General features: G+C 37.0%; 53 protein-coding genes and 3 tRNA genes (1 of these 56 running past the window's edge). 8 read left to right on the top strand and 48 right to left on the bottom strand.

Annotated features, from left to right (window positions below; genetic code table 11):
- From J7K05_02525 to J7K05_02540, 4 genes are all read left to right on the top strand, one after another.
- A partial coding sequence (locus tag J7K05_02525) for a hypothetical protein (GenBank protein MCD6195042.1) occupies positions 1–1,411 on the top strand: 1,411 nt, incomplete at its 5' end.
- Positions 1,412–1,425: 14 nt separating this feature from the next.
- Entirely contained in the window at positions 1,426–3,507 is a 2,082-nt protein-coding gene (locus J7K05_02530; protein MCD6195043.1) for a hypothetical protein, read from the top strand.
- Positions 3,508–3,586: 79 nt separating this feature from the next.
- The gene (locus J7K05_02535) at positions 3,587–4,570 is read left to right on the top strand and encodes a hypothetical protein (GenBank protein ID MCD6195044.1); all 984 of its coding nucleotides are present in this window, start codon (positions 3,587–3,589) and stop codon (positions 4,568–4,570) included.
- 247 nt (positions 4,571–4,817) lie between these two features.
- Positions 4,818–7,343, top strand: coding sequence for an ATP-binding protein (locus J7K05_02540; protein MCD6195045.1), 2,526 nt, complete (start codon positions 4,818–4,820; stop codon positions 7,341–7,343).
- 850 nt (positions 7,344–8,193) lie between these two features.
- On the opposite strand, the gene secF is transcribed toward J7K05_02540, so the two are convergent.
- The 38 genes from secF to J7K05_02730 form a co-directional block, all read right to left on the bottom strand.
- A complete protein-coding gene (gene secF / locus J7K05_02545) occupies positions 8,194–9,093 on the bottom strand; it encodes a protein translocase subunit SecF (protein MCD6195046.1) in 900 nt (299 codons plus the stop codon).
- Positions 9,090–10,370, bottom strand: coding sequence for a protein translocase subunit SecD (secD, locus tag J7K05_02550; protein ID MCD6195047.1), 1,281 nt, complete (start codon positions 10,368–10,370; stop codon positions 9,090–9,092). Before secD ends, secF begins: the two co-directional genes overlap by 4 nt.
- A 5-nt stretch (positions 10,371–10,375) precedes the next feature.
- The gene (locus J7K05_02555; protein MCD6195048.1) at positions 10,376–11,086 is read right to left on the bottom strand and encodes an RNA pseudouridine synthase; all 711 of its coding nucleotides are present in this window, start codon (positions 11,084–11,086) and stop codon (positions 10,376–10,378) included.
- A complete protein-coding gene (locus tag J7K05_02560; GenBank protein MCD6195049.1) occupies positions 11,068–12,054 on the bottom strand; it encodes a tRNA-dihydrouridine synthase family protein in 987 nt (328 codons plus the stop codon). The genes J7K05_02555 and J7K05_02560 overlap by 19 nt, the downstream gene beginning before the upstream one ends.
- The gene (gene cysS / locus J7K05_02565; protein MCD6195050.1) at positions 12,044–13,387 is read right to left on the bottom strand and encodes a cysteine--tRNA ligase; all 1,344 of its coding nucleotides are present in this window, start codon (positions 13,385–13,387) and stop codon (positions 12,044–12,046) included. The genes J7K05_02560 and cysS overlap by 11 nt, the downstream gene beginning before the upstream one ends.
- A gap of 33 nt (positions 13,388–13,420) precedes the next feature.
- Positions 13,421–13,591: a hypothetical protein gene (locus J7K05_02570; protein MCD6195051.1), complete on the bottom strand. Its 171-nt coding sequence runs from the start codon at positions 13,589–13,591 to the stop codon at positions 13,421–13,423.
- 64 nt (positions 13,592–13,655) lie between these two features.
- A complete protein-coding gene (gene recR, locus J7K05_02575; GenBank protein MCD6195052.1) occupies positions 13,656–14,267 on the bottom strand; it encodes a recombination protein RecR in 612 nt (203 codons plus the stop codon).
- Between the two features lie 5 nt (positions 14,268–14,272).
- Positions 14,273–16,309 (bottom strand): type I DNA topoisomerase, encoded by a 2,037-nt coding sequence (gene topA, locus J7K05_02580; GenBank protein ID MCD6195053.1) that lies wholly within the window; start codon positions 16,307–16,309, stop codon positions 14,273–14,275.
- On the bottom strand, positions 16,306–17,328 hold the full coding sequence (gene dprA, locus J7K05_02585; GenBank protein ID MCD6195054.1) for a DNA-processing protein DprA: 1,023 nt from the start codon (positions 17,326–17,328) through the stop codon (positions 16,306–16,308). The genes topA and dprA overlap by 4 nt, the downstream gene beginning before the upstream one ends.
- Before the next feature lie 45 nt (positions 17,329–17,373).
- The gene (locus J7K05_02590) at positions 17,374–19,626 is read right to left on the bottom strand and encodes a DEAD/DEAH box helicase (protein MCD6195055.1); all 2,253 of its coding nucleotides are present in this window, start codon (positions 19,624–19,626) and stop codon (positions 17,374–17,376) included.
- Between the two features lie 47 nt (positions 19,627–19,673).
- Positions 19,674–20,102 (bottom strand): 50S ribosomal protein L11, encoded by a 429-nt coding sequence (rplK, locus tag J7K05_02595; protein MCD6195056.1) that lies wholly within the window; start codon positions 20,100–20,102, stop codon positions 19,674–19,676.
- A gap of 14 nt (positions 20,103–20,116) precedes the next feature.
- Complete coding sequence (gene nusG, locus J7K05_02600) at positions 20,117–20,722, bottom strand: transcription termination/antitermination factor NusG (protein ID MCD6195057.1); 606 nt, start codon at positions 20,720–20,722, stop codon at positions 20,117–20,119.
- A 10-nt stretch (positions 20,723–20,732) separates the two neighbouring features.
- Positions 20,733–20,924, bottom strand: a complete 192-nt coding sequence (gene secE / locus J7K05_02605) for a preprotein translocase subunit SecE (GenBank protein MCD6195058.1) — start codon at positions 20,922–20,924, stop codon at positions 20,733–20,735.
- Positions 20,925–20,929: 5 nt separating this feature from the next.
- Entirely contained in the window at positions 20,930–21,295 is a 366-nt protein-coding gene (gene rplU / locus J7K05_02610; GenBank protein MCD6195059.1) for a 50S ribosomal protein L21, read from the bottom strand.
- An 82-nt stretch (positions 21,296–21,377) separates the two neighbouring features.
- On the bottom strand, positions 21,378–22,454 hold the full coding sequence (gene rodA / locus J7K05_02615; GenBank protein ID MCD6195060.1) for a rod shape-determining protein RodA: 1,077 nt from the start codon (positions 22,452–22,454) through the stop codon (positions 21,378–21,380).
- The gene (locus J7K05_02620; GenBank protein MCD6195061.1) at positions 22,451–25,270 is read right to left on the bottom strand and encodes an isoleucine--tRNA ligase; all 2,820 of its coding nucleotides are present in this window, start codon (positions 25,268–25,270) and stop codon (positions 22,451–22,453) included. The genes rodA and J7K05_02620 overlap by 4 nt, the downstream gene beginning before the upstream one ends.
- Positions 25,267–25,692, bottom strand: a complete 426-nt coding sequence (locus J7K05_02625) for a ribonuclease HI family protein (GenBank protein MCD6195062.1) — start codon at positions 25,690–25,692, stop codon at positions 25,267–25,269. The genes J7K05_02620 and J7K05_02625 overlap by 4 nt, the downstream gene beginning before the upstream one ends.
- A 32-nt stretch (positions 25,693–25,724) precedes the next feature.
- Positions 25,725–26,660 carry a hypothetical protein gene (locus tag J7K05_02630; protein ID MCD6195063.1) on the bottom strand — a complete coding sequence of 312 codons (936 nt, stop codon included), beginning with the start codon at positions 26,658–26,660 and terminating at the stop codon, positions 25,725–25,727.
- Positions 26,657–27,394: a type II secretion system protein gene (locus J7K05_02635; protein MCD6195064.1), complete on the bottom strand. Its 738-nt coding sequence runs from the start codon at positions 27,392–27,394 to the stop codon at positions 26,657–26,659. The genes J7K05_02630 and J7K05_02635 overlap by 4 nt, the downstream gene beginning before the upstream one ends.
- 5 nt (positions 27,395–27,399) lie before the next feature.
- Positions 27,400–27,948, bottom strand: coding sequence for a prepilin-type N-terminal cleavage/methylation domain-containing protein (locus J7K05_02640; protein ID MCD6195065.1), 549 nt, complete (start codon positions 27,946–27,948; stop codon positions 27,400–27,402).
- Positions 27,923–28,468, bottom strand: coding sequence for a type II secretion system protein (locus J7K05_02645; GenBank protein MCD6195066.1), 546 nt, complete (start codon positions 28,466–28,468; stop codon positions 27,923–27,925). The genes J7K05_02640 and J7K05_02645 overlap by 26 nt, the downstream gene beginning before the upstream one ends.
- Positions 28,469–28,482: 14 nt before the next feature.
- Positions 28,483–29,259 (bottom strand): prepilin peptidase, encoded by a 777-nt coding sequence (locus tag J7K05_02650; protein ID MCD6195067.1) that lies wholly within the window; start codon positions 29,257–29,259, stop codon positions 28,483–28,485.
- 21 nt (positions 29,260–29,280) lie between these two features.
- Positions 29,281–29,709 (bottom strand): type II secretion system protein, encoded by a 429-nt coding sequence (locus J7K05_02655; protein MCD6195068.1) that lies wholly within the window; start codon positions 29,707–29,709, stop codon positions 29,281–29,283.
- 70 nt (positions 29,710–29,779) lie between these two features.
- Positions 29,780–30,982 carry a type II secretion system F family protein gene (locus tag J7K05_02660; GenBank protein ID MCD6195069.1) on the bottom strand — a complete coding sequence of 401 codons (1,203 nt, stop codon included), beginning with the start codon at positions 30,980–30,982 and terminating at the stop codon, positions 29,780–29,782.
- Between the two features lie 3 nt (positions 30,983–30,985).
- Positions 30,986–32,089, bottom strand: a complete 1,104-nt coding sequence (locus J7K05_02665) for a type IV pilus twitching motility protein PilT (GenBank protein MCD6195070.1) — start codon at positions 32,087–32,089, stop codon at positions 30,986–30,988.
- Positions 32,090–32,146: 57 nt separating this feature from the next.
- Complete coding sequence (locus J7K05_02670; protein ID MCD6195071.1) at positions 32,147–34,000, bottom strand: type II/IV secretion system protein; 1,854 nt, start codon at positions 33,998–34,000, stop codon at positions 32,147–32,149.
- A 67-nt stretch (positions 34,001–34,067) separates the two neighbouring features.
- Positions 34,068–34,283, bottom strand: coding sequence for a hypothetical protein (locus J7K05_02675; GenBank protein MCD6195072.1), 216 nt, complete (start codon positions 34,281–34,283; stop codon positions 34,068–34,070).
- 5 nt (positions 34,284–34,288) lie between these two features.
- Positions 34,289–34,822 (bottom strand): type 4a pilus biogenesis protein PilO, encoded by a 534-nt coding sequence (gene pilO / locus J7K05_02680; protein MCD6195073.1) that lies wholly within the window; start codon positions 34,820–34,822, stop codon positions 34,289–34,291.
- A gap of 1 nt (position 34,823) precedes the next feature.
- A complete protein-coding gene (locus J7K05_02685; protein MCD6195074.1) occupies positions 34,824–35,318 on the bottom strand; it encodes a PilN domain-containing protein in 495 nt (164 codons plus the stop codon).
- A gap of 51 nt (positions 35,319–35,369) precedes the next feature.
- Positions 35,370–37,589 (bottom strand): VWA domain-containing protein, encoded by a 2,220-nt coding sequence (locus J7K05_02690; GenBank protein MCD6195075.1) that lies wholly within the window; start codon positions 37,587–37,589, stop codon positions 35,370–35,372.
- A 60-nt stretch (positions 37,590–37,649) separates the two neighbouring features.
- The gene (locus J7K05_02695; protein MCD6195076.1) at positions 37,650–38,117 is read right to left on the bottom strand and encodes a thioredoxin family protein; all 468 of its coding nucleotides are present in this window, start codon (positions 38,115–38,117) and stop codon (positions 37,650–37,652) included.
- Between the two features lie 27 nt (positions 38,118–38,144).
- Positions 38,145–38,216 (bottom strand) — tRNA-Trp (locus tag J7K05_02700).
- 22 nt (positions 38,217–38,238) lie between these two features.
- Entirely contained in the window at positions 38,239–38,421 is a 183-nt protein-coding gene (rpmG, locus tag J7K05_02705) for a 50S ribosomal protein L33 (protein ID MCD6195077.1), read from the bottom strand.
- Between the two features lie 66 nt (positions 38,422–38,487).
- Positions 38,488–38,573: transfer RNA gene (locus J7K05_02710), tRNA-Leu, on the bottom strand.
- A gap of 85 nt (positions 38,574–38,658) precedes the next feature.
- Positions 38,659–38,742: transfer RNA gene (locus J7K05_02715), tRNA-Tyr, on the bottom strand.
- A gap of 32 nt (positions 38,743–38,774) precedes the next feature.
- Entirely contained in the window at positions 38,775–39,407 is a 633-nt protein-coding gene (locus J7K05_02720) for a tetratricopeptide repeat protein (GenBank protein ID MCD6195078.1), read from the bottom strand.
- Positions 39,408–39,420: 13 nt separating this feature from the next.
- Positions 39,421–40,227 (bottom strand): stage 0 sporulation protein, encoded by an 807-nt coding sequence (locus J7K05_02725; GenBank protein ID MCD6195079.1) that lies wholly within the window; start codon positions 40,225–40,227, stop codon positions 39,421–39,423.
- Positions 40,224–40,880 (bottom strand): hypothetical protein, encoded by a 657-nt coding sequence (locus J7K05_02730; protein MCD6195080.1) that lies wholly within the window; start codon positions 40,878–40,880, stop codon positions 40,224–40,226. Before J7K05_02730 ends, J7K05_02725 begins: the two co-directional genes overlap by 4 nt.
- 40 nt (positions 40,881–40,920) lie before the next feature.
- Between J7K05_02730 and J7K05_02735 the strand changes: the two genes are divergently transcribed.
- Positions 40,921–41,241, top strand: a complete 321-nt coding sequence (locus tag J7K05_02735; protein ID MCD6195081.1) for a zinc-ribbon domain containing protein — start codon at positions 40,921–40,923, stop codon at positions 41,239–41,241.
- An 8-nt stretch (positions 41,242–41,249) separates the two neighbouring features.
- On the opposite strand, the gene J7K05_02740 is transcribed toward J7K05_02735, so the two are convergent.
- On the bottom strand, positions 41,250–41,444 hold the full coding sequence (locus tag J7K05_02740; GenBank protein MCD6195082.1) for a 50S ribosomal protein L28: 195 nt from the start codon (positions 41,442–41,444) through the stop codon (positions 41,250–41,252).
- 62 nt (positions 41,445–41,506) lie between these two features.
- On the opposite strand from J7K05_02740, the gene J7K05_02745 reads away from it, so the two are divergent.
- Both J7K05_02745 and J7K05_02750 read left to right on the top strand, forming a co-directional pair.
- Positions 41,507–42,157 carry a site-2 protease family protein gene (locus tag J7K05_02745; GenBank protein ID MCD6195083.1) on the top strand — a complete coding sequence of 217 codons (651 nt, stop codon included), beginning with the start codon at positions 41,507–41,509 and terminating at the stop codon, positions 42,155–42,157.
- Positions 42,158–42,429: 272 nt separating this feature from the next.
- Complete coding sequence (locus J7K05_02750; protein ID MCD6195084.1) at positions 42,430–44,454, top strand: hypothetical protein; 2,025 nt, start codon at positions 42,430–42,432, stop codon at positions 44,452–44,454.
- Between the two features lie 330 nt (positions 44,455–44,784).
- Here the strand turns inward: J7K05_02750 and J7K05_02755 are convergent, their stop codons facing one another.
- Positions 44,785–46,383: an arginine--tRNA ligase gene (locus tag J7K05_02755; GenBank protein ID MCD6195085.1), complete on the bottom strand. Its 1,599-nt coding sequence runs from the start codon at positions 46,381–46,383 to the stop codon at positions 44,785–44,787.
- A 1-nt stretch (position 46,384) separates the two neighbouring features.
- On the bottom strand, positions 46,385–47,569 hold the full coding sequence (locus J7K05_02760; protein MCD6195086.1) for a tyrosine--tRNA ligase: 1,185 nt from the start codon (positions 47,567–47,569) through the stop codon (positions 46,385–46,387).
- 83 nt (positions 47,570–47,652) lie between these two features.
- Between J7K05_02760 and J7K05_02765 the strand changes: the two genes are divergently transcribed.
- A complete protein-coding gene (locus tag J7K05_02765) occupies positions 47,653–50,430 on the top strand; it encodes a PBP1A family penicillin-binding protein (protein ID MCD6195087.1) in 2,778 nt (925 codons plus the stop codon).
- Here J7K05_02765 and radA read toward each other — a convergent pair.
- The 7 genes in view from radA to ftsW are tightly spaced (at most 44 nt apart) and all read right to left on the bottom strand, a layout consistent with a single transcriptional unit that may run on beyond the window.
- A complete protein-coding gene (gene radA, locus J7K05_02770) occupies positions 50,427–51,737 on the bottom strand; it encodes a DNA repair protein RadA (protein ID MCD6195088.1) in 1,311 nt (436 codons plus the stop codon). The two genes, J7K05_02765 and radA, sit on opposite strands and share 4 nt — an antisense overlap.
- Before the next feature lie 44 nt (positions 51,738–51,781).
- Positions 51,782–53,470, bottom strand: coding sequence for a single-stranded-DNA-specific exonuclease RecJ (gene recJ, locus J7K05_02775; GenBank protein ID MCD6195089.1), 1,689 nt, complete (start codon positions 53,468–53,470; stop codon positions 51,782–51,784).
- 4 nt (positions 53,471–53,474) lie between these two features.
- Positions 53,475–54,227 (bottom strand): FtsQ-type POTRA domain-containing protein, encoded by a 753-nt coding sequence (locus tag J7K05_02780; protein MCD6195090.1) that lies wholly within the window; start codon positions 54,225–54,227, stop codon positions 53,475–53,477.
- A gap of 37 nt (positions 54,228–54,264) precedes the next feature.
- Positions 54,265–55,263 (bottom strand): UDP-N-acetylmuramate dehydrogenase, encoded by a 999-nt coding sequence (murB, locus tag J7K05_02785; GenBank protein ID MCD6195091.1) that lies wholly within the window; start codon positions 55,261–55,263, stop codon positions 54,265–54,267.
- Positions 55,260–56,261: an LCP family protein gene (locus tag J7K05_02790; GenBank protein MCD6195092.1), complete on the bottom strand. Its 1,002-nt coding sequence runs from the start codon at positions 56,259–56,261 to the stop codon at positions 55,260–55,262. Before J7K05_02790 ends, murB begins: the two co-directional genes overlap by 4 nt.
- Entirely contained in the window at positions 56,254–57,378 is a 1,125-nt protein-coding gene (locus tag J7K05_02795) for a UDP-N-acetylglucosamine--N-acetylmuramyl-(pentapeptide) pyrophosphoryl-undecaprenol N-acetylglucosamine transferase (protein MCD6195093.1), read from the bottom strand. The genes J7K05_02790 and J7K05_02795 overlap by 8 nt, the downstream gene beginning before the upstream one ends.
- Before the next feature lie 11 nt (positions 57,379–57,389).
- A protein-coding gene (gene ftsW / locus J7K05_02800; GenBank protein MCD6195094.1) for a putative lipid II flippase FtsW crosses the window boundary here: on the bottom strand, positions 57,390–57,671 show its 3' end. Its footprint extends 828 nt past the window's final position; only the last 282 of its 1,110 coding nucleotides appear in the window; the start codon falls outside the window, past its right edge; its stop codon occupies positions 57,390–57,392.

Consider the following 57,671-nt stretch of genomic DNA (forward strand, 5'->3'; position numbering starts at 1 on the left):
AAAAGAAATAAAAAATCCTGAAGATGTTTCTCAGCTCTTTGGACAAATTCTTAATCAAATCCAGTATGAAAACCAAAAACAAATCCAAAAACACCACCAAAGAATTATAGACTTGGAAAGAAAGTGGAATATTGTTAAATCTGCCTTTTATGGTTTAGGCGCGCTAGCAGGCGGAGCTTTAGGCAGTCTTTCTGAAATGGTTTCCCATACCCAAAACCTCTCCAACATTCAACACTTAGGCCGGAGAGATTTTGATGGAGATCACCTTTGCCACTATGTAGTTAAAGTAGGGGACCAGCTTTACTACCAAATCAGATCCCAAGATATCGAATTTGCTAAAACCACAGGTTGGCCATTAACCCCTTTTAGAATAGAGGGTCTTCAGGGAATGTGGCACTCTGTTTTACCTAATCAGCCTTTACCTCCTTCACCTTCTTTAACTACTTTAGAACAAATATTTTACCAAGCGCCAAAACTAAAAGATTTAGCTCCAGCTGCAGGTGCCCTCTGTGTTGTTTGGGATACACTGCGCCAATCTAAAGCTAAACCTATAGAGGTGCAAAAACCAGATATGCCACTTCTAGAAGAAGGAGCAGAAAGTGCAGAAGCAATTTTTGAACTTAATCCTGTGAATGCAACAAAACCAGAATTTCTACATCGCTGGGAAAAAGGAGAAACATACGCTTTTTACGCTCTAGCATCAAAAACATCAGAAGATCCTAAAGTGTTTTTCGCCACTATAAACGAGATATTTGTTACACCCCATGATCAAAAAGTTATTTATGAGGCTACCTTTTATAAGCCTGATGAAAACGGCAATCTGCAAGAAAAAGCGCGAATGTGGATGGATGGAGACAAAATGGCTAATGCAGCCAGAATAAAGATAAATTTAGGAGATAAGATAGACTTGGAAGAAATAAGAGAAAGGTTAGAAAATATGACTAAACCACTTCCGGACAGGGAAGAGCCTGAACAAGAAATAACAGAGGCAACTGAACCTGAAGAAGAAAAACCCGAACCTGAACTTCAAACAACTGAACCAGCAACCAGTGGAAAAACAACAGAAGAGGAAGAAGAGGAGGAAGAGGAGGAAGAGGAAGGCGAAGAAGAAAGAGTAGAACGAAAACCTACGCCACTAATTGCTAAACCAGAAAAAGCTCCAGTAAAAGAAAAACGAATAGAGATCGGAAACCTTGGCGGTATAAAAATAAATCTAAGAGGACAAATAGAAGAAATCCTTCCGCAAACAAAAATGTTAGTTAAAGAAGAGGAGATTATTTACAGTGGCCAAGAGATAACTCCCGGAGAAAGAATCAGATTTACCTCCAAAGAAGGCAAATCCATTACTCTTGTTTATGAAGGTAAAGATTACAATGATAATGCGATCTTCCAAGTAATAGAACAATTTTAAAATAAGTCAAAAAAATGACCAAACCAAAAAACGAGCAAAGCCTTGAACAAGATACTGAAACCCAAATCCCTGTTATGCCTGAAGAACAAACAGCCCCAACTCCTCCTCCAACTGAACCAAGCAGTGAAGGGATAGAAGGAGAAGCTGAAACAACAAAACAGGAAAAAGAAGGAGAAGAAATAACAAAAACAGAAACAGCCACAGAGATAAATAAAACTGAAGAAGAAACACAAAAAGAATTGCCAACTCTTGAGGAAGAAAAGCTGTCTGCTAAAGTAGAGGTTAAACCCGGAGCTGAACTGCCGCCATTAAAAACAGGAAAATCATATTATTATAAAGACCAATCAGGCAACCCAAGAATAATCCATATTGCTGCCAGAGATGGTGATAAACTAACAGTTAGGTTTGAAAAACTCACACCTACAGATAAAGGAAATTGGCAGCTTGCTCCTGACCCAGAAGACAATCAAGAATATCAGATAGACCATGAGGATCTTGCCCCAAGATTAAGAGCAAGAATCAGCCAAGCCAAGCTAGATCCAGAAACACTAGAAAGAGAGTTTGAACAAAAAGAAAAGGAATACAATATAGACAGCAAAAGAAAATCTCAGCCAAGAAGTAGTTTTTCCGTCTCTCCAATCCAAACTCTTTCTGCAGCTCAACAAAAAGGAGAACAAAGAAAGCAAGAGCCAAAACCCAGGAAACAAACAAAAGAAACAAAAAAGAAAGCAGAAAAAATTTACCAAAGAACTAGTACAGGCGAAAAAACTCAAGAGTCTACACGTGAAAAACAGAGCGAATTTCCAGCAACAGAAACAAGAGAAATTGAGTTAGCTGAATCTGACCCTCTCTTAAAATGGGCACAAGAAAAATTAGGTTCCAAAGATCTCAAAGTAGAACTGATGCCAGCCAAAGAAAAAAAAGAAAGAATAGTATTAATCTCTGGAGGCATATATAAAGACAAACACAGCGACACTTACTATATTGTACAAACTGTCTACCCTTTTCCCTTTTCAACTTCAGAGTGTATATACGACAACGAGGAAAAGAAATGGAAAATAAGAAAATCACAAATACCAGCAGGTGATTTTCTAAAATTAATAAGAAGCGGTGATATCGAAATAATTAAACCTGACAAAGGCGAATCACCAGCTCAAAAAGTTCCAAAAAAATTAAGAGAAAATCGATATTTTGCTAATCATTATCTTTTAGCAATTGCCCAAAGAGCAGCCAGTAAAGAGTTTAAAGGAAGCAGAAACGAAGGCGAAAAGAGAGCAAAAGAACGCCGTCAAAAAATTGTCGCTTTGAAAAATATGCTAATAAATGGTATGCGGCAAGGATTTATATGGGAAAAGATGCAAACTGGAGAAAAGTTTATTTTAGAAAAATTAACTCCGACAAGAGTAAAGTTAAGAAATGCTGAAACAGGAGAAGAGCTTTTTCTCTCTAATCCCACATTCTTCCTTATGAATTATGACCCAGTAGAAAGAAGGCAAGAAAAGAAAACTCAAGAAACCGCACCAGAAAAAAAACAAACTGAAGAAAAAATAGAGAAACAACCGCAAGAACAGCCAGAAGAAATAGAAAACCAACCCTCAGAAGAACAACCTCAAGAACAAACAGAAGAAACAGCACAAGAACAAGCCGAAACCAAACCTTCTGACAACACTCCTGAAACATTCCAGATTACAAAACAACTACCAACAAAGCCTTATTTTAGAGAACCTCCCTTTGAATCTAATCCTGAAGAGCCATCTTCTAACCCATACACAAATATCTTTCTGGAAAACGCTCAAAATTATATAGGAGAACAAATTCTTCCTGAACAAGCCAGAACTCTAAAAATAGGAGAGATTATCTTTAGGGGTGAGGTTAGAGATAATACTATAAGCGGCCGTTATGCTAAAATTTCAGGCATTACAGATGAAGGAATAAGATACCGACTAATAAATTCAGACAATAATTTTGGTCCTAAAGAGCCAAAAAAACTAAGCAGGAAAAAAGAAAGAGAAATTGCTTTTTCTGAAATTGCTTCTTCTGAAGAAGAGGCAGAAAACCAGAATAAATATCTCCTTTACAGGGTAAACTTGGGATAATCCTTTATTTTTTATAATTTTTCTTGATTTTTCTCTTTTTTTATGCTAATTTTTGCTCTAATGTCAATAATTTTTTTATATGTTAGTAAAGCCTAAAAAAGAGCTGGACAAACTTTTTCAGATTCTGCCGCAACGCCCCAAAGAGCAAAGAGAAAAAGATGTTCTCTTTGCCCGTTTTGGTATTAATGGCAAAGAACAAAGCCTACAAGCAATAGGCAACCGCTACCATATTACTCGCGAAAGAGTACGGCAAATTCAGAATCAGGGGATAAAAAACCTGCACAAAGCAGCTAAAAAAATAAAAATCTACAGACAAATAGCCAAAAAAGTAGAAAAACAAGCAGGAATTCTCTCTCTTGAAACCGCTTATAAAATCTTTTTGCCCAAAAACGCTACTAAAAAAAGCAAAACATTTCTTTTTCTTTTCTTGGTAGCCAACCCCCATCTGCGTTATTTTAAAGAAACCTCTAAAAACAATCCGTTTTTTACTTTTAAAATCAGCCCTAAAAAAATTAAAAAAATCTTTCAGAGAACGCTTTCTTTATTCAAAAAAGAAAAACAAGCCTTAAAAATAAGTTTAGCAGCTAAAAAATTAAAAATAGAGACAAAGCAACTAAAGGAAGTGGCCAACATTCTTAAAGAAGTAGATATTAGAGAGGGAAAGATTGGTTTAACAAGTTTCCCAGAAATCAATCCTAAAACAACTGAAGCTAAAATTGACTTTATTTTTAAAAAGTACCAAAAACCTCTGCATTTTAGTAAAATAGCTTATCTAATCCGCAAAGAAAAGCTTTATTCCAAAAAACCAACTGAAGCTACAGTGCATAATGAGCTCATTAGACATAGGCATAAATATACATTAATAGGCAGGGGTATATATGCTTTAAAAGAGTGGGGATATACTGAAGGAACAGTTAAAGACATAATTGCGCAAATCATTAAAAAATCCAATCGCAAACTCAGCCGGGAAGAAGTAATTGCTGAAGTCTTAAAACAACGCCAAGTAAAAAGAAACACTATCCTTTTAAATTTAGCTGGCTTTAGAAAAGAACTCAAAGCTTAAAAACCATCTTTTTGCTTTTCTCCTCTTTGCTTTTGCGTATTTTCCTGATATCTTTATAAGAAATATGGATACAGCTTCAAGCTTTATTTTATTGTTAACTCTAACAGGAGTTTTTTTAGGATTATACTACTATCGCCAAAAGCAGAAACTAGCCTACACCAAAGAACAGTTAGATAAAGTGGAGTGGAGTCTTCTTTCTTTAGCAGTTCCCAAAGAAAATGAAAAAGGACCAGAAGCAGCTGAAAATATGTTTGCCGCTTTACACGGCATCTTTCAGGAAAACCTACCTGAAAATCTCCAATCCCAAATCAGCTTTGAAATAGTCTCTAAACCTCAAGCTATAAACTTCTATGTTGCTTGCCCTAAGTATTTAGTTGATTTTATTGAAAGCCAAGTTTATGCCCAATATCCCAGTGTAGAAATCAGAAAAGTAGAGGATTACATCCGTTTTGCTCCACAAACGCACTTTGCCGTAGGGGAACTCGCTACTACCAAAGAAGATATTCTACCGATCAAAACCTTTCCCAACTTTGAAGTAGATCCTTTGTCTTCACTAACTAGTATTCTCTCTAAAATCTCAGGAGACGAACAGATTTGGGTGCAGATTGTGGTACGACCCATAGCTGATGAATGGCAAAAAAAGAGCCTAAACTGGACCCAAAGCGTAAAGAATACAGGCCGCACTCCGGGATTAGCTTTAAGCACCAGCAGTGTTTTAAAAACATTAATCAATTTTCTTAAAGAACTGATACAAACAGCCAAAGGAGGCGAAACAGGTGGCGGTGAAGGAGGGGAAGTGCAAATTCCCGGCCCTTTGCAGGCAGCCATAGAAGGAGCAGAACAAAAAAGCACCAAACTGGGATATAAAACAAAAATTAGGTTAGTAGTTTTTGCTAATGACCCGCAGACAGCTCAGGGGAAACTGCAAAGTGCAGTTGGCTCTTTTAAGCAATTCAATACTCTTAATGCTAATGGTTTTGCCTTGGGTAAGGTAGTTATAGATGACCCACAGGCTTTAAATCAATACCAAAAAAGATATTTTCTTAATGACGGTTTTATCCTTAATGTAGAAGAACTAGCTTCTCTCTTTCATTTACCCAATGTCTCTGTAGAAACTCCGAAAATAGCCTGGTCTGGAGCTAAAAAAGGCGAACCGCCAAAAAATTTGCCTATTAAAAAGAAAAAAATCAACAAAGACTTAACTATTTTTGCTGCTACTGATTTTAGAGGCTCAAAAAAAGAGTTTGGCATTTTAAGAGAAGACCGCAGACACCATATGTACTTTATTGGTAAAACCGGGGTCGGCAAATCAACGGTTTTACACAATATGGCTATTTCTGACATTCAAAAAGGGGAAGGGTTAGCGGTTATTGATCCCCACGGTGAATTAGTAGAATCTCTGCTAGATTTTATCCCTAAAGAAAGAATAAAAGATGTTGTTTATTTTAATCCTGCTGATCAAGACTATCCTATTGCCTTTAATCTTTTAGAAAATGTAAAACCTGAATTAAAAACCATTGTTGCTTCTGGACTAGTAGGGATATTTAAGAAAATTTGGGCTGAATCTTGGGGACCGAGATTAGAGTATATACTCAGAAACGATATTTTAGCTCTTTTAGACTATCCTGATGCCACCCTTTTGGGAGTAACCAGAATTTTAGTAGATAAAGATTTTCGCCAAGAGGTAATAAAACACATCAAAGACCCGGTAATAAAAGAATTTTGGATATCTGAGTTTGAACAATACGACCAACGTTTCCGCACTGAAGCTATTGCTCCCATACAAAATAAAGTAGGTCAATTCTTGGCTTCACCCTTAATCCGCAATATTGTGGGGCAAAAAAGATCAACTTTGGATATAGGCGAAATCATGAACTCACGAAAAATACTTTTAATAAACCTATCCAAGGGCAAAATAGGGGAAGATGCCTCTGGCCTTTTGGGGGCAATGTTAATTACTAAGATTCAGATTGCCGCTTTAGAACGGGCTTCTATTAAACCGGAAAAAAGAAAAGATTTCTATCTCTACGTAGATGAATTCCAAAACTTTGCTACTGAGGCTTTTGCCACTATCCTTTCTGAGGCAAGAAAGTACCGCCTAAACCTCATTATGGCTAACCAGTATATTGCTCAAATGGAAGAGCAGGTAAGAGATTCTGTTTTTGGCAATGTCGGAACCTTGATATCTTTTAGAGTAGGGCCATCAGATGCTCCTTACTTAGCCAAAGAGTTTATGCCCACTTTTGAAGAAACAGATCTTATAAATTTGGATAAATTCCATATCTACCTAAAGATGTCTATTAAAGGCATTACTTCGCCGCCTTTCTCAGCTGAAACTTTGCCTCCTTTTGACGGCAAAGAGGGACTGGCAAAAGAAGTAATTGAACACAGCCGCAAAATCTATGCCCAACCTTTAGTCAAAGTAAAAAAAGAAATAGAAGATCAAGCACAAAGCAAAATCATTGAGGCTTTTGAGGATTTGGTAAAACCCAAAAAAATAAAAGTAGGGGATAAAACCTTTCTTGTACGCAAAGGCACAACTGGCCATTACTGGTATTTTCCTTTAAACAATTCAAAAAGGGAAAAGCCAAATAAAAAGAAAGACAACCCCACAACTCAAAAAGAATCTTCGCCAGAACCAAAAAAGAAAAAAAGAGTTCTTAAAAAACTGATTCAAGAAGCACTAAAAGAAAAAGAAGAACCTAAAAAAGAATCAAAAGACAATCTTAATAATAGCACACTAAAAAAAGAAAAAGGGGAGATAGAGCTTTAATTTTACTCTGAACAAAATTCAGCAGCCTCTTAATATTGTGCGACGCAAATAAAACTAAACCAAAATCGTGGATTTGTCTAAAATACTGCAATCCCTAAATTTTAAATTTCGGCTATTAATTAAACATTAGAAAACAAAAAACTAAAAGCAAAAGAGGGAAGACTAACACAAAAACTAAAAATTAAAGCTCAAACAAAAAATTTTTAAAAAATAATTAATTTAAAACTTCAAAAAGCCAAAAACAAACAAAGAACAAGAAAATGAATTAAAAATTAGGTCTATACTTGCCAAACAGCCAGTCAAGACCTAGTTAGGAATATATAAAAAAGCCAAAAACAGGCTTATAAGGGCAGTTTTGGCTGTTTTTTATATTTTACCTCAAATAAGGCAAAAATAAAGCATTTATTTTTGTTTTTTAGAGCCATAAAAAACAAAGGGCATAAAAAAGGTTATAAAAACGAAAAAGAAAACAAGAGTTTAAAAATAAAACAGCAAAAAATATTTTAAGCACTAAAATCACAATAAAACAAAAAAGAGAAAGGGCATTATTATAAAAAAGTGCTAAAAGAAAAATATTTTTAAAAATAAAAACAAAAAAACTTAAAAAAGCAAAAAGAGTAGAAGGAAAGGAGGGAGGTTTGTTATTGGTATATCTTCGCACAATGTATCTTATGCGACATAATATACCTTAGGGATAAGAACTGGCAAAGGCCTAATTTCAAAAAATAAAAAAGAAAATTAAAAAACAACAAAATTGTTTAAGAATATTTCCAGAATATTGAACCTTTTGCTTTGATCAAAAACAACCAAAAAACAATTTTTTCTACCCCCTCTCCCCTATTCAAAAACTTTAGACCACCTTTTTCTTCTTTCTTTGCAAAAGATCCACTAAAAGAGGGGTGGCTAAAAATATAGAGGAATATGTGCCAATACCTACTCCGATTGCCAAAGCCAAAGAAAAGTTTTTAATACTCTCCCCTCCTAAGAGGTATAAAGACAAAAGAACCAAAATAGTAGTAAAAGCAGTTCCCACTGAACGAGCCAATGTCTGCCAAATAGATAAGTCAGCCAAATCAGCTAATGCCCCCTCCTCTTTGATAAGATTTTCTCTGACACGGTCAAAAACAACAATGGTATCATTTACAGAATAGCCAATAGTAGTCAAAAGAGCGGTAATAAAGTAAGAATCAATAACTATTTTTGGACTAAAATGGCCCAAAAAAGAAAAACTGCCCAAAACAATCAGAGCATCATGAATTAAAGCAATAACTGCCACTATACCAAAAAACCAACTGGAATACCCCTCAGGCACACTGCGAAAAGCATAAGCTACATATAAAATAATAGCTATAGAAGCCAGAACAACCCCTAATAATGCCTTGCGCTGTAAATCCTTACTGACTGAAGGGCCAACACTCTCATAAGAAAGTTCCTTAAAATCAGCTACTTTTCTTAAAGCTTCTTTGAGCTTGCAATAATCATTCTCCTCTAAGTTTTGGGTGCGGATAAAATACTCTTTTTCTGAAGGTTGGATTTGAAAATAATCAAAACCAGCCTGTTTTAGTTGGGCGGCTACTCTGTCTTTAGTCACTTCTTTTTCAAACCTAATTTTTAATACACTACCTCCGGCAAAATCTATACCAAGATTAAAACGCCAGAAAACAACTAAAAGAATGGAAACCAAAACAAGCAATAAAGAAAAAAGGTAAAACACTTTTCTGAATTTTATAAAACTAAAAGGTAATTTCATTTTTTAGTTATTATTTTCCCTGCCCTTTCAGGCACAAAAGCCTGTAAAAATGTGCGCGTAATAGTAATAGCTGAAAACATGCTCATCAAAATCCCAATGCCTAAAGTAACAGCAAAACCTTTTATTTGGCCAGTTCCAAAAGAGTATAAAATTAAAGCAATCAAAAGACTGGAAACATTAGAATCTCTAATAGAAGGCCAGGCTCTCTTAAAACCTTCATTAATAGCCAAGGAGAGATCAGACCCCGATCTAAATTCCTCTTTGGTCCGTTCAAAAATCAAGATATTAGCGTCCACCGCCATACCTATAGAAAGAATAAAGCCAGCTATACCAGATAAGGTTAAGGTAAAACCACCCAATTTAAAAAGGGAGAGAACTAAAACTCCATAAATAGAAAGGGCAGCAATAGCCCAAAAGCCAAAATAACGATAGTTTATCAACATATAAAGAGCCACCAAAAAAAGACCAATAATGCCGGCTACCAAGCTTTTTTGTATTGCTTCCTCACCCAAACTTGCCTCTACTGTTCTTTCCTCAACCAATTTAATAGGCACTGGCAAAGCACCAGCATTGAGCTGAATAGATAGCCGCTTAGCTTCTTGGGGGGTAAACTGGCCAGTAATCACCGCTTTGCCGCCAACAATTGCCTCTCTAACTATAGGCAGAGAAACAACTTTATTATCTAAAACAATGGCTACAGGCTTGCCAACATTGCGTTTAGTTATCTCCTCAAAATGTTTAGCCCCTCTGGAATTAAACTCTATAGAAACCTCCCACTCTTGTGTTTGCTGATTAACTGTAGGCTGAGCCCTTTTTAGATCTTTGCCAGAAAGTTCAGTCGGCTTAAAGCCAGGCAAAACCTCATTATTTTGATATTTTTTGTCTTCAGTTTGCTCCCAAAACTCAAGCTGGGCAGTCTGACCTATCAGCTCCTTAGCTTCCTCTAAATCTTTTATACCCGGCAACTCAACCAGAATCCCCCGCTTACCAGAAACAGCAACAGGATTAATCACTGGTTCACCTATACCAAACTTGTCTACGCGATTACGTATTACTTCCAAAGTAGAATCTGAAGCCGCATTCCGATCCTTAGCCTCTATATTGGAAAGGTCCAGCTGGTAAAGAAGGTGGGCACCTCCCTTGAGATCCAATCCCAAACGCAAAGGAAAATCATGATGCAAAATCTTATTTCCCCAAGGTAAAATAATCAACAAACCTAAAACTAATAAAGCAAAAATTAAAAACAAACGCCAAAAATGTTTTTTTAACCAAATCACAAACTCTATGATAGAAAAGCTTTCTTTACTTTGCAACTAAGATCTAAATCTTTAATCTTTAAACTCACCCTCTCTTCTTTCCCTTGAGGTGTTAAAAAAGAAAGGGAAACTGAAAAAAGCTGCAAATGCGAAATGTCTAAAATTTTGCTTGCTTTTTTGCTTAACTTTGAAGCATAAATTTTATCCCCCAAAATCGGATAACCAAGATGGCTGAGATGAACCCTGATTTGATGCCGCCTTCCTGTGTGTGGCTGAGCTTTAATTAAACTCAAAAAATTAAATTGCTGATATTTTTTATCTTTAAAAATAGTTATCTTTTTAGCAGATATAAGCTTAAAAAAAGAAAAGGAATAGCGTGCCTTTTTGCCCAAAACTCTAAAACTCTTATGGTCAAGAGCCTCTTTCTGGCTAACAAAAACCAGTGGCTCAAAAGTAAAAGGTTTCTTATCCCCTCTGCGCAATAACCCCTCAACCTTGACTTCTTTTTCTCTAAACTTGCCCAAAACAACAGCCAGATATTCTTTTTTTACTTTTCTCTCTTTAAACTGCTTTTGCAAAAACTTTAAGGATTTTTTGTCCTTAGCCACTAAAAGCAAGCCTGAAGTCTCAAAATCCAAGCGGTGGCAAATTAAAGGCGATATCTTTTCTGAAAGCACAAAGGGAGGCTTAAAAACAACTAAAAAATCTTTGCCTTCTTTTATGATTCTGGCTTGCATAGCTCCTTAATTAATTTTTTAGCTTCTGATGTATCTTTCACCTTGCCAAAACGAATCCGCCATTTTTTGCTGCCAAAAAAATTTTTTAAATACCAAAATATATGGGGCCGAAAATAAAACCAGGCATTTTCCCCGTATAACTCTTGGGCTAAACCAAAATGCTCTTTAATTACCTTTTTGCGCTCTGCTAGTAGCGGCTCTGCTTTTTGCCAGCCCCGACTATTCAAAAACCTCTGTGGGTTCTCTTTAATTAAATCTAAGTTTTCAAATATCCAGGGGTTTCCCAAAGCGCCGCGGGCAACTAAAGCGCCATTAGGTTTTGCTTTTAAAAACAAACGAGCCAAATCCTTTTGGGAAAAAATATCACCAGTGGCTATTAAAGGAATACTTAATTTTTGTTTTACCAAATTAAACAGATTCCAGTCAGCTCTGCCGCCAAACTTTTGTTTTACTGTGCGCGGATGCAAAATCAAAGCATCAACCCCTATTTTGTTTAACTCTCCAGCCCATTTTAAAATCTCCTTCTTACTGCTAAAACCTGATCTTGTTTTTAAAGAAAGGGGAAGGGTAGTTTTGCGTCGCACAATATCAAGAAGAGAGAGGAGTTCCTTCACCTCTCTAAGCAAAAAACCACCCATTTTCTGCTTTAAAACATTTTTAACCGGACAGGCAAAATTAAGATCTATAGCATCTACTTTTATCTCTTTTTCTAAAATTTCAGCTGCTTCAGCTAAAACCTTCCCTTTTCTACCTATAAGCTGAGCCACAAGCGGCCGCTCCCTTTTTTTAAATTTAAGTTTTAAAAAAATAGGCTTCAGCCGCCGCACCAACCCCTCAGCCGGTATCATCTCAGTAAAAACAAAATCCGCCCCAAAAGAACGGGCAATCTGGCGAAAACAAGAATCAGTATAAGACTCCATTGGGCCTAAACCAACTTTTCTCAGAGACCAATCAAACTTAGAGTTCATCCTTGCGCTTTATTCTGAAACCGCTAGCAGAATCCTCAACAACAAAACCTAAAGATTCAATTTTTTTTCTAATTCTATCTGCCTGCACAAACTTTTTGGCATTTCTCAATTTTTCTCTTTGTTTAGCCAGTTGCCAAATCTCATCTGGCACTTTTTCCGGCTCTAACTTTAAACCAAAAATTGAAGTTAGACTTTTAAACAAAGTTTTGGAAATCTTTTCTCTCTCTTTATCCCATATACTTATTGCCAAAGCAAAATTAAAATCATCTTCAATAGCCCTCTTTATCTCTCCTAATACTGCTTTATCGTGAGAACTGCTTGCAGGGGCTTTTTCTTTTGCTTCTCTCAAACGGCTGACGATTTTAGCTAACTCTTGAATTCGGGAACGCTTGAAATCTAAAGGTTTACGATAATGAGTCAAAAGTAGCGACAATCTGATCCAATCAACCGGATATTCAGCCAACAGATCTTCTAAAAGAGCAACATTTTGCAAAGACTTAGACATCTTTTTGCCTTCAATCATAACCTGCCCTAGATGAAGATAATATCTTACTGGCTCATCTCCGCTAAAAGCTAAACCTTGCGCTCTTTCATTTTCATGATGGGGGAAAATTAGATCTACACCACCGCCATGAATATCAATAGGAAAACCTAAAAGCTCATGGATCATTGTAGAACACTCAATGTGCCACCCCGGATAACCTTTACCCCACGGACTTTCCCACTGCAATAAATGACCTGGCTCAGCCTTAACCCAAAGGGCAAAATCTCTGGCTTCTTTTTTATCCTCTTTGGCAATAACACGCACCCCTTTTCTTTGTTCTTCAGGCCTCAATCGGCCAGACAAAAACCCATAGTCCTTAATTTTTGCCACTGAAAAATAAACCCCTGTTTTGCTTTCATAGGCATAGCCTTTTTTGAGCAATTTTTGAATAAACTTAATCATTTGGGGAATAAAATCTGAAGCCCGGGGAGCAAAAGTAGGCCGCAATACATTTAATTTATCCATTGCTTCAAGGTGTTTTTTTTCAAAATAACGCGCAATCTCAAGCGGCTCTTTGCCTTGTCGTCTTGCTTCTTTGACTATTTTGTCCTCTGGTTCTTCCCCTTCAGTTAAATGACCAACATCAGTAATATTTTGCACCAAAAGAACCCTCTTTTGGCTAAATTTAAAGTACCGCCGCACTACATCGTAAAAAACCCCTACTCTGCCGTGTCCTAAGTGGTCTAAAGAGTAAACAGTAGGACCGCAAACATACATAGTAATCTGTGTTTTGGACAACGGCCGAAATTTCTGCTTTCTTTTGGTAAGAGTGTTATAAAATTTAAGCATTATTAACTGATAATAAAAGGTTTTAGGCAAATCTCAGATTCCCGTATCCCAGATATTCTCCTCATCTTCCAAATCTAAGCTGTCCATCTTGGGCACCTCGGCCTCTTCCTCTACCTGAGCCAGATAACCCCCACAAACAGGACACTCGGGTAAAGTTTCATCTTTAGTTTCAAAACTGCAGTTTTCACAACGAAATCGCGGCATAGGTTTTATTTTAGGGTACTTTTTCAAAATAAAGGGCTGACTTTTTTTGTCAAGTGGAAAAAATCTAATCGTCGCTTTTGTCTATTGCTTTTCGCCCTTTTAAAGCTTCTCTTAAGGTGGTTTCATCTGTGTATTCTAAATCTGCTCCAATAGGGAGGCCGGCAGCCAAACGGGAAATTTTTATATTTGGGCTAAGGTTTTTAATCTCTTTGTTAACATACATCGCTGTAGCCTCACCCTCAAGAGATGAATCAAAAGCCAAAATTACTTCTTTGGGCTTTTCTTTTTTAATCCTCTGTAAAAGCTCTTTTGTGTGTAATTCCTCCTCGTCAGCTAAATATGAAGCAACTAAGCCTCCCAAAACAAAATAAACACCCCTAAACCCCGCTCTCTCTAAAGGCTGAATATGTAGGGGGGTTTCTACTACAGCAATAATATCTTGGCGACGTTTTTTATCCCGGCAAATCAGACATTCACCCCCATCAGAAAGGTTAAAACAGCGCGGACACTCTTTTAGCTCTCCAACACCTTTAAGCGCAGCAATAAACTCCTCCAGTTCAGAGGGGTCCATTTTAAAAATAAAGTTAGCCAGCCGTTCAGCTGTTTTCTCCCCAATCTGGGGCAGTTTTTTCAGTTTAGATATTAAAAAGCGGAATTTTTTAGGATAAAAAGCCATAGTCTTTATTTAATCTTGTCTTTCTTGTTCTTTTTAGATTCATAAAAAGGCAAAATCAAACGGCATTTAGGATAGTTGGCACAACCCAAAAAATAACCAAATCTGCTTTTTCGCAAAACAAGCTTTCCGCCGCATTCCGGACACTTAGGATGCTCTCGGCGGAGTTCTTTTAATCTCTTTTTTTCTTTAGCGCTTAACTCCTGCTCTAAATTGTCTTGATTATTTAAAGACTCTTTATAATTACACTTCGGGAAATTGCGGCAACTAATGAATTTGCCAAAACGACCAAATTTAACCACTAATTCACCACCACATTTAGGACATTTTCTTTTTAAAACCTCAACTTCAGTTTCCTTTGTCTTTTTAATCTGCGCATCCTTTTCTTTCAGCAGTTTTTCTAAAGGACCATAAAACTCTGCTACTACCTTGCTCCACTCTCTCTTGCCAAGAGCAATCTCGTCCAGCTCTTTCTCCATTTCAGCAGTAAATTGATAATCAACAAGATGAGGAAAATGTTTGAGCAAAAATTCTGTTACTTTTTCACCCAAATCAGTAGGAAAAAGATAGCGTTTTTTCCGTTCAATATAGTGGCGCTTGTAAAGAATATCTATAATCGGCGCATAGGTAGAAGGCCGACCAATGCCTAAATCCTTGAGCTTTTTCACTAAGCTGGCTTCAGTATAGCGAGCTTTAGGTTTAGTTTGAAAAGCCAAAACCTGCAAATCCAGGGGCTTGAGTTTTTCTCCCTCTGTTAAATTAGGAATAATAGAGGTCGACATCCAATAAGGATAAATTTTTAAAAAACTTTCAAAAACCTGCTTTAGGCCTTTGGCTAAAAACACATAATCCTTATCTGCCTGAGCTAAAAGATAAATAGTATTTTCTTTAAACTCTGCTGGCTTCATCTGTGAAGCAACTGTCCGCCAAAAAATAAGCTCATAAAGACGCAACTGATCTTTTTCTAAAAAAGGTTTAACCTTGTCCGGAGAAAGCCCGATATCAGTCGGTCTGATAGCTTCATGTGCTTCCTGCGCATTTTTAGGAGCTTTATACTTTTTAATTGATTTAGACAAAAATTTAGAGCCAAACTTATTTTGCACAAAAGCTCTAATTTTCTCTACTGCTTCTTGAGCTAAAGTGGGAGAATCAGTACGCATATAAGTAATAAGACCAATCCTTTTTCCTGAAATCTCTACACCCTCATAAAGTTGTTGAGCTAAAAACATCGTCTTTTTGGCAGTAAAACCCAAACGTTGAAAAGCATCCTGCTGTAAAGTAGCGGTAATAAAAGGTGCTGGCGGAGAAACAAACTTGCTGCGGGAAATGATTTTTTGTACCTGAAACTCTCTATTCTTAAGCTTTTCTTTTATCTTTTCCACTTCTTTTTTGTTCTTAAAATAAAACTTATCCAAAACTTTTTTACCTATCTGGTGCAAGCGAGCGCTAAATTGAGAACCTTTTTTAAAATCTGCCTGCAGGACAAAATAATCTTTTGGCTGAAACTCTTTAATCTCTTTTTCCCTTTCAACCAGCAAACGCAAAGCTGCAGACTGGACACGACCAGCAGACAAACCCCTAAGAATCTTGCGCCATAAAAAAGGAGAGAGCTTATAACCAAAAAGACGATCAATAATGCGGCGAGCTTTCTGCGCTCCCACTAAATCTTCTAAAATCTGGCGCGGCTTTTTTAATGACTCTTTTATTGCCCTTGGAGTAATCTCATGAAAGGTAATACGCTTAGGATCTTTAAGTTTCAAAATTTCCTGCAAATGCCAAGCAATAGCTTCCCCTTCTCTGTCAAAATCAGTAGCCAAATAAACCTCTGCGTCCTTAACTGCTTTTCTAAGCTGACTGATAACTGCCTTTTTCTGAGGCAAAATCCTATACTGAGGAGCAAAATTCTTTTTTATCTCTACTCCAAGCTTAGAACGGGGCAAATCTCTGATATGCCCATAAGAGGAAAGGACAGAAAAATCCTTTAAAAAACGGGAGATAGTCCGGGCTTTTGCTGGAGACTCAACAATAATAACTTTTTGTTTCATAAAGCTTGATAAAATCCTGAGCCAAGATTTTTTATTTTACCTTTGACCTCTAACTCACTCAGTTTAGCCAAGGTTTTTGAAGCACTCAAGCCAAGATGTTTTTGAACCTCCTCTATATATCTGGGCTGAGACAAAAACAAAAGCAGAGAATCTGACTTTTTGTTCTTTGTTTTGGGCCAAAAACTAATAAACTCCTCCTCAATATCTTTAGCCTCAAAAACAGGTTTGGCACCTTGCCTCATTAAAGTAAAGCAACCCTTGCTTGTCAAGCGGAATATATTAGCCGGAACCGCCATAACCTCCCTGCCATAACGAGCCGCATAACTGGCAGTACTCAATGACCCAGATTTTTCTCCAGCCTCAACTACTACTGTAGCTAAGCTTAAACCGGCAATAATACGATTGCGGGCTAAAAAATAGTATCTCTCTGGCTTAAATCGCGGCGGATACTCACTAATGACCGCTCCGCCGCTTCTTACTATTTTTTCCGCCAGCCCCTGGTTAAGAGAAGGATAAAGAGCTAAAAAACCAGAACCCAAAACCGCCACTGTTTTATGGTCTGACTCTAAAGCTGCTTGATGAGCAAAGCTGTCAATACCCACAGCTAAGCCAGAAACAATCACCCAAGGACAGACAAGATTAAAAATTAAATTAAAAACAGCTTTCTTGCCGTACAAAGTCGCCCGTCTTGCTCCTACAAAAGACAAAGAACGCTGACTTAAACTTTTACTTTTGCCCCAAACAAAAAGATAAACCGGGGGATCAGCAATCTCTTTTAAAATTTGGGGGTAATTTTTTTGGTCTAGACGCAAAAGATTAAACTCTTTTGCTTCTTTAAACTCTTTTTCTAAAGCCGAGAGATTTAAACTTTCTAAACGTTTATAAAAACTGCGGCTCACACCCTTGAGAGGTCTGGGATTTTTAAGATAGCGAGAATTCAGAGCTTGGGCAGACTTAAGAGCTAAAAAATCCTTTTGGGAAGGCAAAGCATTAGCTAAACAAAAATCAACAAAACGCATTAATTAAAAGATAGTGGCAAAATTTTTTAGAATCAACAAAAAATTTTAATCTTTTTGTTTTATTTTCTCCCAAGCTTGAGAAACCATTTCACTAAAAAGATAAGCCCCTACTTGGTTTATGATTCCATGCTGGCGTTTGCCAAATATCTCTCCCTCTCCCCTTTTCTCCAAATCCCTCAAAGAGATTTTATAAAACGCTTGCGGCTCTTTTATCAGCGAGAGAAAATCTACTAACCTTTCATAAGAACTATCGGGCAATTTTTTAGGCACAGCCACCCAAAAATAAGAAACTTGGCCAGCACGACCAATACGCCCTCGCAACTGATAAAGATCTCCTATACCCAACCTGGAGCCATACCAGAGAATCATTGTCTGCGCTCCGGAAATATCTAAACCATGCTCTACAATAGCAGTAGCCACCAACACATCTACTTTTCGCAAAGAAAAACGGCTTAAAGCCTGAGCCAGCTTATCCTTAGGCATCCGGCCGTGAGCCACAGCCACCTCAAACCCCATGAATTTAAGTTTTGAAGATATGTTTAAAACATCTTTAATTAAAGGAGCCACAAAATAAACGCCTTTTTTCTTCTTGGCTGCCCTCTTAATTACTTTTTCAATCCGGGACCAATCACTTTGGGAAAGAACCCTGTCTTTGATTTTTCTTTCAACCCACCCTTCTAAAACAGACATTGTTTTGATTTTAGAAAGAGAAAGATAAAGGGTGCGAGGTATGGGGGTAGCGGTTAAGGAAAGAACACTTAGGGAAGGATTTTTAAGACGCCACTTTTCTTTTTGTTTCACACCAAAACGCTGTTCCTCATCAATAACTGCCAAACCTAAATTTTCAGCTTCTAAAGAAGCGAACAAAAGCTTGTGGGTGCCAATAAGCAAATCAATCTTTCCTTCATTAAACTTCTTTATTATTTCCTGATTCTTCTTTTCTTTTTGCAGACTGCAAACCAAGGCGACCCTAACGGGCAGGTTTTGCAAACGCTCTTTAAAAACCAAATACTGCTGTTGAGCCAAAATAGTAGTGGGAGCTAAAAAAACAACCTGCTTATCAGGTAAAAATAAAGAAGCTACCCGCAACGCCACCTCAGTTTTGCCTGAACCTGCTGGACCGATCAAAAGATGGTCAAAAGGCCTCTTCTGAAATAACAAGTTTTGAATTTCCTGCAAAGCCTTTTTTTGGGCAGGGGTCAAACTAAAAGGACAGGTTTTTTCCAGATGCTTTAAAAAAAATTGTCCAAATCTTTTGATCTCTATTTTCTGCCTTTTTAAACTTTTATAAAGGGCAAAAAGCTTTTTAGCCAGTTTTTCTGCTTCTGCCTCTGCCAATATTTTTGTTTTTTCCCACCCACTTTTGCCAAGAGAGGAAAGATGAGGCTTAAGACCAATATATTTAGTCAGCCGTCTTTTTTCTTTTAAGGGAACATACAAATAAGCATTATTTTGAAAACGCAAGTGATAGTAAAATTCTCTTCTCTCCGCTTGAGGCAGGACTTGCTCATCTAAACTCAAAGGCAGTTGTTTAGGACCAATACCCTCTAGTTTAGCAATTCCGTGATCAATATGGACTACATAATCGCCAACAGAAAAATCAGTTATGCTCTTAAAACGACGAATTTTAATCTTTTTTTGAAAATCTTTGTCAGTAAAAAAATGCCAGCGGCCCAAACTAAAACCAGAAAAATCCAAAGGAGGTAAAAAATATATTTTTGCCTTTTTAGCCAAAGCCTTCAAAGCTAATTCATAACGGGAAAAGAGAACCACTCGTTGTTGAGAAGAATGCGCCAAACGGATTACTTCTTTGAAAGTTGAATAGGAATGGGGCTTACATAAAATTAAAGATTCTGAATGTTTAAGTTCAGAAAACTTTATGGGATAAACAAAAAGGGAATCAACTATCTCAAGAGATTTTTGGCTGCGTTGGTCAAAAAAATAGATCCTCTCAAGAGTCTGGTCAAAAAACTCTAAACGCACGGGATACAAAGAAACATTATCCCAAAAATCAACCACCTCTCCTCTAAAAGAAAATTGCCCTTTTTCATAAACTAGGGGGGATTCAACAAAACCCAAAGCAGAAAATTTCTGGCGCAAAACTCTCTGGGAATAATCTTTGCCTTGCCTCAGCCAAATACCCTCCCCTCTCTCTTTGGCCGATATGTGTCGCACAATATATAGAAAAAGCTCTGGAGCTTGAGGAACCTCTCCTTTTTTTAAAAAAGAGAGAGTGCGCTGAACTTCGGGTTCAGCAGCGAACCCTGTTATTATTTTTTCTAACGGCCGCATTTCCATGTAGCTTTTATGTGGAGTTCAAAATATTATCTCCTCTTGTTTACACCTTATATCTCTTCTGTCTCTATACCCATACTTTTAGCTGTACCTACCACTATCTTCATCGCTGCTTCTAAATCATTAGTATTAAGATCAGGCATCTTTATTTTAGCTATTTCCTCAATCTGCTGGCGAGTTAATCTGCCTACTTTTTTCTTATTAGGTTCACCCGAACCTTTGGCAATATTAAGAGTTTTTTTAATTAATTCTGAAACAGGCGGTGTCTTTACTACCAAATCAAATGTTCTGTCTTTATAAACCACTACCTCAGCTGTCACCTTCATACCTTTGTTTTCTTGAGTAAGCTGATTAAACTTATTGCAAAACTCAACAATATTCACTCCGTACTGGCCCAAAGCCGGACCCAAAGGAGGTGCAGGAGTAGCTTCGCCTGCTTTAGCCTGAATTTTAAACTTTACTTCTATCTCTTTTGCCATAACTTATTATTATTTTAGATTTTGCGCGCTTGGTTAAACTCCACCTCAACAGGAGTCTCCCGACCAAACATATTTACCAAAACCTTAAGTTTACCTTTGGATTCATCTACTTCCTCTACTACCCCTTCAAAATCCTTAAATGTACCCCGAGTAATGCGGACATGTTCTCCTGCCTTAAAATCAGCCGCATAAACAGGCTCCTGTCTTTTAATCCGACCAAAAATTTCATTTAGTTCTTTGGGGTTGATTGGCGAGGGACGTGTGCCAAAACCTAAAAACCCAGTCACGCCGGGGGTGTTACGCACCACATACCAAGAAGCATTATCCACTATCATCTCTACCAAAACATAACCCGGGTAAATATGCTTTTTTATTACTTTTTTCTCCCCTCCTTTAAGCTCTATCTGTTTCTCCTTAGGAGCAATGACTTGAAAAATTTTGTCTTCCATACCGAAAGATTTGACCCGTTGTTTAAGCTGCTTCACCACCCGATCCTCATAACCAGAATTGGCATGAATCACATACCACCGCGCCTTAGGATGGGAAGAAAGCTTAAATCCTTGTTTGCGCTTAGAGTCTATCTTTTTTTTCTTGCTTTTTTTCTTTTCTGCTTTTGCCATAGCTTTTATTTTATTTTAAAGCCACATACCAATTTATTAACTTGGCTAACACATAGTCAATACCAGCTACAACTAAAATGGAAATCAAAATAGCAATAATAACAATAACAGCGTTATAAACCACTACCTCTCTTTTTGGCCACTGGATCTGTTTTGTCTCCCTAACTACCCCTTGAAAAAAATCTCTTATTTTAGCCAACATAATCTTTATTTACCTTGTTTTATACTCTCCACTCTGACTAAAGAATAAAGAGTACGAACCCCCTTTTTGCGGTGATAGCCTGTTTTTGGCTTGTATTTAAAGGCTATCTTTTTTTCTCCCTTTAGTTCTGACTCTACTACCTTAAGATGACAAACATAACTCCTGACTTCTGGTTTTCCTATTAAAACCTTATTGCCGTCAACAACCAAATAAGGCTTGATTTTAAGGCTTTTCTTGCCCTTAAGATAATCAACCAAAAACTCCTCCCCTTCTTTTATTAAAAACTGCTGCCCAGACAAAAAAATCACCGCCACCTTCAGCTTTTTCTTTTGGGATTGAGAAGTTTTGTTTTGAGTTTTTGTCTTTGCCATAAGAAAATTTTTAACTCCAGAATTTTAACAGAGATAAGCCCCTCTGTCAATCAAAAGCCCTACAAATATCTTAAAATTAATTTTAGCTAAACTCAAGTTTGCGACTACGACGGCAAATATTAGAAATAATACCTAAGATTAAATAACTGGTCAGCAAAGAAGACCCCCCATAACCCAAAAAAACCAAAGGCAGACCAGTAATAGGCATAATTCCTAAATTCATACCAATATTAACTATAATTTGAAAAAGAAAAATAGAACCAAAAGCCAATGTTGCTAAATAAGCCAACTCTTCTTCAGCTTGATAAGCAATCTGCAAAATTCTAAAAACTAAACCCAGACATAGAAGGATTATTATCAGTGAACCAGCAAAACCCAATGCTTCGGCAGCGGTAGCAAAGATAAAATCAGCATACCTAATAGGAAGAAATTGTAATTGGCTTTGGGTCCCCCTTCCCAAGCCTTTTCCCCACATCCCCCCTGAACCTATAGCTATCATTGACTGCCAAACATTGTATCCAGAACCCAAAATATCTTCTTTAGGATTCAAAAAAGTAAAGATTCTTTCCTTTTGGTAAGGCTTGAGGACAAAATTAAAAACCAAAGGAATACTAATCAAAAGAATAGCTAGAAAAATATACAAAAATTTGCGGTTTTTGCCTGAAAAAAAATAGATTAAAACCCCTGAAACCAAATAAACAATCGCTGTCCCTAAATCAGGTTCTTTAGCCACCAAAAACACAGGCAAAAACAATAAAAATAAAAAAATAAAAAATTCTTTGGCCTCTACCCTTTTCTGTTCTTTTAGATAACCAACTAAACTTATAACCAAAATAACTTTAAAAATCTCTGAAGGCTGAAGGTTAAAAAAACCAAGACTAATCCACCGCGAAGAACCAAACTTAGTTTCCCCTACAATTAAAACCACAACCAATAATAAAACTCCAAAAACATAAAGATAAGGCCAAAAACCAAATAGAGTTTGGTAATAAAGACGAGAAAAAGAAAAGAAAACTATCAGACCCAACACAAGGAAAACGCCCTGATAAATCGCTAAATGATCCTCACCTGAAAGAGTAGCCAAAAGAAGAATGCTTAAAAGAGAAAGGAAAAGAGCCGGCAAAAGAAGCCAAAGATCAAAAGAAAACCATTTTTTCATTGGTATATCTTCACTTCTATATTAGCATCCAATAAAAACTGGGAGAGCTGCTTTTTACCTTTTTTTATCCTGAGCTCAGAATTAGTCTCTGCTTCCACCTCTTTAATAATTGAAGAAATAGCTTTTTCTGAACATTCTAAACAAAATACCGCATTTTGCCCATATTTATAACCCAATTTTTTACGTAAAGACTGAATTTGTCTCACCAATTCCCTCTTAAAACCTTCCTTTTTTAAAGCCGGGGTTATTTCTGTATTCAGACCAAGTTTTTTTCTTGTTTTTACTTCTTTAACATTTACCTCTCCTTTGATTAAATCTGCTTCCTCTTGACTAACAGAAAAAGGCAAATAAGCCGCAGCCAAGGGCTGGCGAACTTTAATTTTTGCTTTGCTTCTCAACTCTAAAAGATCAGAAATCGCTTCTCTAATAAGCTCCATTTTTTTCAAAACATCCAATTCAGGTTTTTGAGTAGTTTCTATCTGGCACAAATGAACACTTATAGGATCCTTTTCTTCTCTTAGTTTTTGAAAAATAATCTCACTTAAATAAGGCAAAAAAGGAGCTGAAAGAATGGAGAACTTTTTCAACACTTGGGATAAAATATAAAGTTTAGCGGTCGCTGAATTTTTATCCTTAATCAAACTCTTAACTCTGCGTACATACCAAAGAGAAAGTTCAGCAATAAAATCCTCAATTTTGCGAGCTGCTTTAACTAATTCATAGTTTTCCATCAACTCAATAACCTCTTGAGAAGTTCTCTCCAACAAAACAATAATCCATTTGTCTAAAAAGTGAAGTTTTCGCGGGCGCTTAAAATTATCAATCTTATATGTTTTAGCTGTGTAGTCTAAAAAGAGATAACAGTTGTAAAAACGCATTATTACATTGCGAAATGTATGCGCTAAAAGTCGCTCAGAAAAACGGTAGTTTTGCCCTAAAGGAGCAGAGCTAAGCAGAAAAAAACGCAAACTGTCAGCCCCATACTGATCAAAAACCCGCTGAGGATCAGGATAATTCTTTAAGCGCTTGCTAAGTTTTTTGCCATCTTCTGCCAAAATAATACCGTTAACTACTGCATTTTTAAAAGCAGGTTTATTTTTACCTAAACCGATATTTTTTAAAGTAAGAATGGCAGCTAAAACATGAAGCGTGTAGAACCACCCCCGTGTCTGATCTAAACCTTCAGCAATAAAATCTGCAGGGAAAGATTTTTCTGCTTTATTCTTATTTTCAAAAGGATAGTGCCAATGAGCATAAGGCATTGATCCTGATTCAAACCAGCAGTCAAAAACCTCAGGCACTCTCCTCATTAACCCCTGACATTTAGGGCAGCTGTAAGTAACCTTATCAATATCAGGACGGTGTAGATCTTCAGGAACCTCTGCTCCTTTATCTTTCAACTCTTGAACCGAACCAATAACTTCCTGATAATGACAGCTCTCACACTCCCATATAGGCAAAGGAGCGCCCCAATAACGGTTTCTGGAAATAGCCCAGTCTTTAGCTTCAGCTAACCATTTGCCAAAACGCCCGTGTTTTAGATAATGGGGCAACCAGTGAATTTCTTCATTGTTTTTAAGCAACTGTTCTTTCAAAGCTGACACCTTCACATAGTAAGTTTCTACAGGATAATAAAGCAAAGGGGTTTCGCAACGCCAACAGTAAGGATAGCTATGTTTTACTTCTTCTTTTTTAAAAAGTAAGCCCCTTTCCTGAAGATCAGCTATCACCTTTTCATCTGCCTCCTTAATCCAGAGATTTTTGCCGGGTTCAACCAAACTCTTACCTTCCCCGTCAACTGTCAAAAGAATAGGAAGACCATTCTTTCTTCCCAACTCCATATCATCTTCTCCAAACGCTGGGGCAATATGAACTATACCTGTACCCTCTTCCAAATTAACAAAATCACCTTCATAAACCTGATAAACCTTATCAATTTTTTCATTTTTGGGCAATAAATTTAGAGCTTGAGGGTACAGAGGCTCATACTCAGAACCAAGCAAATCTTCTTTTTTTAGGGTAGCAATTTTTTTATAGTTAATATTCTCTAAAACCGGCAACCTCTCTTCAGCTAAAATCAAATTTTTATCCCCCACCTTGATTTTTACATAACGAAAATCACCTATAGCCAAAGCTAAGTTAGCTGATAAGGTCCAAGGTGTAGTTGTCCAGACCAAAAAATAAGTATTGGCTTCACCTTTGAGTTTGAAAAGAACATATATTGATTTATCCCTTACATCACGATACCCTTCGCTTACTTCAAAATTAGACAACGGTGTGCCGCAACGTGGGCAATACCCAGTAACTTTAAAATGCTTGTAAAGAAGACCCAGTTTATCAACCTCTTTCAAAACCCACCAAACCGTCTCAATATAAGAATTATCCATTGTGTAATAAGCGTTCTTGTAATCTGCCCAACGACCCAAGCGAGTCAAAACCTTAACAAAATCATCAATATGACGTGTAACCGCTTGCCGACAAGCCTGATTAAATTTTCGAATACCTAATTTTTCAATCTCTTTTTTGGAACGAATACCAAGCTCTTTTTCTATTAAGGTCTCTACCGGCAAACCATGGCAGTCCCACCCCACTCTTCTTTCTACTTTATACCCACGCTGGCTAAAAAATCGACAAACAGTATCTTTTATAGACGAAGCTAAAATATGGCCGTAATGAGGTTTACCAGTAGCAAAAGGGGGGCCGTCATAAAAACTAAAGTTTTTCTTCTTGCCCTTAAGCGTCTTTTGATAAATCTTGTTTTTTTGCCAAAAAGAGAGTATCTCTTCTTCTTTTTGGCTAAAATTAAAACCGCTCATTGTTCTTTTTTAGTTTGGATTTTATCTAAAATTTGGTTAACTAATTTATCAGCACGACTATTCTTTTTGCGGGGGATATAAACAAACTCAACTTCCATTCTAGTTTCCCAAATCAAACGCTTAATTGCAATAAAAAACTTCTGCATCCGTTCATTTTTAACTTTAAAATTTCCGCCTAGCTGTTTGGCTACCAACAAGGAATCAAGAAAAAAAATTGCTTTTTTAACCTTAAGTTTTTTGAGATGCTTTAAAGCCAAAATCACTGCCCGATATTCAGCCTCATTATTTGTCCCCTTGCCCCAAAACTTGCCTCCTTTTGCTATCAATTTACGCTTAGGAGATAGAACAAGATAAGCTGAAGCTGAGGGACCGGGGTTGCCCCTAGAAGCACCATCGCAATAAACAAAAAAATTTTCTTTCATCTGTTTTATCTTATCAGAAGCAAGTTTTCTTATCAAAACTCTGCCTGATAAATAGAATAATCCAAAACATCAGAAATACTCTTTAGGCGGTTGGGAAATTTAACAAATAAAGTGCGGCAATCAGTTGCAGAACATCCGTTACTAATAATTAATGTTTCCGGAACGCCTAATTTATCACCAGAGCCAAAATTAAAATAAAGTTGACCAGCGCTGTTAAAAACCTTAATTTTTAATAAGCGGAAACGAGAAAAATTACGCACCATAAAACTGCATTTCTCTACTCCGTTTTCGTAAGCGCACCTTGTCCTACTTAATCGCAGTTGATTTTCTCCGCTGCCAAAAAGAGAGCCCAAAGACTCCAATCGGGATGAGCCACCAACGAAATGATAGCGCACCAACCCCTCAATCATCTCTTGATTATTAGGATCTTCAGCCCTGAACCAAACCAAAGCTTTTTCTTTTTCTGCTGGGTTGCTGCCCAAAGGCACAAAACTGACATTTAGACGACCTTCATAGCGAGAAACATCAAAAAGAAGCGAGTCATCCTTTTTAAGGTCAAAAATTTGCGGGGAAACAGCAGTATAGCTACTTATGGCAAGAGTGTTATTAAAATTACTATCGTAGTAATGAACTCGTGGGTAATGAGTTGCCTTTTGGTAATAACTACGAGCACTACTAAAATCTAAATATTCGGAAGTTGTAGAACTCAAAAAACCTTTTATTGCTGTCCTTGGCCAATTTAGAAAAAGAAGCGAATCAGAATTGTAAGGTGTATAGTTATCAATTTTGTATAAAGCTGTCTCAATTCCTCCCCAAGCCATCCAGTACTTTAACTCATCTTGGTAAGACTGACGCCTAGATAGCACAGAAAAAACCACTAAATTAAAACTCAATTGCATTATTGCGACCAAAGCTCCTATAAGCATCACTGAGTAAAGCAAAGCTGAGCCGCGATTTGTCCTTTTCATAAATAAGGATTAGCTTTAACTAAAGGCACAAAAACTTGCTTAAGCTCTCGCCAATAGGTTTTCTTGCCCCATTGCTCTACTAAAGTAACCTCCATTTTAACCCATAAATCAAAAGGTCTTATCTCTGTTTGGGGATCAAAAATACTTTTAGCTACCTTCTTTTGGGACGGCTTAGCTGTTATTTGGAAAAAATGTCTTTTGTTCTTGTCAAAATTACCTAATTCAGACCACCCTACACCCTCTTCGCGCCAAATAGTTCTGCCGCCCTCCTCTTCTTCAACCCAGTTTTTAACCTTTATTTTGCCTGTTTCCCCGCTATCATCTAACCAAAAAACATATATTTTACCCGATCGTTCATCTTTAATATACAAATAACGGCCACGCGCAGAATGGTTTAAAACCCCTCTAATTTTTCTCAAAACTGCATTGTTGTGTTGAGTATTGCCTGGATCCAAAAAGTCTTTAGAAGCAAAGAAAAGATTAGCTTTTTTATCCAAAAGAGTTGGCCAAAAGTCAGAACCGTCCAGCAAATCTCCATTAGCTTCCCTTACTGCTGACCTGATTGTTTCTGTAATATTTTTAGCGTTTTGCCCCAAAACTACTGTCATTTCCAATTCTTTCCTGCTTCTTAGTGCTCCTGTCAATATGCCGTACACCACAACTAAAAGAGAAGTAAAAATAAAACTAGCCAACAAAAGCTCAATTAAAGTAAAACCTTTTTGGTTCTTTGCCATCATTTTTAAAGATAATTGCCAAGTAGGGTGTAGAATTTCTTTATTTTTTCTCTGCCAAACCTATCTTGCCATTTAACCTCAAATTTTACCTTAACCAAACCCTCTTCTTTTTGGGTAGAATCTCTATCTTTATAAACAGGCTCTAAGCAAAGGCGATAATTAAGACGCACTGAACCACTATCGTTAACTATTTTATTCACCTCCTGCCAAGAATGAGCGCCCAAAAGAGTATTTATCTTCCAAGTATTGTCGTCCAAAGAAAGATAAAAACAAGAAGCATCTCTCAAAGGCAAGATACTGCTTTCCCAATTAGTTGTTTTGTCTTTGTCAAAAGCTATTTGGTTCCTATAAGCAACTAAAGCTGAAAACTGCTCTTCAGCTAATAAATTAATATAGCTTTCAGCGTTATGCCTTAAAATCTCATTTAAATTGTTAATATTCATATAAACCACAATTAAAACTATTCCTCCTAAAATTCCTAAAGAAACCAAAACCTCCATCAAAGTAAAACCTGCATTTTTAAAATTTTTAAACCTCTTTAAGCTCAAAGCCATAAATTATCTTCTTTTTATCAACAACCATACACTTTTTCTCTTTTTGGCGCTTAAAACAAATCTCGACTAAAAAATCACCATTTTCTTTTTTTAATGTAGGAATAGCATTGATTTTTTCAAGATTTAAACCACCTAAACCCTGATTAAGTATTTCAATTTCTATTTTCTCTAAATCACGACCGCCGTTCTTATCTTTCCCCTCAATAACAATATCATTCTCTTGGTAGTTAATAAATGCCAAACATGTTCTCAAAGAAACACCAGGTCCTGTTTTACACTCTGTTGCAAATTCCTGGTTTTCAAAATCAAAAGTAATAAATACATCTTGACATCTTCCTTGACGCAATGATTCTTGGGCAAAAATAAGAGCTTTCTTAGTTCTAATTATTACTGAATCCAGCAGCTCTTTTTGAGACATAGAGGAAAAATTATACAAAACTCCTCCGCTAAGAATAGCAATAACACCTAAAACTAAAATTATTTCCACCAAGCTAAAACCCCTATTCTTAGCAAAAGCCATTACTTTTTATTTTATCACAAAAAATTAAGCAAAAAACCCCTCGCTTGGGGAAAGAAATAAAGAACAAAAAAAGAAAAAATTAAAAACGGAGCAAAAGGAACCAAGCTTTGACGTTCCTTAACCTTTAACAAAAGCAAAAAAACAGCCACTATCCCCCCAAAAACAAAAGCTAACCAAATAAAAATCAAACTCAACCTCCATCCCCAAAAAAGACCCAAAACCCCTCCTAATTTAGCATCACCAAGACCAAACCATTTGCCTTGAGAAAATAAATAAAGCGACCAAAAAAGAATAAAAACTAAAACCCCTCCCAACAAACTTTGCCATATTGAGATATTAGCTAAGGGCGGAATTTTAAAAATATATTTTACTAGCCACAAGCCAAAAATAATTAGAATAAATCCATCAGGAATAACCATTTTTCTAAGATCATAAAAAGCAACAACTAAAAGAAAAGAAGTAAAAAAACAGGCAAAAATAAATGCTTTGCTAAAGCCAAACTGCCAAAAAGATAAAACAAAAACTAAACCACTAAACAATTCGATCAATAATACTCTCCAGCCTATAGGTTGCTGGCAATATCGGCACTTCCCTCTTAAAAGCAAAAAACTAATTAAAGGTATTAAATCTTGAGCATAAAGACGGTGGCGGCAATGAGAACAAAAAGAATAACCTCTCAAATTAAGACGCAAACCTTTATGAGAAACAAACTGCAATCTGCTGACTATTACCTCTAAAAAGCTCCCCCAAATTATCCCACCAACAAAAGCACTTAATAAATTCCAATACAAGATATAATTTAACTCTTTAACCTACATTTCTTGGCAACTCCCTCCTGTAGAACAAATAAAACGTTTGCCTCTTTTGCTTTCGTAATATGTCTGCACAGTATAATCAGTAATAGAAGCATTATGATAAGAACTCCCCTGCCGCCACGCATAAGCCCCTATGTCAGTACCCCTGACATTACACGGCCCTATTTTTCCTGTAGCTGGATCACTACTTAAATAGGGGGAAAGATCTGCCCAAGAAGTAGCATATTTGCCGTTATCATTGTAATAAGACTCTTGCGCTTCTGAAATAGATCTCACAATTGCTTTTCTTTGCGTATCTCTTGCTTGCGACCTTACTCTTGAGGTGGCCACTAATACCAAACCAGCCAAAATTCCCAAAATAGCGATTACTGCCAAAAGCTCAATAAGGGTAAAGCCTCTGCTTTGTTTAAGGGCGGTTTTAATCATAACTAATAAATTAGTTTTTAACTATATTAATTTTATTCTATCCCACCTTATCTTCCAAGTTATCCACAAGTTAACTTATTGGCAATTGAACTAAGCCATAAATAGGCCCAAATACTGACCAAACCATTATTGCCACCCCTACAGCCAAAACTACAATTATAATTGGTTCCACCAAAGACACGACTTTTTTGACATAAGAATCTGTTTTTTCCTGATAATACTGGGCCAAACGCAGAAACATCTTTTCTAAACTCCCTGTTTGTTCCCCAACACTAATAAGCTGGGATTCTAAAGTAGGAAAAACGCTTTCCTGTGCCAAAGAAGAACTAAAAGGCAAGCCTCTTTCTACTTTAGCCTTAATTCTATCTAAAGACTCTTTAATAATTAAAAAAGACATTGAGTTTTTAACTAAGTCAATCGCCTCTAAAATAGGGGTGGCAGATTTAAAAAGAAGATAGAAAAGACGATTAAGTCTAGCCATTTGGCTCCGCAGCAGCACGTCTTTAACTACAGGCAAAGAAAAAAGCAGTCTTTCTGTCCACATCTTTACTTTTTTACTGGAATTAATACACCAGTAAAAAAAGATGCCAATAACAATTAAACCTAAAAGCAATGCCCACCAATAATGGGCTAAAAACATACCTACTCCAACTACCAATTTTGTTTGCCAAGGAAGATCAACATTAGCTTCTTCAAAGAGTACTTTAATTCTAGGCACAAAATCAGTAATCACTAAAAAACCAACAACTAACATTGCTGCTACTACAAATATAGGGTAAAGAAGAGCTGACCAAAGTGAGCTGGAAAAATGTGCTTCATCCTCTAGGATTTTAGCTAAAGTCTCAAAAACCTCGGGCAGATTTCCTGAAGCCTCTCCTGAACGCACCACCGCAATAATTACTGGTTCAAAAACATCACTATAGCTTTCCATAGCTTTACTCAAACTATTGCCAGCCCTTACCTGTTCGCCAACATTTCCGACTATTTCTTGAAAATACTTGTTTTGTGTCTCTGTTTCAATAATTGCTAAAGCTTTATCAATAGGAAAACCAGCCTTAAGCATGGTAGCTAACTGACGCATAAAAACAGCTTTTGCTCCAACACTCACCTTTTTAAAAAAAGTAAAACTTCCCTCCTGTTTCTCTTTTATCCACAAAACCAAAAGACTTTGTTGTTCTAAATGCTTTTTGGCTGAAAGCGCATCTTGGGCTTCAATAACACCAGTTTGAATTGTTCCTTTTTTATCCTGAGCGCTGTAAAAAAAATTTTTCATAGTTTAGTAAAGTTCTTGTTTAAAAACTTGGGGGTTTTCAGCCCAAACCAAAGCATCCTCAATCTTTACTTCACCCCTTTTGACCAACTCTATTAGGGTTTTATCCAAACTAATCATACCCTCAGCAAAAGAAGTTTGAATAATATTGGGAATCTGATGTGATTTACCTTCCCTAATGGCATTTCTTACAGCTACATTGGCAATCAAAACCTCACAAGCAACAATCCTACCCCCTTTAGTACGAGGCAAAAGGCGTTGAGAGATAACACCTAAAAGAGTGTTAGCTAGCTGCTGTCTAATTTGCCGCTGTTGATGTTCAGGAAAGATATCTACGATTCTATCTACTGTTTGAGCTGCGTTATTAGTATGCAAAGTAGTCAAAACTAAATGTCCGGTCTCAGCTAAAGTTAAAGTAGCTTCAGCACTATCCTTATCTCTCATTTCTCCCAAAAAAATTACATTAGGATCTTCTCTTAAAGCTGAACGCAAAGCCCGTTTAAAAGAAAGGGTATCAGTATAAACCTCCCTTTGGGCAATAATTGATTTTTTATTTACAAAAACATACTCTATAGGATCCTCAACAGTAATAATATGTTCACTGCGGGTCTGATTAATGTATTCAAGCATTGAAGCAATAGTGGTTGATTTTCCGTGCCCAGTAGGACCAACCACAATAAAAAGCCCTTGTTTGGCTGAAGCAAACTTTTCCAGAATCGGAGGCAAACTTAATTCAGCAAAACTCCTAATTTCTGAAGGGATAACTCTTAAAGAAACACTAACATCCCCTTTTTGACGAAAGATATTTACTCTCATTCGATGGTTGTCAAAAGCAAAAGAAAAATCAGCCTCCTTTTCCCGCTCAAACCTTTGCCTTTGCCAATCGTCCATAAAGGGAGAAACCATCTTTAGTATCTCTTCCGAAGTAAATTTTGGAGTCTTTTGTACTACCAAATTACCGTTTATCCTAAAAACCGCCGGCATGCCCGGGAAAAAATGAACATCAGAGGCCTTGCTTTGGCAAGCCAAATGAAATACCTCCTCTGCTTGAGCTTTGTAATTTGCCCCTTCTGCACTAGTAGGAGGGGAGGTGAAATTTTCTTTAACCATACCTAAGTATAATTTTATCCCACCGCTGACTTCTCTTTATCCACAGGTAAACTTATTCTAAAACTGCTCTTTTAGTTCTGCCCCCATAATTGAAACCCGCAAAGCCTCCTCTAATGTTGTTTCTCCTCTGGCAGCTTTAACTAAAGCATCTTCAAACATAGTCACCATACCTTTTTTTCTAGCTGCCCTTAAGATGTCTGTCCCCCTAACTCTTTGAGTAATAAGTGCCTGTATTTCGTCATCTATCTCTATAGCCTCAAACACGCCAATTCGTCCCAAATACCCCTGATGGCAACGCGAATCCTCTATCCCTTTATAAAATCTATAAGGAGGCTCGGGAATATCTAAACCGCTATTTTTAGGTATCTGTTTAATAATGCGAGCCACTTTTTCATAAAGAGCTTCAGGTATCTTTTCTTCAGTTTTGCCATAAGGGCAGATGCGTCTAACCAAACGCTGAGCTATAACTAAATTAATTGCAGAAGCAATCAAAAACGGCTCAATCCCCATATCAACTAAACGTGGAATGGCGCCAGAAGCATTGTTGGTATGCAAAGTAGTCAAAACTAAATGGCCGGTCAAAGCCGCGTGGATTGCCATTTCTGCTGTTTCTTTATCCCTAATTTCACCAATCATAATAATATCTGGATCTTGCCTTAAAATCGACCGCAAACCAGAAGCAAAAGTAAAACCCGCCTGCGGTCTAATTTGTGACTGGGCAATACCTTCAATTTCATATTCAACTGGATCCTCTAAGGTGACAATATTAACTTCGGACCTGTTAATCATTGAAAGAGCTGCATAAAGAGTTGTTGTTTTTCCTGAACCAGTAGGGCCGGTAACAACCACCATGCCAAAAGGTTTTCTAATATTTTCTACCATATGCTCATAACTTGCCCCCCTTAAGCCAAGGGTTCTTAAATCCATCAATTTTTTTTCTTTTTCTAAAATGCGCATTACCACCTTTTCTCCATAAACAGTAGGCAAAGTGGAAATACGCAAATCAATTTTTTTCTCTCCAAACATCACACTAAAACGACCATCCTGAGGTTTTCTTCTCTCATCAATCCGAAGATCAGCCAAAATTTTGACACGGCTGACTAAAGCCGGAAGCAACTCCCTTTTAATCTCTGCTACCTGAGACAAAACTCCGTCAATACGATACCGGACTAAAACCTTATGAGAAAAAGGCTGAATATGGATATCTGAAGCTCTTTTAGAAATAGCAAAACTAATAATAGCAGCTATCATTTGGGGCACATAACCTTTAGCTAAAATATCTCGCAACTCCTGCACAGAACGCGGCTGCTCAACTAATAATTTTTCTAAAGATGCCAACGCCTCCTTTTTTGTAGTATCAACAGCTGAAACTTGAGATTTTTTTGTGATCACCCGAGAAACAATATGAGCTGCACCGGCTTTCTTTTTAAGAATTTCTTTTTTGTAGTCTTTTATAGTTTTTTCTATTTGCGAAGGCAAAGCTCCATAAACCTCTAACTTAACTCTATTCTTATCCTCTATATACCTGACCAATGCCCGAACTGCAGGATGCGTAGGCCAAGCAGTAGCTACTTTGTAAACCTTATCCCCCAAATGCTCAAATACTAAAATTTTGTACTTCTTAGCGATATCTAAAGGTATTTTTTTTAAAAGTTCTTTTGGTTTATGACTATAAAGATTTATTTCAGACACATTAGCTATCTGGCAAAGCACCTTGAGTATCTCTCTTTCTCTCTGGCTAAACTTAGTGTATAAAATCTCTTCTAAGCGGTGGTTTTCTTTTTGTTTTATTCTCCTTAAAAGCTCTATCTCTTCTGGACTAAAAACTCTTTGCTTTTCTAAGGCCAAAATTATCTCCTCCTCTTGGTCAATAGCCTTTTGGGGACGCAAAGATATCACTTTATTCAACATTGTTCTAATTATACCATCTTTTCCTTTTCAAAACTTTTATATCACGGGTTCCAAAAAAGAAAAAAACCTATTGAAAAGGATTTGTTTTGCCAATCTGCTCAGCTGAATAAGTAATGGGAAGATTGGTATAGGAAGATCTATTTTTTAATTCAGAAACTGTTTTTTCTTTTTGCACTGAAACATAGGAAGTATTGGTTTCCTCGGGACGGGAAAACCAATAAAGCAAAACCACAGCTGCTACCCCAATAATAGCCAACAGGATAAAATTTCCAGTTTTTTTCATAAATTTTATTTAGCTAAATAGTAAACTATTAATTTAAAATTAGCACTCAAATTGCCATCAAGATTCTTAGAAAGAGTAAGGCTATCTATACGAGAAACACGTTTTATTTTTTCTAAACGAGAGATAAAATTTTTAAGATTATTATAGCTTCCTTCTGCAGTTATGGTTAACTCATAAGAAGTAATGGTCCCTTTTTTAGCTGAATTGGCAGAATAATCTAAAGAAGGAGAAAAATCACTTAAGCCCACTTGTGACTTAAAGGCAGCTGCCTCAATACTGGACAATAACTCTGCTGTCGCTGAACTATCAGGAAGAGCTATCTGTAATTCTTGTTGGAAAGTACTTTCTTTTATCTTTTCACTTAAAGCACGAGTAAAATCTTGGCGCGCCTCCCAATTGACTAGTTCTTGTTTTGTTTCTCCTAATTCTTGACCAGAAGCAAAAAGCAATTTTGCTCCTTGGAAAATACCAAAATAAAGTACTACTATGCCTAAAACAACTAAACCGATTGATACCAAACTTGATTTATTAAACCTCATTTTAAAGTTTAGATTCTAAAATAAAAGAAACAATCACTTTACCGTTTTCTGCTGAATGGTTGGCTTCCCTAACCTCTACATTATCTAATAATGCACTCTGCTGTTTTAAAGCGGTAGCAAAAAGAGGCACAGAACGGTAATCAGTAGTAATCCCACCAATAATTAACTTATCCTTCTCAATCTCTATTGAAGAAAGAACAGTATTTTTGGGAATAGATTTTTCAATATCAGCGAGAAGTTTGCTCACCACTGGCTGACCATACAAAGTAGCTAACTTGCCTATTCGGCCTTCCAATTGAGAAAGCTCTTCCTCATCAACCTGAGCATAAACCTCAGCTTTGATTGACTGAATTTTTGAATTTTGACGCTGAACAACAATCATCCTCCAAGCATATCCTAACCAAATAATTAAAGCTAAAGCCAAAAAATATATTACCCCTCCTACTAAAAGACGGTTATCTCCTGATAATGTTAATTTTTTCTCTGTTTCTTCCATTCTGTCTTTTATTATACTAAATTTCGCCAATTTAAGTTATCCACACCAACTTTATTCGGAAGGTGGGTAATAAAGATATATTTTTTCTAACAAAGGAGAAAGTCCAGGGATATCACGCCAATAAGCCTCTTTATCTCTTCCCTGAATTTCAACATTGCCTTCAATCTTTTTAGCAATAAAAGCCCCTAAAAGATTAACTGGCGACTGAACCTTTATTGTTCCTCCGATATCCCCATAGGGCAAAACAATAAATACACCGCGCGCGCAGCTTATATCAGAAGATAAATTTAAATTTCCTCCCCAAACTAAAACGCCAAAAGTTTTTTCACAAACAGCACTCGCTAAATCAGAACTCAAAATATATTCTCTACCCGGCGAACTTCTGGAATCAAGAATATAAAGCCTGCCTGAACGCAAAGTCAAACCATCCAAACTATCAACTACCTTTATACCTGTCGGCTGCTCACTGAGAAAATATTCCAAAATTCCACTTACCTCTTTTTGAAATCGTTGTGAAGCAGAATAACTCTCTTCCTCAAAATCATAATCACGCAAAAGAGCCAAACTGCCTTGGGGATAATGAAAACTGCTATTAGCAGAAAGCACAACCAAATCAGCTCTCAAGGGAATATCCTGACTTTCTAAATATATATCACCTTGACCTGAAATTCCGGGAGAAACAAGAAGGTTGTATTGGGGCAAACTGTTTTCCTCCAAACGACCTTCCTGAGAAGCAAACCACTGTATTTTAGAACCAGCACAATCCACACATCCGGAACCTAAAGCACTATCTTTAATAGAAAAATATATCTTTAAATTTAAGTTTTCAAATATGGTATCTTCTGGAAAAACAATCTCTAACTGCCCATTATTCTCATTTACACTATCAGGCACAACCTGAACTCCACCGGCAAAAGCCTCAACACTATTAAAAGTAAGCAAAGATGGGGAAAAACTTTCCACTACTTTTATGCCTCCCGTACCACTCAAAGCTTCTAATATCTGGCGGAAAATACTCTCAATGTTTTCACTTCCTTGAGGAATATAGTAGTACATTCCTCCAGTTTCAAAAGATAAGCCATTTAAAAGATTAAATTTGACACCTGGCAAAGGCAAATCTGTCTTGACCAAAGAATATTGGATTCCTGACCTTTCCCTAACTTCAAAAACCGCACTTCTGTCTCCGCCTCTACCATCAATGCTGCCTGGACACACAGAAGACGGACAGTTATAAATAGGATGAATAGATGTTAAAGACGAGGATTCTCTCGGAGGGCTCCCATCCGCATCTTCGCCATAACCTACATTGTATAATTTAATATTATCGCTCTTAAGCGCCTCAATTAATTCTAAGGAATTAGCTGGCGGATGATTGGTGTCACAATCATAATGCGGATTCCGACTAGGATTCTCAAGATATCTCTTAAAATCCCAATTTTCTGTGCAGGCATACTGAGGATTGTTTTGATTTAAATAACAAGCGCTTTCATTCCCCGGACTAGGATTAGCAATATAAAATATATTTTCTTTACCCTGTCTGCCATCTGTAAAATTTAAAATTACTTTTTTGGCTGAATTATTTTTTACCTTGTTATTAAACAACCTTAATCCTTCTGAAAGTCCCCACCCCATTGCTGTCTGGTGGCATTTGCGATCAGCAATACGGTCTTCGGTAATTTTCTCAACTTGCTGACGTAAACTACTAACTTGAGAAGTAAAATTAATTTCTTCTACCCAATTAGGGTTATTATAGGTCTCTTTCCATTCACCGTTATAATAACCAATCATTGTGTCATAACGCAGTAAAGCCACCCTTATCTTTGTTGAAGAAGTTCTTCTTAAATTAATTTGCTCTAAACTATCCAAAAAAGTTAATAAACCTTCCTGTGCCGCTTCCATTTTACTCCGACAACTCTCGTTTAATTCCCTTCCATCTTCACATTTATTGGTCATAGACCAACTACTATCTACCAAAAGAAGTAAATAAGTCTCCTGGGCTTCTTTTTTTAATGGTTCTATTTCTAAATCAATCTGAATATTAGCTCTATTTCTTACTTCATTAGTTGTGGAGGAAGAAAGGAGACGGTTTTGCCCTCGATAAACCTCGTAAACACTCTTAGCAAAAACAGGGAGCTCACCCTCTTCTATTCCTTCTTCTGAAAAAAGAAAAAGATGCGCTGCTGGCGGTGGAACCATTCCTAAAACTGTATTAGAGGACAACATCAAAAATAAAGCTACTGCTAAAACAAACAATTTTTTAAAACTATGCATTAAGTCAATTATAGCAGAACTAAAAAAATATTAAAAAGTGGAATAAAAAACTACCTTACTTTACTTTTTAAACCCCACCCATTTAGCTAATTCATCCAACTCTCGTACCCCTACTTTTGCTTCCCCTTTATACTTCCAAGTAGGCACTCCCTCAATTTGCGCCTGATTACACACAGCCATATTTTCTTCAAAATAGCAATCTATACTCTTTAGATATTTTTGCGCTTCCCCAAACATCTCCAATTGATCATGGCAATGAGGACAACTATTTCCATAGTAAAGCACCACACCTTTCTCTGCTAAAAACTTTGCCAACCTCTCTTTATCTTTGTTGCTCCAATCAGCTGAATAGTTCTGCTCCTCATTATTGCTTTCTAACGGACCCGTTACTTCGCCAGCAACATTTTGGGTAGATTTGCTTTTAATATACCAATACATACCGCCAACAGCAGCCAAAAAAATAATAAAAAAACCTAACACTGCCAAACCAATTCGCTCACCAATCTTATCTGCTTGTTTCTTTTTCATAAAAGGAATTGTTTTAAAAATAACAAACAGGAGCGGGAGGACTCGAACCCCCAACTCCGGTTTTGGAGACCGGCAGTTTACCAGTTAGCCTACGCTCCCATTATTAAAACTTAATTTTTAACTACCTTACTTCCTCATGTAGTGTTCTTTGACGGCAAACAGAACAATACTTTTTAAGTCTAAGCTTCTCTTGTTCTTGCACTAAACGCCGCGACTTACTTACGCGGTAATTTAAGCGCTTGCATTTTTGACAAGCTAATTTTACCAAATTTTTCTTTTCCTTTTTTGCTGTTGCTTCTGCCATAACTAATTTTTATTTTATCTAATTGATTTTAATTAGCAACCAAAAGATACCCTCCTTTGATTATTTTGCCCGGGGAGGGAGTCGAACCCTCACGTCCGCAAGCGGACAAGGGATTTTAAGTCCCTTGCGTCTACCAATTCCGCCACCCGGGCACAAAACCTCTGGACAAAGGGCCTTAAATTTTTTAATGCCACCCAAATCAATCTCTTTAATTCCGTTTAGGCATCCTATTCTTTTTGGGGAGGGCAGGATTCGAACCTGCGTAGCCACAAGGGCGCCAGTTTTACAGACTGGTGCGTTTGACCACTCCGCCACCTCCCCGGAAAAAATACTCTCACTTTAAGATCCCTTTTTCAAGCAATTTTGCGCTCTACTGATTCTAAAATAGCTCTATACCTTACATTGTGGGGCTCGATTTCAAGCGCCTGCTTTATTGCCTCTCTTGCTTCCTTAAAACGTTCTAAACCAACCAGAGCCAAAGCCAAATCAGCCCAACGGTAAGCAATTTTATTGTTAAAATGCAGAGCCTTATCAAAGCTTTCAGCTGCCTGACGATAATCTTTATTTTTCAAAAAAGCTAAACCTAAAGCATGGTAGTAAAATCCATTTTCTGAATCTCGTCTAATAGCTGTTTTTAAAGCAGAAATAGCATTTTTGTATTTCTTCTGTTCAAGATACAAAAGACCCAACTCATAAAAAACTACTGCTTTTTGAGAAAAAATACCCAATAGTTTTAGCAAAACCTTTTCCGCCTTATCTACTTCACCTTTACGTTTCAAACTTCTCACTTTTTCTAAAGCCTTTTCAAGCTTCAATTTTTTCTTTAACAAAGTTTCTCTTTTTTTCTTTTGATTCTGTAGTTTAGATGAAAGAGGAGTTTTAACTAAACTCTGTTCACTTACACCTTGAGAAGCAATTAAATGAAAACGTTTAAAAAGAACAACTAAAATAACACTAAGGATCAAAACCAAAACAACTTGCAGCATAACTTTAAATAAGTTAGTTTTTTTTGGGAACTACCTGGTCAGCTTTTACTACTGCTGTTCCTCCGTCTTTAAAACGCACCACAACCTCTCTAGTCAAGATATTACCAGAAATTACCTCCCCCTCTTTGTCTCCAATTTTAACAGCTGTTCCTATCTTTGGCAACTTTTTGGCTTCTTCTTTATAAACCCCTTGTTCATAAAGCAGACAGCAACGCAAACGACCACATACCCCTTTAGACTTCTCTCTTGAAGCAACAGCTGACAACTGCTCTTTAACCATATCTGGAGTAATCTTAACTAAATTTGATAAAAACCTTTGGCAACAAAGCTCTTGTCCACAAATCCCAATCCCTCCTTTAATCAAAGCAGACTGGCGAGGAGTAATCTGTTGCAAACGAATTACCTGAGGAAAAAGAGAAATAAGCTCTCTTAAAAGCTCTCTAAAGTCAATCCTTTGCGGAGCAGTATAGTAAAAAATAAGCCTTTTTTGATCAAAAGTAATATATGCCTTTATAGGTTTCATCCCTTCTTTATCTAATTTATATTTTTTTACGAGATCGCTAAAAACTTTAAAGGATTTCTTTTCTTTAATTTTCGCGTTCAATAAATAAGTTTCAAGTTCTTTTTCTTTGCCGCTTAAAAAACGAATGATTTTTCCTTTAACTTCTTTCTTGTCTGGATGCTTAACCAAACCTAAAACCCTTCCAATTTCACGCCCCCACTCACTTTCTACTACAGCGTAAGGTTCTATCTTTCCTTCAAACTCAAAAATGCCTCTTTCTTCTCCTCCTCTTGTTTGCAAAAGAATATATTTCTTCATACTTTATTTAATTTTCTCTTTTTTAATAGAATATAAAGGTTTAACCAAAAAAGATCCAGATTTATATTAATTTTTTTAGCTTGGAGATAAGCAGACAGAATAATCGGCAAAAAAATCTTATTCTTCTCTTTTCTTAAAGCTAAAAGCCATGAAAAAAGCAACTTTTTAAGCTCTTCTCTATTTTTAGGTTTATCCTGCATCCAGCTGTCTAGATTAATTAATTCTAAATGGTTATCTTTTTCATCTTGAGTAAAGTAAAAATAGTACTTCTGACAACGAGAAAGAACGGTTTCCAAAACCCCCTCTTCTGAAGAAGCAAAAAGAATATACACTTGCCCAACTCTTGTTTCCTCTAATGCCTTTAAAAGTGCGTTTTGAACACTTTTGTTGGCAAGATTAAAGTGTTTTAGAGCCAAAACCTTAAAATCCGAAATGGGTTTTTTCTCCATTTTTGATAACAAAAAACGAACTGAGTCCACTTTTTCTTCTCCCGGCTCAAGCCAGTCTAAAACCTGAAGCCTCTTGCTGTTAAAAAGCTCTTTCTTTAAAAACTGGCTGCAGCTTTCCATCTCTTTTTCTGGCACAAACAACAAAAAACTGCCTTTTTTCTCTGTCTTTATCTTTTGGACAAACTCTTTTAGTTGTTTTTCCATAAATACATTAATATAATGAAACAAGAAAAAAAGAAAAACAATGGCAGAAGAAATCAAAACAGACAAAACTATTATTTGCGCTAAATGTAATAAACCATTTGTTTGGTCTAAAGAAGAACAAGCTTACTATCAAAAAATTGGACTTAAACATGAACCCAAACTCTGCCCCAAGTGTCGCGAGGAAAGAAAAAAAATGAAAGCCAAGGAAATAACCTGCCTTAAGTGCGGAAGAAAAGGGCATATACGGGGAGAGATACCTGATCTAAAGGGCTATTGTGAGCCTTGTTTTGAAGAAATTATTCAAGAGGCAAAAAATAAAGGGGAAGAGATTAAAGAAATTCGCGAACCAGAAAAACAATAAAACAAAACTTACTTTATTTTTATCTTCTCCTCTTGTAAAAGCTTTTTACGACACTTTGTACAGATTTTAAGCCTCTGCCACTTCCCCTTATAAAAAACCAAAGCCTTTTGGATGTTGGGCTTAAATCGTCTGATCGCACGTTTTTTTGAATAACTTACGCTTCTGCCTTTTGCCGGTTTTTTCCCGCAGATTTCACATCTCATAATATAGCATTTTAAAAAATACTTAGTTAGAATAACAAAGAAAGATTAAATAATCAAGATAAATGCTTATTCTTAATGTTCTTTCTAATCCTTTATTGGCCATTGCTTTTTTAGTGGGTATTCTTTTGGCTATTTCTGTCCATGAATTTGCCCATGCTTTAGCAGCTGTTAGAGCCGGAGACCTTACTCCAAAATTAGCCGGCCGCCTAACTTTAAATCCCCTTGCCCATTTAGATCCTTTGGGAACTCTATTTTTGCTCTTGGCTGGGTTTGGCTGGGGCAAACCTGTGCCAATTAACCCTTTTAATCTGCCTAATCCTCAAAAAAGCCAGGCATGGATAGCTTTAGCTGGTCCTTTAGCTAACATTATTTTAGCTCTTATTTTAGCTATACCCATTAGGCTCTCCCACTTTGGACTATGGCCAGAAGGATTAATAGCAGCACAAATTATACAAATACTGCAAATAATTATTGAGCTCAATCTGCTTTTAGCGGTTTTTAACCTTTTGCCAATCCCTCCTCTTGACGGTTCAAAAATAATCTTTGCCTTTGTTTCTCAAGAGACTCAAGTAGCTATTGAACAGATTGGACCTTGGGTTTTGTTTGCTCTGCTTTTTCTTTCCTTTGCCACCCCTGTAAATATCTTTTCTGCCACCCTTTTCCCTCTAATCCAATATCTAAACTATCTTATCACCGCTTTTCCCTTTAGCTGACTTTATAATTTAAAAGCCTCCCAAGAAACGTTCTGGACAGGCTTTGGTTTAAGTGGGATCCCGCATCTGCCTGCCACAGCAAGCAGAGATGTTGGGAACCCCGCTGTAAATTTAGAATAATTTACGGCGGGGCATCCGCAAAGGACTCCCTTAAGAAACATTTTGACCCTGTCAGAATCGATCTTGAGAGGCGTTTTAATTTTAAAATAAAAAATAATTATTTTCAAAATCTCAATTGCCAATATTTCTTTTTTTGGCTAACATATAAATTAATGCAAAGCCAAATTGCCAAAATCATTACTTCTCCAAAAATAGAATCCCGTTATTTTTTAACAGGTAGCTACACCCCCAGAGAAGAAAATCTAATTCAAAAAGGAACAATATTTTGGCTTATAGAGATAACTGCTCCGGGACAGGAAAAAATAGCTTCTCTAATTATCAAACGTTTTAAACAATACTACACCCAAAAAGAAGACGGGCTTTGGGGTTTTGAAGCAGTATTAAAAAAGATAAACCGCCGTTTAGGTAAAGAACTACAACATAAAAACAGCAGTTGGGTTAATCATTTAAATGCAGTTCTGGGGTTAATTCAGGACAACTCTTTACATCTTGCCCCTACTGGCGAAGCAACTGCTTATCTTTTTAGAGAAAACAAGATCTCCAATATTCTGGAAGTAGAAGAATCACCCCCGCCTTTACAAACCTTTATCAGCGTTATTTCAGGCGACCTACAACCTAATGACAAGGTCTTTCTGGGCAGCAGCGAGTTTTCTTCATATATGACTATTGAAACTTTAGCGGATTTTTTAAACTCCCCTACTGAAAAAGCGCTCCAAGAGATCGCCAACTACTTCAGAGAGAGAAATTTAAGAAAAATAAACGCTCTTATTGTTGACTGCTCTGAACAGCCGCTACATGTAGACACAATTTATTTAGACCAAGCCCCTGAAAACAACTGGCAGAAAACGCTTAAATTTATTAAACAGAGCAAAGAAAAACTCTTTGTTTTAATCAACCAAGCAGCTTTAAACATTGGCTCCCAAGAATTAAAATGGCTAAAAAAATACTGGCAAAATAAAAAAAATATCGAAACTGAAAAAAAATCTGCTTTTGTTGGCTCAGCTTTAAAAATAGAGGCAGTTAAAAAAATTAGCGGCTTAAGCAGTTTTTTTGCACAAAAGAAATTTAGGGAATTTTTGCAAAAACACAGAAGAAATATCACTTTGGTTGCTATTATTTTAACTCTTATAGCCTTTGCTTCTCTTACTGTTTGGCAAAAAAGCGGCTCCCACAAAAAAGACTTAATAGCTAAATTCGAACAAGCGCAAAAATTAGTAGAAGAAGCTAAAATAAAAAAGACAACCCGACAAACAGAAGAAGCTTATAACCTCTTAAATCAAGCCGAATCATTAGCTAAAGAAGTAAAATCTTACGCTCCCCTTTCTTCGCAGGCAGAAGACTTAAGTAAAATTATTAATGAAGAACTTAATACTCTCACCAATACCATCCGCCTTTCGCCCTTAACCCCTATACTCAGCGACCTCAATTCTCAAGGCGAAGTGGAAACAGAAAAACTACTTAATCTAAACGGCAAAATTATTACTTACAATCTTAAACACAACCAATTTTTCAGCATTGACCCTGCCACTAAAAAAACAGAAACTTACTTTTATCTACCGCAAGCAGTTGGCAACCCAGAGAAAGCAACCTTATTTTCCAGCGATACCACCTATTTCTTTATCCAAACTAATCAACAAAGCTTTTTTCTCTATTCCACTAAAGACAAAAATTTAGTTGAAGCCCCTCAGGCAGGAAGTTTTGATTGGCCAGCTCAAATTAAAGATCTGCTTAATTTCCGCAACCGCGTCTATTTCTTTACGCCCTCTGGACTCTGGCGCTCAAGCTATACTGCCTCTGGCTTTACCTCTCCGCACAAAGCTTTGGAAACAGACCTAAATAATGCTCTCTCAGCAACTATTGACGGAGCTATTTACTTGCTTTTTCCTCAGGGAGAAATAAAAAAATTTTTAGCCGGAAAAGAAACAGACTTTAGTCTAAAAATACCTTTTTATTTAGATCTCTCCCAAGCAGATAAAATCTTTACCCAACCTGATTTAGGCTCTTTATTTATTTTAATTAAAAACCAAAGAAAAATCGTTGTTTTTGATAAAGCCGGTGAATTCAAACAACAGATTGTTTTTCCTGAGGAATGGGGCGAAATTCAAGACTTTATTGCCGATGTTTCTGGCAACCTCTTTGTTTTAGCGCAAAACAAGATATACCAAACAAAGTACTAATAAAAAAGACCAGAAGAAATCTTTCTTCTGGTCTTGAGAAATTCTATTCCGCCGGAGACAAAAAAGCATAAGTCTCCGGTACCTCCACATTGGTAAGAAACAAATGATGCCTATATCGATTTTCCAAAAGCTTCTTCTGCCTTATTCCCCTAATCTTCAGGAAATGAGACACCTCTTCCGGGAAAAACCCCTGCTCTCGCAGGTCAACATACCTCATAACCAAATTTGAATTAATCCTCATTCCCGACACCTCCTTTTGGAAATGTGCTAATCAAACTATAACTCAAAAACCAAAAAAATCAAGACTACACCCCCTCGCTTAACCTCCCCTTACATCTTTTGGGGTAGATCAATACCTAAAATTTGCGCTAAAACTTGAGCAGTCAAAAGAGCACCTTTAAGAATTTCAAAACGGGCTTTTTTAAGACCTAAATCTTTTTCGTCTTTAAGAGGACAATTGTCGTAAAACCTGTGAAAACTCTCAGCAAAACGCAGTGCTTCTTCATAAATAAAATGCGGCTCTAAAAGCTGAGCGGTTTTGTAAATCTTATAAGGCAAAAGGACAAAACGCTTGATCAAATCCATTTCATAATCACCTAATTTTTTATAATTAGCCTCAACATTCGGCTCTTCCACTTTTGCTAAAATCCCATAAATTCTGGCAGACATATACTTTAAATAGTAAACCGGACTTTTCTTAGCCTCTTTTTTAAAAAGGTCCAAATCAAAATCAAGAGGAGCATTTAAAGTTCGGCTTAAGAGATAAACCTTAAAAACATCAGGCTCTACCAAATCCAAAACTTGATCAGCAGTGATATAAGTCCCTTTCCTTTTTGCCATTAATAAAACTTCCCCTGCTTTTTTTAACCGAACCGGCTGGTAAAAAACAATTTCAAGATTTGCTTTGGCATCCAAAACTTCTAAAGCCGCTTTAAGACGAGGCTTGTGGCCAAAATGGTTAGCTCCCCAAACATCAATCATTTCTTCAGCCCCACGTTTAACCTTGTCCAAATGGTAAGCAATATCATTTAAAAAATAAGTTGGGCGGCCGTCAGAACGGACCAAAACACACTCTCTATCTCCCAGTAAATCTTTGTGTTTAGGGCTAATAAACCAAACTGCCCCCTCTTTTTTAAGAGTGCATCCTTTTTTATTAAGCTTTTTTAAAACCAAGTCGCTTTTTAAAGAGCTTTCATTGCTGACCACATCAAAACTGACCCCTATTTTTTTCAAAGTCTTAAATATATCAGCTAAAGAAAGGGAAATAACTTTTGGCCGCAGCTTCTCTTTTAATTTAGCTAAAGTTATCTTTTGGCTCTTAAAATCCTCTATCAAATCCTTAATTTCCCTCTTCTTTTTTAGCTTAAGAGCAATCTGACGTGGATAATCTCCCTTGTATCCCCCCTCAGGAAAACTATAAACACTACCTGCTAACCAATAAATCACGGTTTCTAGAAAATTCTCTGTTTGAGTGCCTAAATCATTGACATAATACTCTTTTATAACTTCATTTCCGCGCCAGCGAAAAACTTGAGAAAGAACCTCTCCGGCAGGAGCACCTCTTAAATTACCAAGATGTAAAGGACCGGTAGGATTAGCAGAAACAAACTCTAAATTAATTTTTTTCTTTCTGCCTTTAACTCGGAAAAAATCCTCCTTTTCTAAGAGCAAGCGCTTCAATTCCTTTATTAGAGCCTCTTTTTTAAAAAAGAAATTCAAAAAACCAGAACTAAACTCTACTCTAAAATCTGAAAAAAACTCTTTTATTTCACAAAGATAGGTATCAGCTATCTGTTGAGGGGATTTTTTCTTTTTTTTAGCCAAAACAAAAAATAAACTGCTTTCCAAATCAGCCACTTTAGATTCTTTAAACTCAAAATCAAACTTAAATTTTTCTCTTAAACGCTGTTCCGCTTTTTCAATAAGCATCTTAGACCTTGATTTTTTTAAATCTATACTTGCCTACCCGCACTATCTCACCTCCTCTAAGTTTAATCACTTTAAAAGGGTTGTCTATTATAGAACCATCAATCTCTACTGCCTTTTGCTCAATAAGGCGCTGGGCTTCTGACTTGGAGGAAACTAATCCTAAAGCGACCAACAAATCTTTAGCTAAATATTCTTTATTTTCTAAAACCACCTCCTCTACTTCTTGAGGAGTTTTGTTTTGGGAAAAAACTTTAACAAAATACTCTTTTGCTTTTTGAGCCTCTTTTTTCCCTTTTAAATCTTGAACTATTTCTAAAGCTAAGCGCATCTTAATATCTCTGGGATTTCCTCCTTTGGTTAAAGATTTTTTGAGTAAATCAATTTCTTCTCTGGGTACATCAGTCAGCATTTCAAAATACTCAAAAATTAGACCATCAGGGATAGACATAATCTTGGCAAAGATTTCTTGGGCAGGAAGAGCAAGAGGAATATCATTACCTAAACTTTGACTCATCTTCTCTTTACCATCTGTGCCTGTCAAAATTTTCAATAAAACTACTTCCTGCGGAGTTTGTCCTAACTCTTTTTGTATTTCCCGTCCCAAAAGCTCATTAAATTTCTGATCTGTACCTCCTAAAGCCACGTCTGCTTCAAGAACCACTGAATCATAAGCCTGAAGCACAGGGTACAACAACTCATGCATTCTTATAGGTTTATTCTTTTTAATCCTCTCCTGAAACATATCCCTTTCAATCAGACGAGCATAGTTAAAGCGAGACACAATCTGCAAAAACTTTTCCAAATTCATCTTATCATACCATTCGCTGTTATCTCTTACTTCAATTCTTTTCATATCTAAAACAAGCCTTGCCTGATCTAAATAAGAACGCGCCATCTTCTCTACTTCTTTTTTAGGCCGCAATTCTCTGACTTTAAGCTTATCAGTAGGATCACCAAATCTGGCTGTAAAGCCGCCGATTAAAAGAATAACTTTGTGCCCCAATTCCTGAAACTGCCGTAGCTTTCTTAAAACAGCATAATGGCCCAAGTGTAAATCAGCTGTAGTTGGATCTACACCATATTTAACCCGTAAAGGCTGATCTTGGCGCAACCTTTCCCGCAAAGCTGATTCTGAAATAATCTCTTCCACACCCCGACTAAATAAAAAATCTATTTTTTCTTCCATACCTAATTAAAATAATAGAAAAAAAGGCAATAAACAAGAGGGGGTTTGTGGGAGAATAAATCTTTGTCTATAATATTAAAGAGATGCCGCGCAAAAATAAAAAACCCTCTTTTTTTCTCCCTCAAGCTTTAAAAACAAAGTTATCGCGCCGAAGATTAAAAAAACTTTGGCGTAATAAAAAGTTTAAAAAAGCTTTTATTTTTACCCTTATAGGTTTAGGAATTATATTTGTGGGCACTATTGCCTGGTTCTCAAAGGACCTCCCTACCCCAAGCAAAATAAAGCAATGGCGCCCTGCTCTATCTACAAAAATTTTGGATCGCAATGGCAAACTATTATATGAGGTTCACGGCGAAGAAAAACGTACTTGGACTGAAATCAAAGACATCCCTGAAAATATGCAGAAAGCTACTATTGCCGCTGAAGACAAAGAGTTTTACCACCACTTTGGCATTAACCTCAAAGGTTTAACCAGAGCTTTCTTGAGAGATGTATTGCATCGTTCCTATAAAGAAGGAGGATCAAGCATCACTCAGCAGTTTGTAAAAAACGCCCTTCTGACCCCCAAACGCACCCTAACACGCAAAATTAAAGAAGCTATTCTCTCCATTGAACTTGAGGTTCTTTATTCTAAAGAGCAGATTTTAGAGATGTACCTTAATACTATCCCTTATGGTTCCAATGCTTATGGCGTGGAAGCCGCTGCTCAAACTTTTTTTGGTAAATCAGCAAAAGATCTTAATCTGGCTGAGTGCGCTCTTTTGGCTTCTTTGCCTAAGGCACCTACTTACTACTCTCCTTACGGATCTCATCTCGACTCTCTAATGGCACGTAAAAACTATGTACTGGACCAAATGGTTGACATCCAAGCCATATCCCCTGAAGAAGCAGAAAAAGCCAAAAAGACAAAAATTAGTTTTAAGCCTTACCGGGAACAAATCTTCGCCCCCCACTTTGTTATGTGGATTAAAGAACAACTAGCACAGAAATATGGGCAAAAGATTTTAGAAACAGGAGGACTTAAGGTATATACCACCTTAAATTGGGAAATACAACAAGCTGCTGAAGAAGCGGTTTATGAAGGAGCAGAAAGAAATAAAAACCGCTTTGGCGGCGAAAATGCTTCTTTAGTGGCAATTGACCCCAAAAGCGGAGAAGTTTTGGCAATGGTCGGCAGTAAAAACTATTTTGAGGAAGAGATACAGGGAAGAGTAAATGTTGCTTTAAGACCCAGACAACCCGGTTCTTCTTTTAAACCTATAGTTTATGCCACCTTACTTAAAGGTCAGTGGGCTCCGGGCTACACTCTTTTTGATTTAGAAACCGATTTTGGCGGCGGTTATAAGCCGCATAATTATGATCATAATCAATATGGCCCAGTAACAATCCGCTTTGCTTTAGCTAACTCCCTTAACATCTCTGCTGTTAAAGCCCTATATTTAGCCGGATTAGACAATGTTTTAGCCACAGCTAAAGATTTAGGTATCACTACTCTTACAGAACCAGAAAGGTACGGGCTTTCTTTAGTTTTGGGCGGAGGCGAAGTTAAGCTTTTAGAGCTTACTGGCGCTTACACCGCTTTTGCCCAAAAAGGCCGTTTTGCCCAACCTTTTGGAATTATCAAAGTTTTAGACAGCTCAGAAAAAGTTTTAGAGGAAAACAAACCACAGGTAAAACAAGTACTGCCTGAAGAGATAGCTTATGAAATTTGGGATATTCTTTCAGATACAACAGCCCGCTCTGCTGTATTTGGCTGGTCAAAATATATGAGCCTTCCCGACAGAAAAGTGGCGCTTAAAACCGGCACTACTGACGATTTTCGTGATGCCTGGACCATTGGTTTTGTGCCCAATTTAGTGGCTGGTGTCTGGGCAGGAAATAGTGACAATCGCCCTATGTATAATGCCCCGGGATCAATGGCAGCAGCGCCAATCTGGCATAGTTTTATGACAAAAGTTAAGGACAAATTTCCTATTGAAGAATACAAGCAGCCTGAAGGAATCAGTAAAACTTCAATTGCTTGGGTTTCTAATAAAAAACCAACAGGAGACTCTCCTAAAATAATCTGGGATATTTTTGCTCCGTGGCAATTGCCCAAAGAATGGGACGATATCTTTATAAAAAAGAAAATCTGCAAACTGAATGGCTTGCTGGCAAATGACGACCACCCTGAAGAACTAACTGAAGAAAAGACATTCGCTAATGTCCATTCAGAGGTACCTGATAATCCGAACTGGGAAGCTCCGGTTTTAGCTTGGGCCAAAGCCAATGGCTATACCAACTATCCCCCCCAAGAGTACTGCTCAGAGCACTCAAATAAACAGCGGCCCGAAATAACCTTTAATTCCCCTAAAGACAAATCAACTGTGGCTGGCGAGATCTCTGTTGAAGTACAAATAAGCTCTGTTTGGGGACTGAAAACTTTGAGTTTTTATTTAGACGGCACACAAATTAAAAAATTTACCTCTCCCCCATTTAGCTTCAGCTTACAAACGTCTCTCTATAAAAATGGAGAGCATACATTAAAAGCTAAAGCTGTAGACGAATTGGGGTTGAGTAGTGAAAAAACTATCAATCTAAATTTTAACAACACTACTCCAGAAGTTCTCAATCTTAATGCTTCTCTCTACAATACAAACAGCGTGCTTTTAAAATGGGGCAACCCTGCAAATATCTCTTATCTAAAAATCTATCGTTCAATTTATCCGGAAAACTTAGGTGTACTAATTAAAGACAACTACCACGGTGAAAGTTATTTAGATGCTTCCCTGTCTGCAAACACCTACTACTTTACTGTTCGCACTGTAAACAGCAAAGGAGAGGAAAGTGTGGGTAAAAGAGTGAGTATTACTATTCCTTAGAAACCTAATTTTTTTATCACTTCTTTTAAATCCTTAACAGGAATAATTTTAAGTTTCTTTGAAGCAAAAATCTTTTTTGATTCTGGAACTATAACTTTTTTAAAACCTAATTTTTTAGCTTCTTTTAGCCGTAACTGATGGCCAACAACTTCTTTGACCTCACCTGATAAGGATACCTCGCCCCAAAAGGCAGAGTAAGGATCTATTTTTTTGTCTTTTAAAGAAGAAATCAAGGCGACAGCTACAGCTAAATCTCCGGCTGGCTCTTTTAGATTAAGACCTCCGGAAACTTTAACAAAAACGTCTTTGTCAAAAAAACGCAGACGCAGACGTTTTTCTAAAACCGCTAAAATCAAAAGCAGGCGGTTAAGTTCAATACCAATAGCAGTGCGCTTGGGATAAGGAGAAAAACTCTTGGTAGTTAAAGCCTCAATAGTAACAAATAAAGGCCTTGTCCCTTCCAAAACACAAGCCTGTACACTACCAGAACTTTTGGCAAAAGAAAGAAATATTTGTGACGGATTTTTCACCGGCAAAAGACCCTCTTTTTTCATTTCAAAAACCCCTACCTCAGAAACCGGACCGAAGCGGTTTTTGACTGAACGCAATAGGCGATAAAAACCATACCTTTCCCCCTCTAAATAGAGCACAACATCTACCATATGCTCTACTGTTTTTGGTCCAGCTACTACACCCTCTTTAGTAACATGCCCAATAAGCAAAACTGCTATCTTCTCTTCCTTAGCAAACTGCATTAACTTAAGAGTAACCGCTTTTACTTGAGGAATTGAACCAGCAGAAGCATCAATTGTTTCATCTGTAAGAGTTTGCAAAGAATCAACAATAAGAAGTTTGGGTCTTCTGTTTTTAGCTTCTTCTAAAACTTGACTAAGAGAGTTGGTGGCTAAAAAGTCTGGTTTTTTCTTTCCTTTTATTCTCTGCCAACGCTCAGAAACCTGAAACAGGTTTTCTTCACCAGAAACATAAAAAGAATCAACCAGTCCAGCAATTTGTAAAGCTAAAGTTGACTTCCCGACTCCCGGATCACCTCCCAACAGCACTAACGCCCCTTCCACCAAACCGCCCCCCAACACTCTGTCCAGCTCAGAAATACCAGAAAAAATACGCTTAAACCCTGCTTTTTTCAATTTTTCTGTTTTGGCTGGCAAAAACTTTTTTTTCTCTCGGATTTTTCCACCCAAATGTAGCTCCTTAAAGCTATTCCACTGACCGCAGTGAGGACATTTTCCCAACCATTTAGCGGATTCAAAACCGCAATTAGAACAAACATACACTGAAGCTACCATTAACTCCAGTATAAACAAAATAACAAAACCAACAAGCGAAAAACTCAAGAACCAATTTTCAAATCTTGAATCTTTAACTCTACCTTTGGACGACCAGCATAGTTGTCACAAATAAGAGAATAAACTAAATCTACTTTTTGCCCCCTACTTAAATGATTATTCAGGTCTCCTCCGTTAAAATAAACAGCCCGCATAACCTGACCCCCTTCCTGTAGAAAAATAGAAAGATGCCTGTTGCCATTCCCCATTGTTTTTAAATCCACAACCTCTGCTTCTTGGGTTAAAAATAAAGGTTTAGGATTACCCATACCAAAAGGTTCAAAATCCTGCATTAACTGCCAAAAACTAAAATCAATATCCTTAAAACTCAATATAGCGTCAATCTCTAACACCGGTAGCAAATCTTCTTCTTTTATTTTCTCTTCTGCCAATTGCAACAGCTTTTCGTAAAATTCCTCAACCTTATCCAACGCCAACTCTACACCAGCAGCTTTGGCATGACCGCCACCTTTGATAATAAAATCTTTAACTTCAGCCAAAGCCTCAACCAAATGAAAACCATCAATAGAACGTGCTGATCCTCTTGCTGTTTTTTCTCCTCTCTGTAAAACAAAAACCGGACGGTTAAAAGTTTCTTTTAGTTTGGAAGCTATTAAACCAACTAAACCAGAAGGCCATTCTTTATCTTGCACTAAAATAATCTTATGGCGGTGAAGTTTATTTTTTTCAATCTGCTTCAAAGCCTCTTTAACAAACCTTTCTGTCTGGCGCTGACGTTCACGATTCACTCCGTCTAAAATCTGGGCTAAACGACAAGCCTCCTTTCTGTCTTGAGTAGTCAAAAGTTTAAAAGAAGTTTGGGGATTGTAAATTCTTCCCGGAGCATTAATTCTGGGAGCAAGAATAAAACCTACTCGATAAGCATCAATAGTATCAGATTCCAACCCTGATATCTTGATTAGCTCCTGCAACCCTACCCTTTTTGTCTTTTGCAACACCCTAAGACCAAATTTAGCCAAAACCCTGTTTTCAGAAATTAAAGGAACCATATCAAAAATCACTGAAATTGCCATTAAATCTAAAGACCAACGCAAAAAATCATTACTAATCCTTTTGTCCATCCTGGAAATACCCTGAATCAACTTAAAAGCAACAGCCGCTCCAGAAAGCTCTCTAAAAGGGTACTTTTCGTCTTTTCTCTTGGGATCAATTACTGCCAAAGCTTGAGGCAAAACTCTGCCGGTCTCATGATGATCACAGATTATAACATCTATACCTAATTTTTTTGCCAAACGGCAAGCTTTTAAGTCTTTAATACCAGCATCTACAACTACTATTAATTTTACCCCTTTGCTAGAAAAATAGTTAACCGCTTGAGGAGAAAAACCATAACCCTCAGAACGGGAAGGAATATAGACCAAAGTCTTAAGCCCTAATTTTTTAAAAGCTTCAGATAAAAAAGCGGCTCCAGGTATACCATCAGCATCATAATCACCAAAAATACCGACCTTTTCCTTGTTTTTGGAAGCTTGAATAATACGTTTTGCTGCTTTTTCTAAATCACGAAGCCTAAAAGGGTCAAATAAATCTTTTTTGGTATCTGGCTGCAAAAAAGACTGCACCTCCTTTTCAACCTTTTTCAAAGAAGAAATAACTCCCCGATTGTATAAAAGTTGAACTTTTAGGTCATTACTAACTTTAGGGAAAATTCGCCACTTAAACTTTGATTTCATCGTTCTATTTTACAAAAACCCGATGAGAAAAGCGAAGATCAATATATTCAGTAGGAGCAATCATCTCTTTAGCCCTGATAAATTGAGATAACATCTCCTGAGGAGAACGCGTCGGAGAAACAATCAAGGCTATGCCATTATCAGTAAAAGCCCAAAGATCAAACAAAGACTCATTAATTTCAAAATGATCTATTTTTATTCCTTTTTCTTTGGCTTCTTTTTGAAAACTTAAAAGAAACTCCCCAAAAGAGTAAGGTATAATTTTTCTGCCAATCGCAACAGGCAGATTTTTATTATCCTTAACTCTTAAGAGCTTGCTATTTTTACCCTCTTTAATCACCCGCCCCTTTTCTCCAAGCAAAAAAGTTTTTCCTCCTGTTTCCCAATTCATTATTGGAGTTGTCTCCTGAAGCACTATTTTGACTGTGTGAGGCAAACCTTTGAAAATCAAAACTTCTAAAACTAAAGGGTTTTTACTCAAGATCTGATCTTTAAGATTTTGACCCTGCCAAAGAAAGATATTTTTGCCTAAAGCTTCTGATTTGGCTATCTCTTCTATTTCCTTTTTTTCCACACCCGCGGTATGCCCTATCTCTATCTCCTTAATAACAAAAACAGGTGAAAGCAGAAAAAGATAGAACAAGGCGGAAATAATAGCTACAAAAAAAATAACCAAAAATATCTTTTTCCAAGGTATTTCTGTTTTTTTTGAAGACCTGTAACCGGGAATAACTTTAGGCATGCGCTGAATGCTCATCTAAAAAATTAATTAACCAACCTTGTTAGCAAACTTTTTACTTTTCTTCTTTAAGTTCAGCTACCTCTATCTCCTCTTCCAGCATTATAGCAAATTTTTTCCTCACCGCCTCTTTGGCTCGCTCTGCTAATAACAAGTAGTCTTTGCTTTTGCCACCACCCAAATTCACAAAAAAATTAGCGTGAATTTCAGAAATCTGGATTCTGCCTAAACGTTGACCTTTGAGGCCAGCGCTATCAAGCAGAAATCCAGCTGAAATCCGCCCCTCTCTTTTGGGACCTTTAAAACCAGCCGGAGCTAAAGGATTTTTAAAAACACAACCCAAAGAAGGCAACCGAGGTTGGCTTTTCTGTCTGATAAGAAAATGAGACTGAATCATTCGCTTAACCTCAACCATTTGCTTAGGCTCAATCTTTAGCCTGACATTTAAAACCACAGGATAAGAAAGAAAACCGCTTCTTTTCCCTGCTCCCTTAAGCGCAGAAGAACGATAATTAAGAGCTAATTTTTCTTGCGACCAATAAGACTCATTCCCCTTTTTGTCCAAAACATTTATCCCTAAAAGCACATCTTTAATCTCTTTAGAAAAGGCACCAGCGTTATTTACCACTGCCCCAGCCAAAGTGCCTGGTATAGTAGCCAAAAACTCCAAACCGCCCTTATTACGCTGGGCTAACTCTTTAACTAATGACAAAAGAGTGATACCTGAAGGAGCCAAAACTTCATTCTCACTTACCCTTACAGCCTCTTCAGAAGATAAACGATTGTAACGGTTAACTATTACCAAACCAGAAAATCCTTCATCTAAAAAAAGAATATTGCTGGCACTACCAACTACTACATGAGGCAGATTTAAAGAACGGGCTATTTTAACCGCTTTTATCAACTGCTTTTTATTAAACGCCTTAAAAAGATAACGCGCTCTTCCTCCTAAACGAACAAAACTCAATTTTTTCAAAGGGAAACCACGCTCAATTGGGCCTAACTTTTGCTTAAGAATAGCTTCAGTTTCGTCTTTGGCGGAAAAGAAAATCATAATCCCAATACCTCCTTTACTTTAGCTTGGATTTTGGCAAAATTCCCCCCGTAAGGCAAAAGCACATAAGCCCCATTACGATAACTGCTGTACAACAATCCATCCTTGCGGTTATCAATCACATAATTATTTTTTAGAGAAAAATTAGGTATTTCTTTAAGAAAAGATATGGTCTGATTATAAGAAATATCAGTTCTCAAATGGGAAGAAAGAATTTTAATAATATGGTAAAGCCTGAAGGGGTTAAGATAAACCTTATCTTTTAAAAACTTATCTTTGAGTGCCAAAATAACCTGCTGCTGTCTGCGGGAGCGGTCAAAATCAGAATCAGTATACCGAGAACGAACATATCTCAAAACCGTTTCCCCATCCAGATGGTGCCAGCCGGCAGTTAGATAAAGATCGACTACAGAATCATTAAAGTTTTTCTCCACTTCAATATCTAAACCCCCTAAAGCATCAATTAATTCCCTAAATCCATAAAAATCCATCTTTACATAGTAATTAATAGGAATACCCAAGACAGAAGAAACCAACTCTTTTGCATAATCTCCCCCGCCACCATAATACCTGTCTCCACACCAAAACATGGTATTAATTTTATGAAAACCGCATTTCCCCACCTTTAAATAAAGATCTCTGGGCAAAGAAATCAAATAAGCTTCTCCAGAATCCTTAAGAATCAATACCTGAATGCTATCTACTAAAGCGCCGCCGGGGTGGCCAGCCCCGCCTGACCCTAAAAGCAAAAAAGAGGTATAACCGGAAAAATCAACACTTGAAGGTATATAAGCGCTTTGGCTTTTATCCTCTTCAGTTTCATAAGAGGCAATGGAACTAACTTTGGGTTGGAAAATATTATTTTTAGCCTGAGCAAGAAAAAAATAACCATAAGCTAAAAAACCAGTAAAGAGCAAGACTACTGCCAAGGCCACAATCTCCCACCAAAAAAGCCTAAAGTTGCTCTTTTTGTTTTTGGAAAGATCAAAATTAGGCATCTTTTTTGTCCTTTAATAAAGCGAGAATCTCCTGGGCTATTCTTTCTGCTGAATGAGGATAAAAAAGCTGGAAAAGATTATTGCCCATTTTCTCCCTTTCTTCAGGATGGGCGATAAGATAACTTACTGTTTGCCAGAATTTTTTTGGATCAAATCGGGACTCAACAAACATCTTTGCCCCTCCCAATGAAGTAGCAAATTTAGCATTAAAGTACTGGTGATTCTGGGCTGCATAAGGATAAGGAATAAAAAGCACTGCCTTTTTCAAAAAAGCCAGCTCAAATAAAGTATTAGCCCCTGCCCGAGAAATTACCAAATCAGCAGCCGCCAAAAACAAAGGCATTTTATAGGAAAAAGCAAAGATGTGATATTTTTTTTGCAAAACTTGAGGAAGTCTGGCTTTGACTTCTTTTGTTTTAATAATCCCCTGTTTACCAGTCAAATGAACCACCTGTACTTTTTTCAAAAGATAATCTATATTTTGCCAAACTAGCTCATTTAAAAACATTGCTCCTAAACTGCCGCCAGTAATAACTAATATCGGTTTGCCATTATCAAGATTAAGCTTACTTAAAATACTTTTGCGATTTTTAATTTTAAAAAAATCTGAACGAATAGGAATGCCAGCATGGAATAACTTAGGACGAAGACGCTTGGGGTACAAGGAACAAGGAAAAGCCACAGCCATTTTTTTCATAAAACGCAATAGATAGGCATTAGTTTTCCCCATAATGCTGTCCGACTCATGACCAATAATAGGGATTTTCAGGCTGTAGGCAGCTAAAACCATAGGAAAACTCACAAACCCTCCTTTGGCAAAAAGAACTTTAACATCCTCTTTTCTCAATAACGCTCTTGCTTGACAAATCCCACACCCAATTTTTAAAGGGGTAAATAGATTAGAAAAACTAAAAAAACGGTGCCATTTTCCTGAAGTAATAGAGAAAAATTCAAACCCGGCTTTTTTAGCCAACTCCTCTTCTAAAGAATTTTTAAGACCAAAATAAACAATCCTTGCTTTTGGCTCTTTTGCTTTTAGGGCTTTGCCCACTTCAATTGTAGGCCAAATATGCCCAGCCGTTCCTCCCCCAGTTAAACCAATTGTAATCTTAGCCATAAAAAATTACCCTAAGTTATTATTTCTTTACGCTGACGAGATATATTTAACAAAATACCTACAGCAGCAAGAGAAAGCACTAAAGAACTGCCTCCATAACTAATAAAAGGCAAAGGCACACCTGTTAAAGGCAAAACCCCTATCATCCCGCCTAAATTAATTAAAGCCTGAAGAGTAAACCAGCTGACAATACCCAAAGAAAGAAAACGGCCAAAATCATCTGGAGCTTTTTTAGCCACAATCCAACCCCGCCAAATCAAAAAAGCAAAAAACAGAATAACAAAACAGCTTCT

It is taken from the genome of bacterium (assembly GCA_021157605.1).
Taxonomy (GTDB): Bacteria; Patescibacteriota; UBA1384; order JAGGWG01; family JAGGWG01; genus JAGGWG01.

Bases quoted from the DNA above. Each gene is read 5' to 3' on its own strand.
- J7K05_02690 (MCD6195075.1), bottom strand. From the start codon at position 37,589: ATGCATAGTTTTAAAAAATTGTTTGTTTTAGCAGTAGCTTTATTTTTG.
- J7K05_02625 (MCD6195062.1), bottom strand. From the start codon at position 25,692: ATGAAAGAAAATTTTTTTGTTTATTGCGATGGTGCTTCTAGGGGCAAC.
- J7K05_02685 (MCD6195074.1), bottom strand. From the start codon at position 35,318: ATGGAAGAAACAGAGAAAAAATTAACATTATCAGGAGATAACCGTCTT.
- J7K05_02780 (MCD6195090.1), bottom strand. From the start codon at position 54,227: ATGAGCATTCAGCGCATGCCTAAAGTTATTCCCGGTTACAGGTCTTCA.
- J7K05_02675 (MCD6195072.1), bottom strand. From the start codon at position 34,283: ATGAAAAAAACTGGAAATTTTATCCTGTTGGCTATTATTGGGGTAGCA.
- J7K05_02720 (MCD6195078.1), bottom strand. From the start codon at position 39,407: ATGCTGCAAGTTGTTTTGGTTTTGATCCTTAGTGTTATTTTAGTTGTT.
- topA (MCD6195053.1), bottom strand. From the start codon at position 16,309: ATGAAACAAAAAGTTATTATTGTTGAGTCTCCAGCAAAAGCCCGGACT.
- J7K05_02750 (MCD6195084.1), top strand. From the start codon at position 42,430: ATGCAAAGCCAAATTGCCAAAATCATTACTTCTCCAAAAATAGAATCC.
- J7K05_02560 (MCD6195049.1), bottom strand. From the start codon at position 12,054: ATGAACTCTAAGTTTGATTGGTCTCTGAGAAAAGTTGGTTTAGGCCCA.
- pilO (MCD6195073.1), bottom strand. From the start codon at position 34,822: ATGAGGTTTAATAAATCAAGTTTGGTATCAATCGGTTTAGTTGTTTTA.
- J7K05_02645 (MCD6195066.1), bottom strand. From the start codon at position 28,468: ATGGCTTTTGCTAAGAATAGGGGTTTTAGCTTGGTGGAAATAATTTTA.
- J7K05_02695 (MCD6195076.1), bottom strand. From the start codon at position 38,117: ATGAAAAAGAAACAAGCAGATAAGATTGGTGAGCGAATTGGTTTGGCA.
- J7K05_02755 (MCD6195085.1), bottom strand. From the start codon at position 46,383: ATGCTTATTGAAAAAGCGGAACAGCGTTTAAGAGAAAAATTTAAGTTT.
- radA (MCD6195088.1), bottom strand. From the start codon at position 51,737: ATGGTAGCTTCAGTGTATGTTTGTTCTAATTGCGGTTTTGAATCCGCT.
- secE (MCD6195058.1), bottom strand. From the start codon at position 20,924: ATGTTGGCTAAAATAAGAGATTTTTTTCAAGGGGTAGTTAGGGAGACA.
- J7K05_02660 (MCD6195069.1), bottom strand. From the start codon at position 30,982: ATGAAAAATTTTTTTTACAGCGCTCAGGATAAAAAAGGAACAATTCAA.
- J7K05_02630 (MCD6195063.1), bottom strand. From the start codon at position 26,660: ATGAAAAGGACAAATCGCGGCTCAGCTTTGCTTTACTCAGTGATGCTT.
- J7K05_02725 (MCD6195079.1), bottom strand. From the start codon at position 40,227: ATGAAGAAATATATTCTTTTGCAAACAAGAGGAGGAGAAGAAAGAGGC.
- dprA (MCD6195054.1), bottom strand. From the start codon at position 17,328: ATGCGTTTTGTTGATTTTTGTTTAGCTAATGCTTTGCCTTCCCAAAAG.
- J7K05_02590 (MCD6195055.1), bottom strand. From the start codon at position 19,626: ATGGAAATGCGGCCGTTAGAAAAAATAATAACAGGGTTCGCTGCTGAA.
- recJ (MCD6195089.1), bottom strand. From the start codon at position 53,470: ATGAAATCAAAGTTTAAGTGGCGAATTTTCCCTAAAGTTAGTAATGAC.
- J7K05_02760 (MCD6195086.1), bottom strand. From the start codon at position 47,569: ATGGAAGAAAAAATAGATTTTTTATTTAGTCGGGGTGTGGAAGAGATT.
- rodA (MCD6195060.1), bottom strand. From the start codon at position 22,454: ATGAAAAAATGGTTTTCTTTTGATCTTTGGCTTCTTTTGCCGGCTCTT.
- recR (MCD6195052.1), bottom strand. From the start codon at position 14,267: ATGGCTTTTTATCCTAAAAAATTCCGCTTTTTAATATCTAAACTGAAA.
- J7K05_02555 (MCD6195048.1), bottom strand. From the start codon at position 11,086: ATGCAAGCCAGAATCATAAAAGAAGGCAAAGATTTTTTAGTTGTTTTT.
- rplK (MCD6195056.1), bottom strand. From the start codon at position 20,102: ATGGCAAAAGAGATAGAAGTAAAGTTTAAAATTCAGGCTAAAGCAGGC.
- J7K05_02790 (MCD6195092.1), bottom strand. From the start codon at position 56,261: ATGCCTAATTTTGATCTTTCCAAAAACAAAAAGAGCAACTTTAGGCTT.
- J7K05_02640 (MCD6195065.1), bottom strand. From the start codon at position 27,948: ATGGCTTTGAGCTTAAAGAGGTTTAAAAATTTTAAAAATGCAGGTTTT.
- J7K05_02665 (MCD6195070.1), bottom strand. From the start codon at position 32,089: ATGGTTAAAGAAAATTTCACCTCCCCTCCTACTAGTGCAGAAGGGGCA.
- J7K05_02730 (MCD6195080.1), bottom strand. From the start codon at position 40,880: ATGGAAAAACAACTAAAAGAGTTTGTCCAAAAGATAAAGACAGAGAAA.
- J7K05_02740 (MCD6195082.1), bottom strand. From the start codon at position 41,444: ATGAGATGTGAAATCTGCGGGAAAAAACCGGCAAAAGGCAGAAGCGTA.
- J7K05_02745 (MCD6195083.1), top strand. From the start codon at position 41,507: ATGCTTATTCTTAATGTTCTTTCTAATCCTTTATTGGCCATTGCTTTT.
- murB (MCD6195091.1), bottom strand. From the start codon at position 55,263: ATGATTTTCTTTTCCGCCAAAGACGAAACTGAAGCTATTCTTAAGCAA.
- J7K05_02795 (MCD6195093.1), bottom strand. From the start codon at position 57,378: ATGGCTAAGATTACAATTGGTTTAACTGGGGGAGGAACGGCTGGGCAT.
- secF (MCD6195046.1), bottom strand. From the start codon at position 9,093: ATGAAATTACCTTTTAGTTTTATAAAATTCAGAAAAGTGTTTTACCTT.
- nusG (MCD6195057.1), bottom strand. From the start codon at position 20,722: ATGGCAAAAGCAGAAAAGAAAAAAAGCAAGAAAAAAAAGATAGACTCT.
- J7K05_02540 (MCD6195045.1), top strand. From the start codon at position 4,818: ATGTTTGCCGCTTTACACGGCATCTTTCAGGAAAACCTACCTGAAAAT.
- J7K05_02620 (MCD6195061.1), bottom strand. From the start codon at position 25,270: ATGAGCGGTTTTAATTTTAGCCAAAAAGAAGAAGAGATACTCTCTTTT.
- J7K05_02530 (MCD6195043.1), top strand. From the start codon at position 1,426: ATGACCAAACCAAAAAACGAGCAAAGCCTTGAACAAGATACTGAAACC.
- J7K05_02570 (MCD6195051.1), bottom strand. From the start codon at position 13,591: ATGCCGCGATTTCGTTGTGAAAACTGCAGTTTTGAAACTAAAGATGAA.
- J7K05_02670 (MCD6195071.1), bottom strand. From the start codon at position 34,000: ATGTTGAATAAAGTGATATCTTTGCGTCCCCAAAAGGCTATTGACCAA.
- J7K05_02535 (MCD6195044.1), top strand. From the start codon at position 3,587: ATGTTAGTAAAGCCTAAAAAAGAGCTGGACAAACTTTTTCAGATTCTG.
- J7K05_02735 (MCD6195081.1), top strand. From the start codon at position 40,921: ATGGCAGAAGAAATCAAAACAGACAAAACTATTATTTGCGCTAAATGT.
- J7K05_02635 (MCD6195064.1), bottom strand. From the start codon at position 27,394: ATGGCAAAGAACCAAAAAGGTTTTACTTTAATTGAGCTTTTGTTGGCT.
- cysS (MCD6195050.1), bottom strand. From the start codon at position 13,387: ATGCTTAAATTTTATAACACTCTTACCAAAAGAAAGCAGAAATTTCGG.
- rplU (MCD6195059.1), bottom strand. From the start codon at position 21,295: ATGGCAAAGACAAAAACTCAAAACAAAACTTCTCAATCCCAAAAGAAA.
- J7K05_02655 (MCD6195068.1), bottom strand. From the start codon at position 29,709: ATGATTAAAACCGCCCTTAAACAAAGCAGAGGCTTTACCCTTATTGAG.
- J7K05_02765 (MCD6195087.1), top strand. From the start codon at position 47,653: ATGCCGCGCAAAAATAAAAAACCCTCTTTTTTTCTCCCTCAAGCTTTA.
- rpmG (MCD6195077.1), bottom strand. From the start codon at position 38,421: ATGGCAGAAGCAACAGCAAAAAAGGAAAAGAAAAATTTGGTAAAATTA.